Here is a 57,671-nt window from a genome sequence, read left to right as displayed (position 1 = left end):
CCTAAAAAGGTATCAGAATTATCAGGACTTGTAAAAAACGTAGACCTTGCCAAATATCTTAAAGATGCAGGAGTAAACACAGACAGAGTAATCATTGGAGAACTGAAATATTACCAGAATATGGATCAGTTCATTACGCAGAAAAATCTTCCTTTATTAAAAGACTATCTGAAATACCATATCATCAACGGAAATGCAAGCAATCTGGATGACAGCTTAGAACAGATCAGATTTGATTTCTATGCTAAATATTTACAGGGACAGAAAGAGCAGCGCCCCATGAACAAAAGAGGGCTTACCCTTGTGAATGGTGTTCTTGGTGAAGCTTTCGGAAAACTGTATGTAGACAAATATTTCACTCCGGAAGCTAAAAAGCAGATGGAAACGTATATTGATTACCTTCTAAAATCATTCAAAACACACATCGCGAATATAGACTGGATGTCTCCTGAAACCAAAGTAAAAGCTCAGGAAAAACTATCCAAGTTTACCGTAAAAATTGCTTATCCGGATAAATGGAAAGATTATACTCAATTAAAAGTAGAATCTCCAAAAGAAGGTGCTACTTTATATTCTAACCTGCAGAATGTAGCAGCATGGCAATACCAGAGAAGTCTGGACAAAGTAGGAAAGCCTGTTGATAAAACAGAATGGGGAATGTCTCCACAAACTGTAAATGCTTACTACAGCGGATCAAACAACGAAATTGTATTCCCTGCAGCAATTCTTCAGCCGCCTTTCTACAATCCTAAAGCTGACGCAGCTGTAAACTTCGGAGGGATAGGAGCCGTTATCGGTCACGAAATTTCTCACGGATTTGACGACAGTGGTTCGCGTTTCGATGGAGATGGTAACCTGAATAACTGGTGGAGTGATGCAGACCGTAAAAACTTTGATGCAAAAGTAGGTCAGTTAGCCGCTCAGTACAGTGCTTACGAACCTGTAAAAGGAAGCTTCGTGAACGGTAAATTTACAAGTGGTGAAAATATCGGTGACTTAGGTGGAGTAGCAGTAGCTTACGATGCCCTTCAAATGTATTTAAAAGATAAAGGAAACCCGGGAAAAATCAGCGGATTCACTCAGGATCAGAGATTCTTCATGAGCTGGGCTACTGTTTGGAGAACCAAAGCTACCGATCAGTATATGATCAATCAGGTGAAAACAGACCCACACTCTCCGGGAATGTTCAGAGCTTTTGGACCACTTGTAAATCAGGATTCATTCATCAAAGCATTTGATATCAAACCGGGGGACAAATTGTATAAAGCTCCTCAGGACAGAATAAAAATCTGGTAATTTTACCCGAAAATTGTTAGAAAAGAAAGAATCTGCTTCAATTACGAAGCGGATTCTCTTTTAATATTCTTTCTTATAATTCCGGAGCACAAACTTGATTCCGGTTTCTATAATTTCTCCCATGGTTTTACAATACTTGAAATTCACATCGTAGGTGAGTTTCCGTAAAGCTGTACTTAATTCTGTCACATTAGCCTCAGGAGCAATATTATCTTTTTTCATAATAGAAATAAGCTCATCAAATCTGTTTTGGCTGCTGGTCACTCTTTTTACGATCTGTGAACGTACCTCTTTACGGTATTGTTCTATAGAACTGGGTTTCAGTTTTTCCAGTACCATATTCACCATTTGATTATTCTCTTTAAAATATTGCGGAAGATACACTTTCAAATTCCCCTCATAAGACTGTTGATCAAAATCAATGGGGCGTATTCTATAAATAACCTGGTCAAAATCATGAATAGGAATTACCACATAATTATAAGAACGCATGTCACCAAGAAGACCAATAAGACAACGCTCATTGAATTTCACAAACTCCTTGGAAATCTGTGCCTTTTCCAGTTCTGTACAATTGAATAGATGTTTCTGAATGAAAACATCACCGGGAATTCCCAGAATATGTTCCTCAATCAAAGTATTTTTATAAACCAGAAAGTTTATCCGGTTGGGAGAAAGCAGGTCTTCAAGCTCCAGACCAAATATTCGGGAAGCATCAGCCTGTTTAATATAAAAATAAGTATAATTATCATTAAGAACATTTCTCACGCGAACCCGGAAAGGCTTAGAATTTCCAAACGTACAAAAGTCGATAGTATCTACTTTCAGGTAAGGTAAAGTAGCAATGTCCCCATCAGAATGGAGAAGGGTATAAATCTTATTTAAGTTAGCCTCTATTTCTTTAAACTCATATTCAGGATACAATACACCCAGCCACAAAGTATCTTTTCCGTCTTTATCCAGAATTCTTACACTATCACTAAATCTTAAGAGGTCTTCATACAGAAACTTGATTTTGGTGGTTCTGTTATATTTTTCTAAATATTGTTGTAATGCTTCTGAAACTGGAAATATCGGTTTTCTGAACGCTATTTTTACATCTTTCATGACACTGTTCACTTTCATTAAATATAAAGAATATTTTTTTGTGATCTCTGGGGAATTCTTATTTTAACATTCATTTGATGCTTTTGTATAAAAGTAGAGTGGGTAAAATTTTATTTATTTTTTCTTGAATCTTTTTATTTATTTTTTCATAGCTTAGTGATATCGTAATATGGTGATTTTATGTTGAATAAATGTAAATGAATTGAGATGATTCAATAAAAATCTTAGTAAAATTTTTTATGTTACAGTTTTTTTTAAATTTAAACACTGGATTGGTAATTTATTTGATTCATCAGTAAATTACTCAAAGACAGATCCAAACCAAATTAATAAATCTCAAAATAACAATAATATGGCAATGTTTAATTATGGTGTTGGCGGAAACGAGGTAAAAGTAGACGCTAATGAAGCTATTCAGGAAATACAGGAAAATAAATCACTGATAGTAAGCCAACTTACAACAGAAGAGTCTTATACTCCTGAAATCGTAACAGGATTAAAAACAGTGGAAGACGTTTTCAAACATTTTCAGCCAGCAATATCTGTACAGCACGAAACAGAAGATGGTGGAATGGTAGAAGAAGAATTCCGTTTTCAAAACCTTGGAGACTTTACCCCTAAAAGCCTTACTCAGAAGTCAGATTATCTGCAGCAGCTGAGCATGGAACAGGAGCAGTACAATAAAATAGTACGTCAGCTGAAAACCAACAAAATTCTACGCAACATGCTGGAGAACGATCAAACAAGAGCTGCGTTCGTAGAGGTATTGAAAGAAGTGGCACAAGAACTTGAAAAATAATTAAAGACTACATTAAATCATGGATAGCAAATTACAGGCACAAGAAAGCCAACAACAGGGGCAGCAGCAACATTCAGGGCAGCCGAAAGGCAACCCGCTTGCGGAGCTCAATAAAATGGGTGGTTTTGGCTTTGTTGAATCCGTTGTAGACGGTATCGCCAATATGAACCCAACAAGAAAGGCAAGAAAAGAAATCTTCCTGAATGACAGCAATAAAGCAGACGAAAGAAAAGAACTTCTTCAGAAGATCAATCTTTGGGTAAACCTTTTAGAAGGGAGTGAATCTGCAGATAAAATGGCTGATACGTGTAAAAGTAAAGCACAACAGGCCGATCAAAACTTAAAAACAAACTTAAAAAATACACTGGATGCCGTTCGTCTGTTGGAAACCAACTACAGAACAGTAGCGCAATTCTACAAAAACACAGAATTGGATAAAGTGGATAACGTAAGTATCGTAAATGCAAGCCTTGAGCAGGTTTCCGATCTGGATAACCCTTTGTTCATTGATGCAATCTCAGAAGAATTCAAAAATTATTACGACCGTCTTGATCTTAGAGATAACTACTCAATCCTGGCAATACCAGGATATTTAGGATCTAATAAAGTAATTGAGAAATGGGCAAAAATCTGTAACGAAAACAAAGTAATGATGGTTACAGACTTCGCCAACCTTGACAAGCCGGATGACGTGGTAGATTTATTCCACTCTGCAAACCTTACAGGAGGTGAGCTTCACAGAAGTAACGTTATCATGACGTGTAACTGGCTGGTAGGACGTGGTAAAGCTGAAGAAGTAGGGGAAGAAGAAAACGTAGAGCTTCCACCTTCCACTTCATTAGCCGGAAAAATCCATAAAACACTGATGTCTCAGGTAGCAGCAGGTAAAAAACATGGTAACATCAACGAAGTAGACGCAGTAAAATTCGAACTGAAGAAAAGTGAAATTTCTCAGTTGGAAAAAATGGGTCTTGTACCAATGGTAAACGAGTACGGAAAAATTATGGCTTTCTCTGCGAAGACCTTATTTACAGGAGACAATATTGGTCTGCAGACGTATTCCGTAGTGCGTGTATTCGACTATGTAACCAAAGTATTGCTTGACTTCCTGAACAGAAGAGCTTTCGAAAACTGGAATGCTAAAAATGAAGACGATTTAAGAAGACAAATTGTAACCTTCCTTGACAATATCAAAGGACCGGACAAATTGATCGAAAAATTCAAAATTGTTCGCTTCGAGCAGGATAGAGTAAACAAAGACAGAGTATGGCTGGATATCCGTATGACCCCTTATTTCCCTACAAAAAGTTTTGTTATTAAACTTGACGGACACAAAGGAGATGATGGTAACGAATGGGATGCAGAATATACTCAGGAGTAACATCAACATACTTTACATAACAAAAACCGATGCAATTTTACATCGGTTTTTTTCAACCAACACCTATGAAATTGAATATGAATAAAAAGCTTATCATTGGCTTACCCGCTACACTGATGGTCATTTTAATAAGCTGTGAAAAAAAATACCAAAGTCCCGGCACTTACGAAAATGACCTTTTCGCACAGGAACGCCAGGAAGGTAAAGCCTACATTATGAATAAAGACGAATGCTTTGACGGCAGTGAACTCGTTATCACAAGTTCAGATGTAAAGCTGACAGACAGTTCAAAAGGCCGTGGAAAATCATTCTTTCTTTATAAAGTAAGGTCAGGGAAAGTATTGAAAACGGTAAGAGATTCTACAGTAGATATGCCAATGATGTTTTTATCCCAATATAAGTTAAAGATAAAAAGCACCGATTCCATGTACGTTTATCTGAAAAAACTGGATGGTTATCGTTTTATTGCCAAAGACAGAAACCTGAAATATCAGTGGTTAAAGGCCGCTCCCGTATATTCTGTTAAAGCTGGTAAATAAGTTTTATCTTTGCAGATACAAAATGCTTTGACTCCGCAATGCATAAGACAGTAAATAACATTCGTTTATTGAAAACGGTTGGTATTAGCAATGTCATACTGAGCGAAGTCGAAGTATCTCATAAAAGCAAAACAAAAATTTTTGGAGAAGGATAACCGAAGTTCAGATTTTCTGCATATTGGCAGCAAAATCCTTGAATGGTATAAAAATAATGCAAGAGATCTGCCTTTCAGACAGACAAAAGATCCCTACAAAATCTGGATCTGTGAAATTGTATTTCAGCAGACGAGGATCAATCAGGGTTTGAATCACTATAATAATTTCATTAAACGATTTCCCGATGTAAAAACTTTGGCAAAAGCCGACGAAAACGAAGTTTTATTGTATTGGAAAGGATTGGGTTATTATTCTAGAGCTATCAATATTCATAAAGCTGCCCAGCAGATCATGAATGATTATCATGGTATTTTTCCAAACCAATATGAAGAAATTCTAAAATTAAAAGGAGTAGGGAAGTATACTGCAGCAGCGGTCTCAAGTATCTGTTTTGACGGAAAAATGCCTGCTGTGGACGGAAATTTCTACCGTGTTCTAAGCCGTCTTTTTGCAGATGATTTTGATATCTCCAATTCAAAAGCGTTTACCTATTTTTCTGAGCTGGCTGCTTTGGTGATGCCGGAAAACATGGGAGATTTTAATCAGGCAATGATGGATATTGGTTCAGAGATCTGTAAACCCAAAAATCCATTGTGTGGAGAATGTCCTCTGAATAAAGACTGTTTGGCATTTTCCACTCAAAAAGTTTCCGCTTACCCTGTAAAAACAAAAAAAGTGAAAGCAGAAGATCTCGCGTTGACCTATTATTTTGTTCACAAAAACGGACAATTTCTGATCCGTCAAAGAGGAGATGACTTCATCTGGAAAAAATTATTTGAATTTCCTGATACCATTTCTTCAGATATGAAAACTTTTATTACAGGTTCAAAAACAGTTAATCATAAACTGACCCACAAGAACTTAAGTATTGAAATATGGAATGTTGAGGTTACTTCTGAGAAAATATGGAATGATTTTATCGCTGAAAAACAATACCTGATCACAGATGTGGAGGGCTCTCATGAAAAATCATTTCCGAAGCCTCTGGAAAATTACATTCAAAATATTTTCAAATAATTGTTACTTAAAATTAAATCCTGCTATCATATTAGCAGGATTTAATTATTAAATTTCAAAGATATCATTTAGAAATTTGTTCATAGATGGAGCAAGTAAATTATACAATTGCTTTTTGTCTTCCGGAATATCATCATCTGATATTGTTAGAAAATGTATCACTGGGATAGGAACATCTAATGCCTTTGAAATTTTTTCTAAGGTTTCAGAAGTTGGGTTATATCGCCCTGTTATTATTTGTGAAACAGCGGTAGTGCTTTTACCAATCTGCTTTGCAAGATCTATCTGAGTGATATTCTTTTTTTTAAGCAATAACTTAATTACTTGTCCTATTGTCATTCTGATTCTTGATAAATATTTAGTGCTACTAGAGTTAAATCTTTAAATAGTGAAACCCACTTTAACCACATTTGCATTTTTTGACATTCATTAATATCTTTTTCTAAATCATTATTTAAACTGATTAATAAATGTCTAACTTCTTCTGACATTTCAAATTGTGTCAGAGCATAATTTATTTGTTGTTTTAATTCTGTTTTTGAATTCATTTTTTGAAAGATTAAAATTAATAATTAGTTTAGGCCTATTATTAATTTTTGAATCTTCCTCATCATCGAAATGTCTGAAAAAGTTTTTCAGCATAAAAATTAATTTTCGACGATCATTAATCTTAAAAGGTCTGAAAATCTTTTTTATGAAAGAATTGGTTTTTTTTAGAATCTTTTTCAATAATGGAAAAATATCTTTAGATTCATTTGAATTTAAACTCTTATATTTTTGTTTAATTTTTTTCACTAATCGGCTTATACGATTAGCCTCATCCAATATTTTTTGGCTTAATAATATTGATTGATACTTAGTCCAATTTTCATAAATACTTACCCACTTATCGGAACTAATAATTTTTTGAAGTTTTTCAATTTGTTCCATTAACTTTGTGGTAGAATCCTTATGGGATTCCACATATGAGCAATTATCTAATGCTTTTTCTAAATCTTTACTTGTTAAGCTGTACATATTACTTTTATGTATTGCAAATTTAAGGAATAGTTAAATATTAAGCAAATTTATTTTATAAAATTTAATAAACTAATTTTTGTTTAAGACTTTGTTTTTAATTAAATCTGTTTAAATTAGAGTGTTTTTTTAACATCATTGTTATGAAAGTTATTAATTTCAAAACGCTCTGAAAGACTGAAATTTGTCTTCCGAAATCTGAAATCTAATTTGTACTTTTGCAAAATGATTAAAAAAGTCATTTTTATTTTTGTATCACTGCTTTTAATTTCATGTGGAAAAGACCCTTCACCAAAACCTTATGGAGAACTGCGTCTTGAATATCCTGCACCGAAATACCAAAAGTTTGAAAACGATTGTGCCTATACCTTTGAATATTCGGACTTTGCTTCCATTGCACCTGCCAAGAAACCTTGCTGGTTCTATCTGAATTATCCTAAAATGAAGGCAAAGCTTTTTGTTACTTATTATCCGATACAAAACGACTTTGCAGATCACATCAAGGAAGCGGAAAAAATGGTATACGAACATACCATCAAAGCCAGTTCCATAGATACAAAATCCTTCGAATACCCTGAAAAGAAAGTATACGGGAACTTCTATGAGCTGAAAGGGCAGAGTGCTTCCAATCTTCAGTTTTACATTACAGACAGTACGAAACACTTCGTTACTGCTTACTTATACTTTAATACGAGACCGAAACCGGACTCTCTTGCTCCTGCAGTAAATTATATCAAAAATGATATGAAACACCTGCTGGACACTTTTGAATGGAAAAAATAATTACTTTTAATATACATTGAAAAATATATGAAACTTTTAGTTGTAGGAAGTGTTGCATTTGATGCAATTGAAACACCATTTGGTAAAACGGACAAAATTTTAGGAGGTGCAGCCACTTATATCGGAATCACCTCATCAATTTTAGGCGTTAAATCCGGAATCGTTTCTGTAGTAGGAGGAGACTTTCCACAAGAACATCTTGATATGTTCACAGACAGAGATGTAAACATCGAGGGAATTGAAATCGTAAAAGAAGGAAAAACATTCTTCTGGTCCGGAAAATATCATAATGACCTGAATACAAGAGATACTTTGGCTACAGAAGTAAATGTACTGGAAAACTTTGATCCGAAAATCCCGGATTCAATGCAGGATGCCGAAATTTTATTACTTGGAAACCTACACCCTGGAGTTCAGCTATCTGTACTTGAAAAAATGAACAACCGTCCTAAACTGGTTATCCTTGATACCATGAACTTCTGGATGGATTCTGCATGGGATATCTTAATGGATATGATTGCGAAAACAGACGTAATTACCATCAATGATGAAGAAGCAAGACAGCTTTCAGGAGAATATTCTTTAGTAAAAGCAGCTAAAAAGATCCACACAATGGGTCCTGAATATGTAATCATCAAAAAAGGAGAGCACGGAGCTTTACTTTTCCACGATAATAAAGTATTTGCAATCCCGGCACTTCCTTTAGAAGATGTTTTTGACCCAACAGGAGCTGGTGATACATTTGCAGGAGGTTTCGCAGCATATCTTGCTAAAAAAGGGAAAATTGATTTCGAAACGATGAAGTCTGCCCTTATCGTAGGATCTGCAATGGCTTCTTTCACTGTTGAGAAATTCGGAACAGAAAGAATAGAGGAAGTTAACGAAGCAGATATGTTCAGCAGATTGAGACAATTCAAAGAATTAACGACTTTTGATGTTGAACTGCAGTAAATAAGTCTTTTTAAGAAATATTTATAATAAAAAATTGAGTGAAATTCGTTAAGAATTCTAAATTTGCAACTTGTTAAAATAGTAAAATGACAAATAAACTAAAAATCACTTTTCTTCTTGGGGTTTTCATCATGATATTCTCTTCAAATATGATGAATGCCCAGCTAAAACAAGGAGATTTGGTGGATGGTATTGCAGCTGTTATCGGGGATGAGATTGTATTGGAATCTGATGTAATCGAGCAAATGAATTATGGGAAACAGCAGGGAGCTGCCAACACAGACAAATGTGAGTTCCTGGAAAACCTTATCAGCAACAAGCTTCTTGTATTCGAAGCCAAAAAAGATACCTTAATTGAAAACCGTTCTGCAGCTATCAAAGAACAGGCAAATGCAAAATACCGTCAGATGCTTTCTCAATTTCCGGACGAAAAAACGATGCTTGCTGCCTATAAGTTCAGAAATGCTTATGAACTGAAAAATGCTATTGAAAAAATAGATACAGACCAGTACTATGGACAGGCAAAATACCAGAGAATTACTGATAAAGCTGATGTAACTCCAAATGAGGTAACTGACTTTTATAATATGTATAAAACTCAGCTGCCACAGGTAAAAGACGAAGTTACCCTGGCGCAGATTATGATCTATCCTACATTAACGGAAGCTCATAAACAAGAGCTGATCAACAGATTGAAAAAAATCAAGCAAGATATTGCAGGAGGTGAAACTTTTGAAAGCCAGGCAAGAATTTATTCTGAAGATGAAGGATCAGCTGCCAATGGTGGTTTATATAAAAATATCAACAAAGGACAAATGGTGAAGCCGTTCGAGGCTGCTGCTTTGAACCTTCAGGAAAATGAAATTTCAGATCCTATCGAATCTGAATTCGGATTCCATATTATCCAATTGCTGAAAAGATCAGGTAAGGTATATGATGCAAGACACATCCTGTTGAAAGCTACCCCTACTGATGAGGAGATTAAATCAGCAAAAGCAAAATTAGACAGTATCAGAGGACTTATTATGGATGGAAAGATGACATTTAAAGATGCTGCTTTTAAATTTTCAGATGATAAAAGAACAAAATTCAACGCTGGGGTAATTCCTGGAGCAGATGGTTCTGATAAGATTGAAAGAGAAAGTATCCCGGGGACAATCAGCTACGAATTAGCAGGATTGAACAAAGGAGATATCACTACTGCTTTTGAAGATGAAGAAAATAAGAGAAAGCAGATCAAAATCATTAAAATTGATGATGTGATTCCTACTCACCAGATTACACTGGAAACAGACTTCAGCAGAATCAAGCAGATGGCACTGAACAAAAAGAAAGGTGAAATGATTGAAAAGTTTGTCAATTCTAAATTACCAACAACTTTTATTTCTATTGACGGACGCTACGACAGCTGTAGCTTTAAGTCTAACTGGAAGAAACAATCCATGACAAAATAAAATGAAAACCTTCAGAACTCCTGAAGGTTTTTTTATTGATATATTTACAAAAACTAAAAGTATGAACTATGATTTTTATCTAAAGAAATTTTACCAGGCAGTATCCAAGATCCCTGAAGAAATCCTTCTCAATAATGGGTTGAAATTGTCTGTAGACATAGTTTTAGAATCGGTTGCCCTTAAAGTTTACAAACCGGAATGGTCTGGAAACCCACAATCACCTTTAGATGCTGAAGGAAGGATTTTCTTTTCAGTCTGGGTGAATGATGAGACTATCCGGGAAAATAAAATGTATTATAACATCCATGCTTTTAAACTAAGAACTTTGAAACACTATAAAATACCAGCCAGAGATTTTGCACAAAATTTCAGAAAAGAGTTTTTAAAATATCAGAATGACTGGCCTAATGTAAAGGTAAATTATGGCCCACTGACATTAATGGAAGGTTGGTTGGAATTAGAGGAAGATACTATAGAAAAGGCCGTCAATGAACTCGCTCAAAGATTTTTAAATATTAGCCCAATTATTGATAGTGTTTTGGAGCAGTATGAAAAATAAATATATCTGTTTTCCTGTATATTTTTAATCAATTGAAGGCTCTGGAAATCGTTGTTTTTAGTATTTTTACACATGAGCAATTTTATAGATTTCAACGCTGCAAAAAAACTTCATGAGATGGAAGCTACACACAATAGAATTTCACACCTTTTTAATATTAAATATCCGATTATTCAAGCAGGAATGATCTGGCACTCCGGATGGAGGCTGGCTTCAGCCGTTTCTAACTGTGGTGGATTGGGAATCATAGGTGCAGGAAGTATGTATCCTGACATTCTGAGAGAAAATATTCAAAAATGCAAACAGGCAACAGATAAACCTTTCGGGGTAAATGTACCTATGTTGTATCCTAATATTGATGAAATTATTCAGATTATCCTTGAAGAAGGAGTGAAAATTGTATTTACATCTGCAGGGAATCCAAAAACTTATACAGAAACGCTTCAGAAAGAAGGAATAAAAGTAGCTCATGTAGTTTCTTCCACCAAATTTGCTGTAAAATGTGAAGATGCCGGAGTAGATGCCATTGTTGCAGAAGGTTTCGAAGCAGGAGGTCATAATGGAAGAGATGAAACAACAACTTTTTGCCTTATCCCGAACGTAAAAAAGCATATTTCTAAACCCTTAATTGCAGCAGGCGGAATTGCCTTAGGTTCACAGATCAAGGCTGCAATGATGCTTGGGGCAGACGGTGTACAGATCGGTTCCCGTTTTGCAGCTACTACAGAAGCCAGCGCCCATGAAAACTGGAAAAAGAAAATCACAGAATTACAGGAAGGAGACACTCACCTTACTTTGAAAGAATTGGCACCTGTAAGAATGGTTAAAAATAAATTCTTCAATGAACTGGAAGATATCTACCTGAACGGAAGAGATAAGGACGCGTTAATTGCCTCATTAGGAAGAGCCAGAGCAAAGCGAGGAATGTTTGAAGGAGATATGGAAGATGGAGAACTTGAGATAGGTCAGGTTTCTGCTTTAATTGATGAAATTCTTCCGGTGGAAGCTGTTTTCAGTCACTTGTTAAAAGAATTTGAAGAAACAAAAATGCCCACTTTTTAAATATAATTTTATTCAATGGAAGGAAGAATAATTGATGTAAAGGGAAACAAATTATATATAGAACACCATAATCCGTTTGAGGGCAGGCCAACCATTGTTTTTCTGCATGATTCATTAGGTTCAGTACAGCTTTGGAGAGATTTTCCTGCTAAGCTGTCTGAGCATACAGGATGCAATGTTTTGGTCTATGACAGGTTAGGATATGGAAAATCAGACCCTATGCCTACTCATGTAAGACCTGTAAATTATATGGCACTGGAAGCTCATGTATTGAATGAACTCTTGCTTGAAATTGAACCTGATATTGAGGATGTTATTTTATTCGGACATAGTGATGGAGGAACAATCGCCCTGATTATGGCAGCGGTTTATCCGGAATGGGTAAGAGCCGTTATCTGTGAAGCCGGACATATCTTTGTGGAAGACGTAACGTTGAAAGGAGTTTATGATGCCTGGGATGCTTACAAAACGAGCAATCTTCCAGAACGTTTACAAAAGTATCACGGAGATAAAGTAGATACGTTATTCAAAGCCTGGACAGAAACCTGGACGCGAGATGACTACAGAGGCTGGAATATTGAATATTTGTTGAAAGATATTACTGCTCCATTGTTATTTATTCAGGGAGAAGCAGATGAATACGGTACCTTGGATCAGGTTGAAAAAACGGTGACTCAGGTCAGTGGAAACGCAGAAAAATATATCATTCCTGAAACAGGACATACACCCCACAAAGAAGTTCCTGAGCTTGTACTGAGGAAAGCAGCGGAATTTATCAATAATTTTTTTTAATACAGAATGAGTGGTAACAATATTTATAAGACATCTTGTAATCAGGATGTCTTTTTCAATGGGAAAACTTAAAGATATACTGTTCAATTAAAGTAACCGAAGTTCAGCTGCAATATTTTCCTTTGCCTGAGCTTCATACTTTTCCTTAAAATATTCTGTTTTAAAGATACTTTCAAATTCCAGAAAATGTTTAAGCACTTTTTTTCTTCCCGGTTTATAAAGAAATTCAGGATAAATAGAATATTCTTTTCTGATATTCTGAGTGTATTCCAGATAGGTTTTAAAATCTTTGCCCAGTACTGAAAGATCAGCATCCAGAAGATAGTTGGTATCTTCATGATCAGAACGATGATGCGACTTTGTAGCCAGAATCTGCTCAGAGATTATTGAAATTGTATCTTGATGGATATGAAGCTCTGCAAGCCTTTTTACCGCCTTAGCAGCACTTTTCTCTTCATTAGCTTTGGAAGCTGCATCATAGATCACATCATGGTAGAAAACTGAAAAAGAAAGAGCTGTAAAATCTGAGATATTCATTCTCACTGCTTCAAGCTCCCGGAACATATTTTCAAGATGAAAAAGATTGTGATAATGTCTGCCTTTTTCAGAATATTTAGTTTCAATCTCCTGCCAAAGATCATAGATTAGTTGGTGATCTTCTGTAAACGGAGAACAAAGCTGTTTAAATCGACTTTTCAGATTCATAGAAATAAGGGTATAAAAAAAGGAACTTTTAAAAAGTTCCCTGATTTGCTTCCAGAACAGCCTTTAGATCAGCCCATCCGCCGCCGTTATAACCATCCTTTAATCCTTGAGCAGTAAGATAATCCAATGCTTTTCCGCTTCTGTTTCCACTTCTGCAGAATAAGATAACAGGCTTTTCAATAGAAAGAATCTCATCTTGTCTGTCTTCTACCTCACCTAGAGGAATATTCTTAGCACCATCTATATTACCGTCCATTTCAAGCTCCATTGGCTCACGAACGTCAATTAATTCATAGTTTCCGGATTGTATTATTTCTATTAAAGACATAGTTGTTGGGTTTAAACATTAAATTAGAAACGAAATTACGTAAATTTTTTTTGAAAAAATCCTAATGAAAACATAATTTTTCAGAAAAGAAACCAGTTGTGGTATGAACTTCCGGCAAAACAAGAAGATTGATAAAATAATCTTAATTTTGCAGGGTGAAATTATGAATGCTGGCGCTGAAAAATATTCCCAACTGATAAAATCCAAGGCAAAAAGTTTTGGATTCCAGAACTGTGGTATTTCCAAAGCGGATTTTCTGGAAGAAGAAGCACCGCGTCTTGAAAAATGGCTCAAGAACAACTATAACGGTGAAATGAAATATATGGAAAATCATTTCGACAAAAGACTTGATCCAAGGCTTCTGGTGGAAGGCTCCAAATCTGTGATTTCACTTTCCTACAATTACTTTCCCGAAGAAAAAATTTCAATATTAGAGAATTATAAAATCTCAAAATATGCTTATGCAGAAGACTATCATGAAGTAATTAAAGAAATTCTCCGTGAAATGGTTGCCGAACTTCAGGAAGAAATAGGAGAGTTCGGATTCCGTGTTTTTGTAGATTCTGCCCCGGTTTTAGAAAGAGCCTGGGCTAAAAAATCAGGAATAGGCTGGGTAGGAAAAAACGCCAATCTTATTACCAAACAAAGCGGTTCTTTTTATTTTCTGGCCGAAATTATTTGTGACCTGGAGCTTATTCCGGATCATGCCACTACAGATCATTGCGGAAGCTGCAGAAAATGTATTGATGCCTGTCCTACAGATGCTATTGTTTCGGAGAAAATTATAGATGGGAGCCGTTGCATTTCTTATGCAACCATAGAATTGAAAGATGAAATTCCAGCCCATTTCAAAGATAAAATGGAAGACTGGATGTTCGGCTGCGATATCTGCCAGGATGTATGTCCCTGGAACCGATTCTCAGCACCCAACAAACAGAGCCGTTTCCAACCTAATGAAGCTTTGAAAAACTTCAAAAAAGGAGAATGGAAGGAAATCACCCAGGAAATTTTCTCTGAAATTTTCAGAAAATCACCTGTGAAAAGGACCAAATTTGCAGGACTCAAAAGAAATATTGAGTTTTTGCAGAAGTCTTCTGATTGATTTTTCTTTGAACTTTTGGTGACAATCCCTCCTTTGGAATTTTTTGTAGTTCCAAACCAGAGCTGATAGTCGACCATTCCTTAAATTTTTAGCTTTAAGGAGGTAAAGATTTACATCAATAAGTTTCTTGAAAAACCTTTCCTATAAAGAAAAATTGATTTTCAGGAGATTAAAATCTCACCGAAAATCAACGTTTTTTTTGTATTCTTTTAGGAGCAGTTTTTACTCTTACTTTAAATCTTTTTTGGGATTTAGTATTTTTACGCATATTTATGAATATTTCGTAACTAAATATAGCCAATTTTTCGATTAAAACAAATACTTTTACTAAAAATTAAAGATTAAATTTTATTAAAAAACATGACTGTGAAAAGTGTATTAATGTATCTCCTGAAAGTGATAGGAATTATTTTGGGAATTGTGATTATTTATGTCATTCTGGGGTTGTTGATCCCTTATATTCCGGTGTCTGCAAAAGATGATGGAGAGAAGAAAGAAATTCCAATCTATATTTATACCAATGGAGTGCATACCGATATCGTAATGCCTGTGAAAAATGATCTGCAGGATTGGAGCCAGAAAATTCCTTTTGCCAATACAAAATCAAAAAAAACAGACTATCAGTATATCGGAATAGGATGGGGAGACAAAGGATTCTACCTTGATACACCTACTTGGGCAGATCTGAAATTTTCAACAGCTGTAAAAGCTGCATTTTGGTTAAGTGATTCTGCAATGCATTGTACATACTATAATACGATGAAAGAAGGAGACGATTGTAAAATGATCATGATCAGCAGAAATCAATATCAGAATTTAGTAAAATATGTAGAAGATAAATTTGACAGAGATCAGAAAGGAAACTTTATGCTGATCCCAACAAATGCTGTATACAGTGACAATGATGCTTTTTATGATGCAAAAGGCACTTACAGCTTTCTGTATACTTGCAATACCTGGTCAAATAACGCTTTAAAAGCTGCAGGACAAAAAGCGGCACTTTGGACCCCTTCAGATTTTGGAATTTTTCAACACTATAAATAATACATGAAGAGGATTTATCTGTTTCTCATCATTTCTTGGGTGTGCTCATGTTCTCAGGAAAGAAAAAACAATACGATAAATGCAGCAGAAACACCTGTAGTTGCAGAAAAGCGGCCGGAAGCCGATCTTTCTAAACTCAAAATAAAGGCAGAGGAAGCATTGAAATTTTGTGCTTCAAAGAACCTTAATAAAGATTTCTGTATCCTGATTGATATGAGTCTTCATTCAGGGGTTAACCGTTTTTTTGTTTGGGATTTTAAAAATAATAAGGTTTCAAAAAAATACCTGGTTGGGCATGGCTGCGGTTTCAATGCGTGGAGTAAAGATGATTCTAAAGCAAATCCGGGATTCAGCAATGAAGACGGAAGTCATCTTTCTTCTTTGGGAAAATATAAATTGGAAGGAAGAGGCTACAGCGACTGGGGAGTCAATATAAAATACCTGATGCATGGCCTTGAAGAAACCAACAGCAACGCATTAAAAAGATTTATTGTTTTCCATTCCTGGAATATGATGAGTGATACTGAAACTTTCCCGAACGGATCTCCAGAAGGATGGGGATGTCCCACTGTTTCCAATAATGCGATGAAAGAAATAGATCCGATGATTCAGAAATCAGGAAAACCTGTCCTGATGTGGATCTATAATTAAATCTTTGTCATACATTTGTTTTGTAACAATCTTCTGACTAATGAAACATACCCTTTTCCGCGAACAACAGCTCAATTGTGATGTAGAAACTGCATGGAAATTCTTTTCCTCCGCAAATAATCTTTCAGAAATTACTCCGAAAGATATGGGTTTCATTGTATTAACGGAAATGGAAGATGATGAAATCTATGAAGGAATGACCATCGATTATTATGTTTCTCCATTATTTGGGATTAAAATGAAATGGCAGACCGAAATAACACAGGTTGATTTCCAGAAAAGCTTCACCGATTTTCAGAAAAAAGGTCCCTACAAACTATGGAATCACCATCATGAATTTATTCCTAATAAAGATGGCGTTCTAATGAGAGACACCATAGATTATGAACTTCCCATGGGATCTTTAGGAGAAATTGCCCATGGCCTTTTTGTAAGAAAAAAATTGGAGCATATCTTTGATTACCGCTTCAGGGTTCTTAGTAAATTGTTCTGATTATTCAATTTTAGTAATTCAATAGAAACGGGCTAAAGCCCGTTTAATAAAAAAATAAAATTTCAATGGGTTTTAGAGCCAAAACTTTTAACGATTCTATTAGGATTCCTACGGAATGACAGAGTGTATGAATAAACCTAGCATCCTGTTTGCCATTTCATAGGAATCCAAATTCCAATAAATAGCATTATTCACCCATTGTTTAAGTTTTTTTAACAGTCCAATGACCGGATTTTCCAGTAGAAATCCCTATTTTTGCAACACTATCGTTTTTTACTGAAAAACTAATGTTCTGGTTGACATGACAAGTCTGAGGTCATTTTTCTTATTTTATATCCTATTGGTTTTTACCCTTTTCAATTCGAATTGGGCGGAAAAATCATTGCAGAATATTCCTCATCTTCCGCCTGTAAACAACATTCATGTTCTGGATGTGTACGAAGAGGCAGATATGAATACGCATGCATTGCCTGCTGCTGCTAAAATTGTAAAACATTCAGTTAGAAAAAACGATTCTGCTATTGCAGATTTTTCAGGAATTTTAAAGGGTATTCCAAAAATCATCCTTCCGGAGATTGCAGTTTCTACTATTTGTGGAGTCAAATCCTTTCTCCATCTCCTCCAGCTGTACTAGTTGTAAAATTCTGTAAACCAAATCATTTTAACGGAAATTTTATAACCTAAACATTTAAAAATGTATTTTAAAACTGTAATAATTTGCATAGTTGCAACATTATTCGCTGTGTCATGCAGTAAAGACAAGGAGAAAAACAATAAAAGAGATAAAGAAGTTCCCGTACTGGAAATCAAAGAAAAAGATACACTGGTAAGCAATCAGTTTGTTACCGATATCCAGGCTAAAAAGAATGTTGAAATGCGTTCCAGAATCGGAGGCATTATACAGCATATATATGTCAACGAGGGGCAGTTTGTGCATCAGGGACAGGCTTTATTCAAAATCAATGACGCTGAACTTCAGATGGAACTTCTGAAAGCTAATGCAGCATTAAAACAGACCGAAGCAGATGTTCGTATTGCAGAAGTTGAACTGAAACAGATTCAGAGTCTTCATGCTAAAAAATTTGTTGCGAACAACGAACTGGAAATGGTGAAGGCAAAGCTGTCTTCTGCCAAAGCAAAACATGCATTTGCTGATGCAGAAAAGAGAACGGTTCTTCAGAAAATAAGCTTTACAAGAATCACTGCACCTTTTGATGGGGTTATTGACGTGATTCCTCATAAAGATGGGAGTTTGGTAGAAAATGGTACGCTATTGACCACACTTTCCCAATTGAACGAAGTATACGCCTATTTCTCCATTCCTGAAAACTTATATTTTGAGCTTTTAGCCAATGATAAAATTGGAAGTCATCAGAAAATTGAGCTAACACTTCCGAATGGAGTTAATTACCAATTCAACGGAGCTCTAAAAACAGCAGAAGGAGAAATCGACAGAACTACAGGTTCCATCCGATATAAAGTACTTTTCCCGAATCCGGACCGTTTGATCAAACACGGAACTTCAGGAAAACTTATTATTTCAGAACAGCAAAATAATGCGATTCTTATTCCACAGAAATCTACCTTCTCCATCCAGGATAAGACCTATGTTTTTGTAGTAGATAAACAGAATAAAGTGAAAATGACCAATATTAAGATCGGAACTACTTTAAGAGATTCTTATATGGTAGAAAGCGGTCTTAAAAAAGGAGATTTAATCATTTATGAAGGGACTCAGTCTTTGAAAGATGGTGATATTATCAAAATCAAAAAGAAGTATTAACCTTTCATAATCTTTAAATCAATTGACTATGGTAGAAATGTTTATAAGACGAAAGGTTCTTTCGTTGGTTATTTCCATATTGTTTGTTTTGCTGGGAATTATGGCTTTGCTGAAGATGCCGATCACCCAGTTCCCGGATATTGTCCCACCTTCAGTAACAGTTACTGCAAAATATACAGGAGCAAATGCCGAAGTATCCGCCAATGCGGTAGCGCTTCCTCTGGAACGTGCGATTAACGGAGTACCGGGAATGACTTATATGTCAACGGTAACCTCCAATGACGGTCTTACCCTTATTCAGGTTTTCTTTGAAGTCGGAACAGACCCTGATGTAGCGGCAGTAAACGTTCAGAACAGGGTAACAACGATTTTGGATGAACTTCCCGAAGAAGTAATCAGAGCCGGAGTAACTACTGAAAAAGAGGTGAACAGTATGCTGATGTACCTCAATATCACGAGTACGGACCCAAGCCAGGATGAGCAGTTCATCTATAACTTTACGGATATTAATGTCCTTCAGGAGCTGAAACGTATTGATGGAGTAGGGCGTGCTGAAATTATGGGACAGAAAGAATACTCAATGAGAGTATGGCTGGATCCACAGAAAATGGCAGCGTATAATATCTCAGCAGATGAAGTCATTACTTCCCTACAAAAGCAGAATATTTCTGCAGCACCTGGAAAAGTAGGAGAAACATCTGGGAAAACCTCCAGTCAGCTTCAGTATGTCATCAAATATAAAGGAAAATTTTTTGAGCCTAAACAATATGAAGAAGTTCCCATCAGATCGGATGTGGACGGAACTATTTTAAAGCTTAAAGATATTGCCAAAGTAGAATTCGGAGCGATGAACTACGGAATGGTTTCCAAAACAGACGGAAGACCATCTGCATCTATCATGATGAAGCAGCGCCCCGGTTCCAATGCTTCCGAAGTTATTGAAAGCGTAAAGGCAAAAATGGAAGAATTAAAAGTCACTTCCTTCCCTCCCGGAATGGAGTATAACATGGCTTATGATGTTTCCAGATTCCTGGATGCTTCTATTAGTGCGGTACTGACAACCCTTATTGAAGCTTTTATTCTGGTAGGAATTGTCGTATTTATTTTCCTTCAGGACTGGCGTTCCACATTGATTCCTGTGCTGGCAGTTCCGGTAGCATTGGTAGGAACTTTTGCCTTCATGAATATGCTGGATTTCTCTGTTAACCTTTTAACATTGTTTGCGTTGGTTCTCGCCATCGGAATTGTGGTGGATAATGCCATTGTTGTCGTTGAAGCCGTCCATGTGAAAATGGAAGAGGGAATGAATGCCATGGATGCCACCATCAGTGCCACCAAAGAAATTGCAGGAGCTGTAGTAGCGATTACTATTGTCATGTCTGCTGTATTTATTCCTGTAGCATTTCTGGATGGTCCGGTAGGAGTTTTTTACCGTCAGTTTTCATTAACGCTGGCTATCAGTATTGTGATTTCAGGGGTGAATGCATTGACACTTACTCCGGCGCTTTGTGCCATTATTTTAAAACCTCACGATCATAATAAAAAGAAAACCATTATTGACAGGGCTTTCCAGAGTTTCAATACAGGATTCGAAAGACTGACGAATGGTTATGTAGGTATTTTATCAAAATTTGCGACAAGAACTACCGTTACTTTCGGATTGCTGTTTTTATTCGTTGGGCTAACTTTTGTGACCAGCAAATTCTTACCAACCGGATTTATTCCAATGGAAGACCAGGGAATGGTGTATGTAAGCGTAACGACTCCGCAGGGGGCAACAGTAGAAAGAACAGAAAAAGTACTGGATGAAGTTACCGTGATTGCCAAGAAGATCAAAGGAGTAGAAAACGTGACTACGCTTGCCGGATACAGTATTGTAACAGAAATTGCAGGTTCTTCTTACGGAATGGCGATGATCAACCTTAAAGACTGGAAAGAAAGAAATATTTCAGTGAACGATCTCATCGCAGAACTTTCAGACAAAACAAAAAGTATTGCAGATGCCCAGATTGAGATTTTTGCACCGCCAACCGTTCCAGGTTTCGGTAATACCAGTGGTTTTGAATTGCGTTTGCTCGACAGAACCGGGGGAACGATCGAAAATACAGATAAGATCACTAAGGATTTTGTTAAAAAATTAAACGAAGCACCCGAATTGCAGAACAACTTTACCAGCTTTGATGCTACTTTCCCGCAATACATGATCAATGTAGATTATGATATGGCAGCGAAAAAAGGAGTATCGGTAGAAAATGCTATGTCAACACTGCAGACTATGCTGGGATCTTATTACGCCACCAATTTTATCCGTTTCAGTCAGATGTATAAAGTGATGGTGCAGGCAAGTCCGGAGCACAGAGATACCCCGGAAAGCATTCTGAACTTATATTTAAAAAATGATAAAGGCGAAATGGTTCCGTTCTCAACCTTCATCACCATTGAAAAAGTATACGGACCTGAAGTTTTGACCAGATATAATATGTATATGTCTGCCATGATCAATGGAGAACCTGCAGAAGGCTACAGTTCCGGAGATGCCATTGCCGCTGTAGAACGTGTCGCTAAAGAAACACTGCCAAGAGGATTCGATATTGAATGGTCAGGAATGACAAGGGAAGAGATCTTATCAGGAAACCAAACCGTTTATATCTTCGCGATCTGTCTTTTGTTCGTCTATCTTTTATTAGCAGCACAATACGAAAGTTTCCTTCTTCCAATGCCTGTATTATTAAGCCTTCCAACAGGGATCTTCGGATCTTATATTGCGCTGGTAATGATGGGGCTGGATAATAATATCTATGCACAGGTAGCACTGGTCATGTTAATAGGGCTTCTGGCCAAAAATGCCATTCTGATTGTAGAATTTGCTGTGGCAAGAAATAAGCAGGGATTTGAGATCATTCCGGCTGCTATTGAAGGCGCAAGACAACGTCTGAGACCTATTTTGATGACTTCTTTTGCATTTGTGGCAGGACTTATTCCTTTATGTATTGCTTCGGGTGCGGGAGCGATTGGTAACCGTTCCATTGGTACCGCTGCAGCCGGAGGAATGTTGATCGGAACCATTTTCGGATTAGTCGTGATCCCCGGACTGTATATATTCTTTGCAAAACTTGAAAATAAGAAGAAAGATGAAAAGATTAAATCATAGAAATATATTGTATGGAATAGCATCACTGAGCCTGGTTTCATGTGCTGTTCCCAAAGTGACAGAACTGAAAAAAGCTCAGGAATTGCCCGAGGAAATTCTTAAAACTGATAAAAATAAATCTTCTGATGAATTTCAGCAGATTAATCTGAAAGCTTATTTTACAGATCCAAACCTGCTTGAGCTTTTTGATAAAGTAGTTCAGGCCAATCCGGATTTCCAGATTGCACAGCAAAGAGTGGAAATTGCTAACAGTTTCCTTCAAAGATCAAAGATGGATCTGCTGCCTTCTCTTGAAGTGGGAGTACAGGCTTCCGGTGACCGATACGGAAAATACACGATGGAAGGAGTGGGGAACTATGATACCAACCTTTCACCCAATATTACGGAAAATCAGAAAATCAATAGAGATTTCACCCCTAATTATTGGGTGGGAGCAAGAAGCAGCTGGGAAATTGATGCATGGGGAAAACTGAAGAATAAGAAAATTGCTGCCCAAAAGAAATTTTTGGCTTCTACAGAAGGATTGAGGTTATTACAGGTAGAGCTTTTCACAGATATTGCCAATCTGTATTACCAATTGGTTACTTTAGATAATCGTCTTGCTATTTATCAGAAGAACTATAAGCTTCAGCAAAGAGCTTTTGAAATTGTTCTGGCTCAGCGTGAGGTGGGAAAAGCCACGGAGTTGGCAGTTCAGCAATTCAAAGCTCAGAATAACAACTGGCTGGCAGAGATTGAACACATCAGAGTAGAAATTGTCACAGTAGAACAGGCAATCACAACATTAACAGGAAGCTACGGCGGAGATGTAAAACGCGGAAAAATACTGATGCCTACCAATATGGAAGTCTTGAATAAAACCATAAACGTAGAAAATGTAATTCACTCCAGACCGGATGTAGCCGCAAACTATTATGTGTTGGAAGCTTCTCAGGCTGATGCGAAAGCTGCAAGAGCTGCTTTTTATCCTAAAATTGATTTGGGGGCAGGTTTCGGACTGAATTCTTTTTCCGTAGAAACATTTTTCAAGCCAAGTTCACTGGCTGGGCAATTGTTAGGTGGATTAATGGTTCCTGTTTTCAATAAAGGGCAGTTAAAATATGAGTTTAAAGTAGCGAGCAAAGAACAGGAAATCGCTTTTTTAAATTATCAGAAAAGCATCACAACTGCTTTTAATGAACTGCAGTCTATTTTGAAACAGACCAAGATCTATGAACGTGTTTTGAAGCTGAAATCAGAAGAAGTAGGCTTTCTTGACCGTGGTGTGGAAGTTTCCAATGATCTGTACCTGACGGGATATGCCAACTATTTTGAACTGATCAACTCTCAAAAAAGCAAGCTAACCGCTGAACTGGATTTATTACAGTTTCAGCACCAGAATACCAGAAACAACGTCCTGCTGTTTAAAGCACTGGGAGGGAAACTGGATTAATTTTTACTTTTTTTACGATGAGAGAAGTCGTCTTTTTTAAGACGGCTTCTTTTATGTTGAAAATTTTAAGTAGGTCTTACGGGTTCCCGTAATGATGATTGAAATAATTCCATGATCTTTACAATAAATAAAATAGCTAACCATGAAAACTCAGAAGAACATGTCAAGAAAGCTCTGGCAGGAATAAAACATAAAATATTGTGATCCTGGGCTTGAGTACAATTGCTCCTGAGTTTTGTACAAAAAATCTAACTTATTACAAGTTGAGATCGTTTTTTTATATGATTAAAAAAGAGACTGCCCGGAAGGACAGTCTCTTTCTGTATTGTTTAAAATAAATCTGCTGTGTGGCAGAATATTTTATGTGTTTTATTTAACAATTTGAATTTCAACAGCAGAAAATCCTTTAGGAGACTTCTCTTTTTCGAAAGATACTTTGTTTCCTTTTTTCACAGGCTCCACACAGTTGTTGTTGTGGAAGAAGATATTTTCTTTGTTATTGTCTTCAGTAATAAAGCCATATCCTTTTTCACTCAGGAAAGTAACAATTCCTGTTTTTCTTGGATCTTCCTCAATAATAGGAGCAGCACCCAGCTGAATATCATCAAGGTTTACTTCCTGTCTTTGTTCAGGGGGAGTAGAAGTTAATCTTCCGAATTCGTCTACATACATGAAGACATCCTCCGCTCCTTTGTTGTTGTTCGTTTTACGTTCTTCGCGTCTTAGCGCCTTTTCTTTTTGCTTTTGAATTTTTTTCTTGAAATTTTCCTTTTTAGAAAAAGAATCTGCCATAAATTATTTTTAGTATTTAGTTTCTATAAATTAATTGGTTCAATCTGGTCTGTTTTAGACCCCTATAAAGCCTGGTAATGTTTTCTGTTTTGGATAATCCCAATCATACAGAGCTTTAAAATTCCGACAAGTATTGTTCTTAATAGAAGAATAAAAGTTAAAAAGATGACTGCTCAAAAAGCAAAGACTGAATAAAAATATTCGGGTCGTTACAGAAAACAAAGTGGTGGCCTGATTAATAATGTACAAATATACAACAATAAAATGAATAATCCTGTTTTAAATGATTGATTATCAGAAATGGTTTTACGGTCTTAAAGTAAGATGTAATGGGAAGTCTTAATAGGTTAATAAAAAAATCCTCAGAAAACTGAGGATTATAAAAAATATATTATAAAATGAAGTGGTGTATAATACGGGTGGGAGAGTATCAAATGTTATGCCTAAAATAAAGGGCTATTAGGGAATTATATTAACTTGTTTAATAAATGAGGGGTGTTTCATACCGTATCTGGCTGGTAAATAGTGTTCTATTAAAATGTATTGTTTACATAAAAATATCGATATTGATACCCTGGCTTAAAAGTGAAATTAAAAATTTTGTTGAATTTTTACACAATTCCCGAAAATTTCACCATGTTGAGACGATTTTTATGAGCCATCTTTGCTTCATTAACATTTAAATATAAAAACATGTCAACACAAAATGTAAAAGGAAAAGTTGTTTTAATTGCAGGAGGAGGTAAAAACCTGGGAGGATTATTAAGTAGAGATTTCGCAGAAAAAGGAGCGAAACTGGCAATCCATTACAACAGTGAAAGCTCAAGAGCTGAAAGCGAAAAAACACTGGCTGAGGTTCAGGCTTTAGGAGCTGAAGCATTCTTATTTCAGGGAGATCTTACCAAAGTAGATAATATCACTAAGTTTTTTGATGAAACCATTTCACGCTTCGGAGGTGTGGATATTGCGATCAATACCGTAGGAATGGTACTGAAAAAACCATTTGCAGAGACTACAGAAGAAGAATATGATACCATGTTCAATGTCAATTCCAAATCGGCATACTTCTTTTTGCAGGAGGCAGGTAAAAAACTGAATGATCAGGGGAAAATTTGTACTATTGTTACTTCATTGCTGGCAGCCTACACAGGATTGTATTCTACTTATGCAGGAGCAAAAGCACCGGTAGAGCATTTTACAAGAGCGGCTTCCAAAGAATTCGGAGCGAGAGGAATTTCTGTGACAGCGGTAGCACCCGGTCCAATGGATACTCCTTTCTTTTATGGGCAGGAAACCGATGATGCCGTGGCTTACCACAAATCAGCATCCGCATTGGGAGGATTGACAGATATTAAAGATATCGCTCCATTGGTAGAATTTCTGGTAACAGAAGGCTGGTGGATTACCGGACAGACTATTTTTGCGAACGGAGGATATACAACAAGATAATCTATTGCAGATCTATTAAAAAATAAACTCACTGAAAATTGTTTTCAGTGAGTTTTTATATGAAAAGAGATCAGGAAATTAAGCGGTTTTTGCTTTTCCTTTTTCCAAAATGCTTTTGATGATAAAGAATAATCCAAGAAGAACAAACGGAATACTCAGTAGTTGCCCCATATTCAGGCTCATTCCGTGTTCAAATTCTACCTGATCTACCTTGATAAACTCAATCAGAATTCTCATAATGAAGATCAACAGAATGCTGGCACCTAAGTAAAATCCTTTTCCGATTTTAAATATATTTTTTGTGTAAATAAAATACACCAGAAGGAAAATAATAAAATAAGAAATAGCTTCATAAAGTTGGGCAGGATGTCTCGGAAGATCATCTACCTGACGGAAAATAAAAGCCCAAGGAACGTTAGTAGGAGTTCCTATAATTTCAGAATTCATAAGATTGGCAAGCCTGATAAAAGTACCTCCCAACGGAAGTACGATAGCAATTGCATCCAAAACGGTCATGAACGGGATGGAATACTTTCTGGCATAGATTAGAAGCATAATCACCAATCCTATACCACCGCCATGGCTGGCAAGACCAGCAAACCCTGTGAAATGGTACGCTCCATTCACATCTTTCTGAATGGGTAAAAATACCTCAATCGGATGTTGGGAATAATAATCAAAATCATAAAAAAGACAATGCCCCAATCTGGCACCTACTAAAATTCCTATCAGAGCATAGGAAAATAACGCTTCGTGAGCCTGAGTACTGAGCCCTTCTTTTTTATAAATTCTTTTTAAAATATTTAAAGATAGAACAAGCCCTGCAAGGAAAAGTAATCCGTAATATTTGATGGGAAGTCCTAAGATATTGACGATTTCGGGATTAATATCCCAGTTGATGTATAATAAATTCATTGCTGCAAAGATAAGAAAATAGGATTTTCTGAACAGAATGGTATAGTTTTGAGAATTTATTCCTTGAATTTTAATCTGTTACGAATATTTTTTTGTTGTTAATCTTCTGCACTAGAAAATATCAAAATTAAAAATCATCTAAGTGGAAGCTCTGTAAACCAGCTCGGCATCCATTAATACAGCTCTGCTTTGGAGCATAATATTTTTAATCTTTTCCAAAGCCAGTTCTGCCGCTGCTTCACCCATTTTTTCCAAAGGCTGTTGTACGCTGGTTAGCTGAGGATATACCATAGTGGACAGTTCTGTTCCGGAAAAGCTTGCTATAGATACTTCCTCAGGAATTCTCACTTTTTGTTCAAGAAGAAGATTCATCGCTCCCATAGCTAAGGTATGACTAAAAGCAAAAATACTGTCGAACTCTATATTCTTATTTAATAGCTGCTTAACCGCTTTTTTTCCATGCTCGAAAGTCATTCCATCGGTCTGTACAATCAGGTTTTCGTCAAAAATATTGTATTTCATGAGAATACGTTTGTAGCCATTCACCCTTTCTACTGCATTGCGGATAGTTGCTGGTCCCATTATATGGACAATTCTTTTTCTTCCGGTTTTAATTAAATATTCCACCATCAATGACGCCTTAATAGAATCATCAATAATGACCTTCGAGACATCAAGGGATTTGTGGGGAATCCTGTCAAAGAATATTAAAGGAGTTCCTTTATCCATAATACTCTGGTAGATGTCATTATTATGAGTTTCATGGCAGAGATTAATAATAATAGCATCCACATTAAACTCTTCCAGAAGCTGAAGATTTTTTCTTTCAATAAGAGGATCTTCATCAGACTGAGTGATGATGATACGGTATCCCAGAGGATATAAAATATTCTGAATTCCCTTCAAAACCGTGGAGGAGAAAGGAGTAATCATTTCCGGCACTACAAACCCTATTGTTCTGGATTGTCCGGATTGTAAATTCAAAGCGGTAAGGTTTGGTTTATAGCCCAATTTCTCTGCCGCATCCAGCACTCTTTTTCTTGTTTTTTCATTCACATTTTTATCATGAAGCAGCGCTCTGGAGATGGTAGAGGTAGATAATGACAAAAATTTGGACAGATCTTTAATCGTAATACGTCTCATCAGCCTTGTTTTTTGGCTAAAAATAATAAAAAATAGGCAATTGGGAACGTTCCCTGGTTTTGGGAACGTTCCCAATTTGAATTTTGTAAAAAAAATGTCTTGTTAATCATTTGTTAATATAGTTTTAACGAATTGGTTAATATGATAACAATTTTACGCTTATGAGTATGATTTATTACAATTATGATGCATCGGAAATCCGCACAGGAATTTTACATATTGGTGTAGGGAACTTTCACAGGGCTCACCAGCAGTTTTATACGAATATGCTGCTCAATGACGAAGATCAGAAAGATTGGGGGATTTGCGGAGTATGTCTGCTGCCGTCAGATGAGAAAATAGTAAAGAATTTAAGAGCCCAGAATCTTCAGTATTCTCTTACCGTCTGTGGGAGAAGCGGCAAAGATGAAGTGTATAAAATAGGTTCTTTAAAAGAGCTGATCTGGGGAGTAGAAGATCCGGAAGCTGTAGTAAAAAAAATTGCAGACAGTTCTGTTAAGATCATTACGTTGACCATCACAGAAGGAGGTTACAATCTTAATAAAGAAACCGGTGATTTTATATTGGAGGATGAGAAAATACAACATGATCTGAAACATTCTACCAGTCCTACTACTGTTTTTGGATTTCTTGCAGAAGGATTACGCAAGAGAAAAATACAAAATGGTGGAGCTATTACCATACTTTCATGCGATAACTTACAGCATAATGGAAATACGGCAAAGAGAGCCTTTATGTCATTCATAGAAGCACAGGATGCAGAACTGGCAGCATGGGTAAAAGAAAATGTAACTTTTCCGAACAGTATGGTAGACCGTATTACTCCAGCCACAACTCCGGAAGATGTGGAAAGGCTAAACAAAAAAAACGGTACAGACGATCGTGCTCCTGTATACTGTGAAGACTTCACACAATGGGTGATAGAAGATGATTTTATTGCAGGAAGGCCAGCCTGGGAAAGAGTAGGCGTAGAATTTACGAATGATGTAACTGCATTTGAAAATATGAAATTAAGCCTCTTAAATGCTTCCCACACACTCTTATCTTATCCGGCTTTCTTAATGGGTTACCGCAAAGTAGATCAGGCAATGGAAGACGAAAATCTGGTAAAATTCATCAGGGATTTTATGGATACAGATATTACACCTTTTGTTCCTGCTCCGGGAAATACAGATCTGGAAAAATATAAGCAGACATTGATCGAAAGATTTGCCAATCACAGTGTAAGCGATCAGGTGAGCCGTTTATGTTTTGACGGAATTTCAAAATTCCCGGTATATATCGTTCCTAATCTTGACAACATGATAAAAGGTCTGAAAGATCTCACCAGACCGGCTTTTCTTATTGCTTCCTACAGACATTATCTTAAATATAAGACAGACGATCAGGGCAATATATTCGAAACAGCAGAACCCTGGATGACAGAGAATGATGAAAAGCTTATTGCCAGTGAAAATCCACAGGACTTTTTGGAACTATCAGCTTTTCAAGGAGTTCAGCTCAAAGCTTCTGAACAGTTCATAAAACAGTACAACAGTTTTGTAGAAGATATAAAAAATTCAGGAATCGCCACAGTTTTACAATCCATCATAAAATAATTAAGCCATGCAGATCAATCCAGGTAGCACCACTTCAGGCAACAAGACCAATAATGCGATACTGCCGTTTGTCATTATTACATTTATCTACTTTATTGTCGGTTTTTTAACGACAGTCAATGAACAGCTGCAGGCACCGCTGAAATTTACTTTTCTGAGCCATGCGGGCAGCCTGAAAAACACGTTTACTACTTTGATTTCCTTTTTCTTCTTTTTAGGATATCTTCTGAATGGAACATTGGGAAGCAAATGGGTGAATGCCTTCGGATATAAGAATACAATTTTACGCGGACTTTTCTTTATGATTTCCGGCCTTTTTATGTATCTGTGTTCATCATGGGTTGGCGATCATTACCGTGATTTGAAATTTAGCATAAAAGATGCCGTTATTCCTTTTGGATTTATCGTTTTTGTTATTGGTTCTTATTTGATGGGGACTTCGGCAGCCATCATTCAGGTCGTTGTAAATCCTTATGCCGCTTCGTATGAACTGAAAGGAACTCAGCCCGTACAGCGGTTGAATATTCTGACGGCTATAAACTCTATCGGAACCACTTCTGCACCTTTCTTCGTAACGGTAGTGATGTTCAGCGGAATTTCCATTGAAAATATAGAAATCAGACAGCTTTTACTTCCACTTTCTGTATTGATTGTCTGCATCCTTACAGTTATGATCATCACAAAAAGACTTCACCTTCCTGATCTAGCCCACACAAGAGTCGTTGGAGAAGAAAAACTGGAAAGAAGCATCTGGTCGTTCAGGCATTTTGTACTGGGAGTTTTAGCCATCTTTTTTTACGTAGGAACGGAAGTGGCTATTGGCGCCAATATCAATCTGTATGCTTTTGAGCTGATGGATTCCGGTCATCCTATTACCTTTTTCGGAAAAACAGATATCATTGTTGGAGGAATGGATTTAGGAATTCATGCATTACTATCAACATTGTATTGGGGAGGTTTTCTGGTAGGAAGAGCAGTACCCAGTTTTTTCAGTAGAATTTCTGCAAGAACTCAATTGATTACGACCACAGTGCTGGCAACAATACTGGCGTTAGTATCGATGATCACCCAGAACCTTTGGTTTCTTGTCGCTATCGGACTGCTGCACTCATCCATGTGGAGCTGTATTTACACCCTTTCCATTAAAGGGTTGAACAAATATACCTCAAAAGCATCCGGTATTTTTATCTCTGCCGTATTTGGTGGTGCTGTATTTACCCTTATTCAGGGAGGTTTAGCTGATATTTTAGGATCATGGAGATGGACATGGTGGCTTACGGTAATCTGCGAACTGCTCATGCTTACTTACGCCTTGTTCGGATCGCGTATTAGAGAAAAAGACCTTATTCACTAATCATATATTTTCTTTTAAATCAAGTAATTATCCTGTAGACTACTATTGGATGCAGGATAACTACTGCCTTAAAAAACACCTGAATCATGTTAAAAAACTACTTACTACTTGTTTCCTCTTTTGTAGGAACCTGCTTAAGTGCACAGGAAGTTCATTCGGCATTGCAGCTTAGAAACAGCCATTTGTGGCGCGGAATTGAAGTCTCTGCCGGACTTATTTATACCGAGGATCTGCATCTTGATTATAAGAATTTTTATGCAGGATTTTGGGCTGGTGGTAATGTTGATGGTTCTTACAAAGAATTCAATAACTATATAGGATATAAGAATAAGCATCTTACGCTGGAATTATGGGACATCTATAACTTTTCCCCCAGTGCTACTTATAACAATAAGGAGTTTTTCACTTATTCTGCGAGAGAAACAGGACGTTTTTGGGATTTCAGATCTTATTACACCATAAGTGATCAGTTTCCTTTGGTGCTAAGCTGGAATACAGTTGTTTTCGGAAGAGACAGAAACAGTGAAAACACAGGAAATAAATATTCATCATTTGTTTCGGGAGAATATCCCGTTTACAAAAAAGATAACCTTGAAGTAAGAGGAAGAGTGGGTTATGCCTTTGCTTTAGACAATCATGGAGAAAAAAATAATTTTTTGCTAAAGATTCAGGTTTCAATGAGGTAAGTCTTATTGTTTCGAAAAGCTTTACCATTGAAGGCTATAAAATTCCTGTAGGAATATGGGGAATGTGGAACCCGGTCAACAATAATGCTTTTCTTCAGTTTTCTGTGCAGGTTTATTCATTCTGAAACAAGAAAATACAGATAGTAAATTTTTTACAAAATCAATACATTTAATTACTTTTATACAATGGAATACAAAAAAAATAAAGCAGTATGTTTTGGAGAAGTACTCTGGGATATTTTTCCGGGAGAGCAAAAAAGAGTAGGCGGTGCACCTTTTAACGTAGCCTATCATCTTTCCAAAATGGGCGTAGAAGTCAATATGATAAGCAGTATCGGTAATGATCAGCTTGGGCGTGATCTTTTGGATAAAATGAAAAACTGGAATATTCCTGCAGATCATGTCCAGATCAATACCAAGTACCCAACAAGTACAGTAATTGCTACAGTAGATGAAAATAATGATGCTCATTATGATATTGTGGAAGGCGTAGCATGGGATTTTATTGAAACAACTCCTGAAAATCAGGAAATTCTTAAGAGAACCAATGCGTTTGTATTCGGAACACTGGCTGCCAGAAATGACAAATCCAGAAATACATTGTTTCAGTTGCTTGAGCTGAACAATTATAATGTCTTTGATATCAATCTCAGAGAACCCTATTATGAAGTGGGAATGATTAAAGATTTACTTCATAAAACCCATCTTGCTAAATTCAACAAAGCAGAAATGCGTATGATGCTTGATTTTTTAGGAAAAGAGTACACCACCGAAGAAGACGGCATAAAATATTTGCAGGATCAGTTTGATCTTAAAGAAATTATTATTTCCAAAGGAAGCAAAGGTGCTTTGTATGCCTCTGACGGTAATTTTTATCTGTATCCCACGATACCGGTTACTGTAAAAGATACTGTAGGAAGCGGAGATTCATTTCTGGCAGGATTTCTTTCCAAAAGATTAGAAAAAGAAAGCACAGTTCATGAAATTATGACTCAGGCGGTGTCTCTGGGAGCATTCATTACCTCACAGGAAGGCGCATGCCCGGAATATTCACTAGAAGATTTTATCAGATTTAGAAACGAACATCCGGTATCAGTTTTAAGCTAAGGTGGTAGAATCTCATGTTAATTTAAAATGATTCTTGATGAAACATTTGGTAACTTTATGCTGCTACCAAAACAAAAGTTATGCATCATCAGCTGGAGAAACATTATGTAAACAGAGTAGGCTGGCTTCGGGCGGCTGTATTAGGCGCTAATGATGGATTGTTATCCACTACAAGTATTGTCATCGGGGTTGCTGCTGCTGCACCGGAACGTCATATCATTATTCTTGCTGCACTGGCAGGTATGATTGCCGGAGCAATGTCTATGGCGGCTGGAGAGTATGTTTCCGTAAGTTCACAGGAAGATACAGAAAAGGCAGATTTGATCCGTGAACAACGCGAATTGGAGCAAATGCCTGAAATAGAACTCAGAGAGCTGGCAAAAGTATACGAAAGAAGAGGCTGTACCAAAGAAACAGCCATGCAGGTTGCCATAGAACTTACAGAGCATGATGCCCTTGGAGCACACGCCCGTGACGAGCTGGGAATCAATGAAATCACACAGGCAAAACCTTTGCAGGCAGCAGTAGCTTCATTCGGTTCATTTGCAGTAGGAGCTTTATTGCCGTTTACCGTTTCTCTTTTAGCACCTCTTAAAGAAATGGTGTATTTCCAATATGGATTTTCAATTATATTTTTAATGCTTCTGGGAGCTGTTTCTGCCAAAGCCGGAGGTTCCAGTATTAAAATAGCCGTACTGAGGATTTGTTTCTGGGGAACCGTAGCCATGGGAATTACAGCATTGGTCGGTCATCTTTTTGGAGTGAATGTAGCCTGAAAATCTCCCTGTTTTCTTTTGAGCTTTTACTGGAAAACAGAAGGGTTTTAATGGACTTTTCTTTGCAGTATTGAATGTAATATTCTGATTTATAGATTGAATTTTACCTAACAAGTGTTAGTCGTAAAAGTACTACACTTTTTCAGATTTGTCTGTAAATTTTATTTTGTTAAGATCAATACTTCTAAATTTGGTGATATAACAAACATCAAATCAAAAAGTATTAACGATTAAAATTTACAATCATGGCAGAAAGAAATTCAAGAGGAATCTTAAAATTCAACAACGGTGAAGGACAAAAGTTATTAAAGCTGAACTACAGCGTATCAAGAGCAACAGACGTTTCAGGACGTGTAGCATCAGACCCTTCTAATGCATTAATCAAAATTACAGTAGAAGCTACTGAAAAATCAGACATCCTTGAAAGCTTGTTAAACGGAAAATACAAGCCTACCGTAGGAGAGGTAACTTTCAATAAATCTCACGAAGAAGGAACTTTAACAACATTGAAATGGACAAACGGTTATGTGATTCAGCACGAAGTAGATTTCGATGCAGTAGATGAAAACAGTATGTACATCAGTTTTGTGATAAGTGCAGAGCAGATTGAGCTTGGTAACTCTTCTTATGACGGAGCTTGGCCTGGATCTCAGGGATAGAATCCTCTAACAACTACAAACATAAAAACAGAATAGTAGATCCGTTATCAGGGATCCTGTTCTGTTTTTTTGTCAGTAATCATTTCCCTTGATAAGGATCATTATTTCACTAAGATTTAGAAAATTAAAGCCGATAATGTGAACTTTATATTGTAAAAAATTGATAACTTTATAAAAAAGCGGTTTATTTTAGTTTTTTTCAAAAATAAAAAGCTCACCAAACACTCTACATCATATGAATAAAAATATCTCGAATTCCGAAAAGATTTCAGAGAATCATATTCCTGGAATCAACCGTGTAGTGAAACTGGATATCGTGATTGAAGGCAAAATGATTAAGCACTTCAAACATTTCCGTTTACAGCAGAGCGTAAAAAAGCACCATTATTTTGAACTTACATTAGCCCATGATACTTTAGACGGAGTACAAAACCATGATCTGGAAGAAGCTCAGCAATTTTTAGGAAAACGATTAACAGTCGTTTTTAAATATAAAGACGTTGAAGGAAGTCCGGAAAGAACCTTTGTAGGAGTCATTACAAAAGTAGGGTTCAGCCAGGAGAACCATAGCTTGGGAAATATTGTACTGAAAGGATACAGCCCTACCATTTTGCTGGATGGCGCTCCTCATACCCAAAGTTTTGGCGGAGATAAACCTGTGAATATGGGAATCATTGCCGAAGATGTCATCAAACAGGGCATAGAAAGCAGTAAATTTGATGTAAAAGTGAATGCAAAGGCATCCTCTCAGATTCTTTACAGTGCCCAGTATAATGAGACCCATTATAATTATCTCTGCAGAATGGCAGAAGCCTACGGAGAACAGTTCTATTACGATGGTGAAGTATTGCATTTCGGAAATATGCCGCCTCAGAACAAATCACTGGAATTAATATACGGAAGCAATGTTTCTGATGTGAATGTGGAATTAAAAGCCGTTCATATCAAACCTAATTTTTATGGATATAACAGCAGTTCCAATGCTAAACTTATTTCCGGGGAAACTCCTATAAAACATGTTGGTAATCTGGCTCAGACAGCCTATAAAAATAATGAAGGCATATTCAAAACACCATCCTTGCAGGTCGCTCCCTTAAAAGCGGCAACCGATATGGATGTTGTTATTTCCCAAACAAGTACTGCCGGAAGCAAAGCGGTGGAAGTTTTTACCGTTTCCGGGGGGACTACTATTCCGTTTTTATACCCAGGATGCGTTGCTGATATCAATATGAGAAAGACGGATACCAGCAAAACATCGTATTTCACCAAACTGATGATGATCGAAGTTATTCATGAGGTAGACACGCTCGGACGTTATAAAGGAAGATTTGAGGCTATTGCATCAGATACAGGGTATATTCCAACGCCGGACTTTACAATGCCTATCGCACAGCCGCAAATCGCCACTGTAATTTCAAATACAGATCCGCTGGCACAGGGAAGAATTACCGTTAGATTCGACTGGCAGCTGCATGACACCACCAATTTTATCAGAATGATGGCTCCTGATGCGGGAGGAACAGACCAGATTACTCAAAACAGAGGTTATGTAGCCATACCGGAGGTTGGAGATCAGGTGATGGTAGGTTTTGTTCACAATCATCCCGACCGCCCTTTTGTCATGGGAGGAATGTTCCATGGAGGAACAGCGCTTGGAGGCGGAGTAGATAATCACTTAAAATCAATACAAACCAGAAGCGGAATCCGCATTTTAATGAATGATGCCGAAGGAAGCGTCAATATCATAGACCCAAGTGGGAATAACTATTTGATGGATGGTAAGGGAAATATTATTGTAACGGCTCCTAAAAATATGACCTTTAATGTAGGTGAAGATCTGGCAATCAACGTAGGAAAAGATATGAAGACCAGTGTAGGAAATGATAATGCCGTTAGTATTATTAATGATCATAAGTTTACCTCGAAAAATTATAAACAGACCGTCAATGAAAATAAAACGATTAATGTAACAGGTGATCTTAAAGAAACCACTTCAACCACTACCCATAAAGCAAAAAACGGAGATATTTTACTGCAGAGTTCAGGCGTAGCCAAAATGTTAGGTAAAATAGATGCTAAAGTGAATAAAGGATAATATGTTAAAAAAATCGTTAATCTCTTTCTTTTCATCTTTGCTGGCAGTAGTGTTACTTGTCATTATTGAATTAAGTTTCATAGATATGACACAGTTTCGAAGTGGAGATTATGCATGGGTTGCCCTATGGCTGATTCTGGCATTTTTTCCGGTGCTGTTTGCACTGCCATTTTTCCTGACTTCCATCAAAAAGAAAAATGAAATAACCGATTTTGTTTTGTACTGTTTTTATTCTTTTGGCATATGCTTTATCGTGATATCAATAATTTTAATAATTATTCTTCCTTTGATGGCATAAGAATAACTGTCATAAACAATTTTTAAGATTGCAACATGTTTATAATGAATAAAATAATAAAATACCTGTTAAGCTTTTTATTTTTTATCCAGATCTCGTGTCAGGAAAAAAAAGAAGACCAAAAAACTAAGACTATGACAAAATATGAATGGACAGAAGGAACTTCTGCAGCTTTAGGATATCCCATGGAAGTATATAAAGGAGGAATAGAATGTGAAGGAGGAGAGTGGGTAGGGTTAAGTTTTGGTGTTGCACCTGGGGATGGTTCTTGGGGCCTGATCAATCATGGTATGGGAAACGGTTTTAAGAGTCTTCCGACCCGATTGGATTTTGTCTGGATGTCATATATGGAAAACCAATTTTACATGATTGATACTGAAATTGATACCGCTAAAATTAAAGAATATTTCAGTAAAGGCTATCAGGTAAAAGCAACCAGTGGAAGCGGTAATATTAAACATTTAAATTATAAAGATATTGGTGTGGGAATGGCTCCGGGAGGAGTGGTAGTAATTTGGGTCGCTGGTGTTGGAGTCCAGAAAGAAGTAGGCAGGTACCAGGGAAAAAAGGTAACAATTCCTGAATCAGAAATTGCTAAGCTTGATAGCCATGAAAACCGTTTTTGGCGGAAAGATTACCTTGATGAGGTTTTAAATAACGGTAAGATTATCCCCAGTGAAATAAAAGAAAAAAATAAAGGAAAAGCTATTCCATTTGGATTGTGGGATACCTACAGAATACGATATAGCTGGAAACCGGTTTTTGAGTTACCGGAAAATGCAAAACTCAATCCGTTGACAGATGTTGGAATATCAACTGTTAATGGCGAATGGGAACAGCTGGGAGCAGAAAAAAATCCTTTAACTGAGAGTGAATGGAGAGCAATACCAGCTACTATTTCATTTTCTTTGGTGGGGGCAGATCAAATCAAATATGAAGCAGGATGTGATCTTGATGAAAAGTCTGCTTTTGATGCTTTTACTAAGGTCTTTGGTAATGATCCTAAATCAACTAAGGCATCTATTTTTATTAAAGTGAATGAGGCATATAGTTTCTTTACTGTTTTATTGAAGGGAGAAAATGGAAAAGAAGCTTTTATTAAAACTGATAATTTAGAAATATTCAAATCTAAAGTTAAGTATAAATACTAATTGATTATAAAAATGATTAGTTATGGGAAAAACATTGGTATACAACACAGGTAATGCTAAACCTCCTGTAGATGAATTGCATTTGGAAATAGGTGTGTTCTTTGATGGTACTTTGAATAATCTGAAAAATAGTGAATTAAGATTAAAGTATAGAGATGGAAAAAATAAAATGGAGAGCATAGACAATGATGAAGAAATATCGAAAAAAGAAAAAGCAATTGAAGATACAAGAGCATTACAGGAAAAAGAATATAAACAGCTTAAAAATAAAAATATAACAGATAATGATTCTGAGTATGAAAGGTATCTCAAGGCCAGTCATAGGGAATGGCTGGACAAACAAGGGGTAGATAACAGTTTTAGTAACGATTATACCAATGTGGCAAGGATGTATAAATGCTGTAAACAGGTAACGTACGGAGTTTATGTAGAAGGGATTGGGACATTAAATAATACCAGGGATGTGGATGATGGGTTCCAATATGGTTCAGGTAAAACAGGAGTGCGGGGGAAAGTAAGAAAGGGATGTGAAATGGTTGCTGATAGGATTGATGTCTTAAAAAAGCAATTAATTAAGAAAAAAGCATTAACTAAAATCACTATTGATACTTTTGGGTTCAGCCGTGGAGCCGCAGCCGCAAGGAATTTTGCCTACGAAATCAATGGTAAGAAAAGAACCGTTGATGTTGAGATAAAAAAATCAAGAAAGATAGTAGGCTATACCCAAATGAATTCTCCTGAAGGACCTATTATGGTTCCAGAATACGGAGATATATGGATAGATAAAGATAAAACGGAGGTAGATCCCAATTACCTTGTGGATGGGAAGCTTCCGAAATTTGGCTTTTTGGGATATTATCTTTTAAGTAAAGATGTGCTTACCAAAGAAGAATTAGAAGATCTGGAACTGGATGTTCGCTTTATCGGAGTATATGACACCGTATCATCCTATGAAGAATTTGGTGATATGGGAGCAATGAGACGTGTAGGATGGGAAGGAATGAAGCATTCTACATTAGGATCCAGTTATAACTTCGGAGATGATGTAGAACAGTTGCAGCTGTTGAATCCGGGATCATATTTCAAAGCAGTTCATTTTACAGCAGGAAATGAACATCGGGAAAACTTCTCATTAACAAGCTTTCCGGGCAGTGTGGAAAGAGAATTTCCAGGTGTTCACTGTGATATTGGCGGAGCTTATGAAAATGGAAAAGAAACGGTAGATGAGATTGAAACCTCCAACCATAAACCAGTGTGGTTTTTAAACAAGCGAAGACAGCAATTGATTGATGAACATTGGTTTGAAGAGGAACAGATAACAATTAATAACAGCTTCCTGAATGTTTTAACAATGGGAGCAGTGTACCGTAAGATTACGGGAATCCGTTTCCTGAGAAAAGAATACAGCTATATTCCGCTTCATTTTATGGAAGAACATGGGAAGGGATATTATGATAATCAATTGATCATAAAAACAGAAACAAGCTATTCTATAGAGCACGACCAATATCTGCCTTCCGCAAAAGATATTTTGCACCATTATGTCTTTGAGGACGGGCAAAAATGGAACTTCAAAACAGATGAAGAAGTTAAAAAAGAAAAAGAGGAAAGAGCAAGAGAAAGACTGGAAAATCCGGAACCAGAGCCGGTGCAGGAACCGATACCTGATGAAGTAGTAGATAAAGACGGTAATATCATTAAAACAAAGACGCTGCAGGAAGTTGTAGTTACTGCTTATCATCCTCAGACATTATTGAGAATTATGCGTAAAAAATACCTTCATTGGTCGGCAAACAGAGACTGGATGGGGATGGATCCCAATAGTAATTATGAAAGAATAGTATATCCCCTGAAATAATTTTTATGCTGCTGGAAAATCTTCATCGGAAAACATATAGGCTTGAAACCATTGTTACAGAGCAAAGAAATCCCGTTTATGCTATTACAAAAAGTTATGCCCGGGAAATTGAAGTATATTATCTTGGGAAAACAAAAGAAGAGCATCAATTTCAGATTCTGGTAGTGGAGTTCGATTTTTCGGACAATGATACTGCTATGGGAAAATTGATAAGAAAACTCAGCTATCTGTTTGATGAACTGGAACTCAGAGTAGATAACGAAGGGAATATAACTGCCCTAGATAATCTGCTTTTCCTGCGTTTAAGATGGGGTAAAATTCAGTCTGAATTATCGAAAACCCATAAAGGTGATGCTATAGATAACTATTTCAGTCAGATCAGCAGCTTATTGGAAGATGAAACAAAACTGATTGATTTTTTAACAGGCTATAATATGTTTGGATTGCTCTTCAACGGTTTGCTGGAGTCGTTCGATACCAAAAGAAAAAGAATCTCTCCGGAAGGATTTACAGAAATCATGATTCCTGAAAAAGATGGCGAGAAAATGACTTTAAAAGTCTCTGCTCAAAACCTGGAACACACAGAAATTGATGATTTCAGAGGGCTATTTATCTGCAAAGGAAACCAGTATGAAGAAGGTTTTGTAGCCATTAAAAAACAGAATTCTCACTTAAAACATTCATTATTATGGATAGGTTAAAGAACGATGGAGAAGGAAATACTCCGAAAACTCAAACTCAGAATACAGCACAGGACAGTGAGCAAATGAAAGCGGAAAACAGCAAGAAAATGGAGGAGAAACGAGCTGAAAATGAAGAAAAAGACAAAGTAGAAGATGGGCTGAAAGTTGTTATAGATACCGCAACGTTGGAATGTACATTGTGTACTGTTCCTAAGGGAATTATGAAGGTAAATTATGATACGCCAACAATACAGGAAAAGAAAACCGCAACGGTAAAAGAGAGGGGCCCAAAAAGTCTGGTTTTCACAGGAAATTGTAAAAAGAGCCCGCAAATGGCAGTTCCATGCGCTTCTGTGATGAATGTAAGAGACTGGCAAGATGTAGGTACCTACCTTTCTCAGGAACAATTTATATTGCTACAGAAAAGTACGATTCCATGTACTTATGGAGGTGTAGATATTAAAATTACCGATAGCGGACAAATTCATCAGCCGGAAGCGGTTGATGCAACCGGAGCTCCTGTACCTGAGTCAAAAGAAAAAATAAATGGCTATTTTTATAATTATAATGGAAGTTTTGAAGGAAATGTAAAAGGTCAGAAAAAAGGAAATGAAAATGATGTATATGCCTGCGAAGGAAAAGGATCAGAAGAAGATATTTACAAAAGCCCTAAAAAGCTGAATATTGTACATAGTGACTTCCAGAAAGTTTGCAATATTATTAAGCATGAAGGTCTTTCATCAGAAAAAGAAGAATATTTATATATAGCACATACAAATTATAATGAAGCAAAGAGAGTTGGAAAAACAATGTACCAGTTATTAAATTCCAGCTATTCCAGTGTGGATGCTAAGGATAAAGTTGAAATGAAAACTTCAGAAAAAGACACCATTTCTTTGTATTCCAGAGCGGGGGCTATTGATGCTCTTTTAAGAGACGTGGATGAGGTTAAAATTGATCCTACGGATAATGCCACACAATGGGATGGCGAAGATTTTCTCGCCTGGGGTATTGATACTGACTTAAAACCTGATAGTACTACAAAATACGGTCATAATAAATTTGACGAGTATGATTATATAAAAATAAGTAAAAGCTTATATGATTCCTTTGAAAGTAAAATAACCGGAAGAAGAGGATCAACTTTAGCTTATAACTCAGTTCATGAAGAAGGTTGTGATAAAGGAACACATACACATAAAACAGTAAAAGGAAAAAATAAAGCAGTTTACACACTTCCTAATGAGGATTTTGCAAAAAGGACTATTGGACAACAGGTGATTTTTACTACAAAAATGCAACCAAGAGATCTTTTGGTCTGGAAGCAACCCGAGTTGCTGGTTATACTATATTTTGGAAAAAAGTAAAAGTTTAATTAATGAAAAAATTAACATACATATTATTCATTCTGGCGATATTTCATACAAATGCCTGTGCACAAGCGCCTAAATCATATATTGTCACTCATATTGTTAATAAAACTATTGACAAGGGAGAATATGTTGATGACAAAAGAATTGATAAAAAAGATAAGGCAAGCACTAATAACCTTATTTATATATCCAGTCCAAAAAAAGACAGTATTGCTTTTTACAGGTTTACAGACTCGCAGTCATCAGAAAAGAAAGTACCTGATGTATATATCTTAACAAAAAATGAAAATACTCTTTTGTTAACCTCTAAAAACGAAAGTTATACAAACAACCTTAAAATTGCTTTCAATGGAAAGGATAAAACAATTTTAGTGGGAGACAAGGATGTATTCTATTTAAATGCTCCTTATTTCAGCTTTTTACAGAAAAACGTTAATGAGAATTTAAACATTCCAGATCTTATTGATTTTTTGGAAGACTTTCTGCCAGGATATAATCTCGGTGATTTAAAGTATATTTCTTCATATGAAAAGTACAAACATAAAGACTTTAAAATATTAAAAGGCTATATGGAATCCTATAGAACTCAGGCAAGTGATTATCTGGACAAATGGAATCTGAAGTTTTCATATGACGATAAAGGAATGCCAAAATATGTTTTAAAAGAATCTGTAGAAGGAGATCAGGAACTGGAGAAAAAAATGTTACCGTCCAATAAAGGATCTTTGAAATATTCCAAGCATACCAATGTTGAAAGCAGGCTTATTACTGACAGTGAAATCTTTATAGATCCAAACAAAAATGTATATGATGAAAAAGTGGCTTCCGTGCAGGTAGGATTGGGAAAAGAAACTCGATATGAAACAAAACAGCTTTCTTATAAAAGATTTCCAACAAATGTCTTTACGCTAAACTCAACGAGTATTTCTAAAATTATTTCATCAAAATAAAATACTTATTTAAGATGATTAAAGATAAAAGATAGCAAGAATAAAAAAAATCTATTATTTTGATAAGATTCTATTTGTATAAATGTCAACAGAAGAGATGCTTTTGATAGAACTGTTAAAATATTTAAAGATGATAAATAAAATTTCTTTATTACTTCTGCTTTCGGGGATCAGTTGTCATTCCCAATCGTCTAAAGTTGAGTCTTTATTAAAATCAAATGAAATTGTAGCTCAGCTCCATAATGACTTTAATAATGATGGAACTCGTGACGATTTATACGTTCTAACATTAAAAAATGCAAAAGAACCTGAGGAACTCACTCAAAGAAAGCTAATTATTGTTTTTAAGAATAAAAATAATACAGAATTATCTACTTATGAAAATGATATGATTTTTCCATGTAAAGAATGCAGTGGTAAATCCGATATGAATATTGACAATTTAAAGTTTGAAAATAATTTACTTTCTTATACAACTTGCATTGCTCCTGTTGCTTCGGATAAATATTCTGTTATTGATTTTACATTGAAATTTTCAAACAATAGTTTTAATCTTTATAAATACAAAGAAAGTTATTTCTCGGTTGAAGCAGATAATGATGCTGCGATACAATTAGAGGCTGCTGATTTTTCTAAGACAAAATTTAGCTATTATGATTGGGTTGCAAACAAAAGCTGGTTGGATTATGTTATTATTTCTTCCCAAAACATCACTAAAATAAATGATTTTGCTTTGAACCTTGAAAGTATAAACCCTGCAGTATCGGTTAATGTATTGCAAAAGATCATTCAAAAATATCCGGATCGGGTTGTAGCTTATCTTAATATTGCAAACAGCTATTGGAACATAGGAAAAAAAGAGAAAGCTGCAGAAAATTATAAAACATATCTTTCTTTAATGAAATCCCAAAAAAAAGATCTTAATAAAGTGCCAAAATATGTGGAAGAAAGAATAAAATGATAAAATACCTATTCAATATATTATTTATTTTTTTGTTTAGCCTGTCTTCATATGCTCAGGATGTCTTTGTTTTAAAAGATTCAGTCTGTATTTCTAAGGAATGCTTTGAGTTGCAGGAGTTAAAAATTGAAACTAAGAATACTGGAATTTATAAGAAAATTCAAAAAAGCTATGACCTTTTTAATGGTACTTTTTTCGACAGTCCCGATAAAAGATTAAACGCCAAAAAAGATACTTTAAAAAACTTAATTTCAACAAATTCGCTACGTGATAACCAATATGGATTTGAAAATTATAAAATTTATCTGAATAAAAACGGATTGCTTAATGTATCATTACATATTCAGTCTTATGGTTCCCCATGGGAAGATACAGTCTATTATTTCTTTGATGAAATGAATGATACCGAAGTTGGAGAAAACTTATTTGTCAACAAAAAAATGCTTTTACAGGTATGTCGTAAAAAATTAAAGAAAGATAAAACTATATCCTTTCCTATAAAGAATCTCAGTCAATATAAGATAAATACCAATATCGCAGGAAACATAACAGGCATAGATTTCATTTTTTATGATGAAAAAAATAGAAACAATAGCGGTTATCCTGAATATTCAGTTTCTTTTACATCGAAAGAAATTGAGAAATTTATTGCGCCACAATACAAAAAACGATTGATGTAAAAGATTAAGTAAATTGAAACACTTGTCATAAAATTTAAAACTAAATCTGAAAAATATACCTTAAAAAGTGTATTTTACATCACAAAATCAACTAAATGAAGAATGTTTTTATTGTGTTTTTGTGATGGCTTTCCATGCGACAATTTTTGCTCAAAAAGGCAGCTATAGCTATTGTATGAAGGCCTGGAATTTCATAAAATATTACCATCCTGATTTTGCCGGAGGGAAAAAAGATGCCGACAGCCTCTTTTTGGAAACGATAGGAAAGGTAAATGAAAATACAGATGAAAATACAATCATTACCCTTCTCTCAAAAAATCTGAATAATATATTTACCAGTGCTCCGGTGATTGATAACCCAAAAGATATACTGGCGGTTAATCAAAACTTCAAATGGTACCAGAAAAATAAAAACATCAGTTCAGAAAACAAGATACGATTAAATGATATTTATAATCATAGATTTGTTACTGAAACAGAAAAGAAAGACAAACAATCTGATTCTAAAACCAACGAGTTCAAAAAAGATGAAAATCTGCCTTTAGCCCACCGTTTACTGGCACTGGCCAAATTACAGGGCGCTATCGATTATCTTTATCCGCACAAATATCTGATGGATAAAAATGCTGAGGTTTATTTCTCAGATCTGGTAGATCAGTCCATTCATTGCACTTCCAGAAAAGATTTTGAGATCATTCTGGCAAAAGTAGTTTCTAAAATGGAAGATACCCATTCCTTCAGATTTTATGATCAGCTAAACTTTAAAAATGAAATTTTCCACAGATTATACTATCCACCTTTCGATTATGTGATCATGACAGATCATCTATTGGTAACCAAGCTTATTTTACCCGAAATCTGTTCCAAAGCCAATATTCATGTTGGAGATCAAATAACAGAGATCAATGGTAAAAATATCAGTGAGATACTTAAAGAAAAGAAAGAGCTGCTTTCTACCTCCAATTCCGAAACATTTTTGTACCTGATATCGGATTTTCAGAAGAATCTTATCTGGCCTGATAATCTGGCTCGCAAAAGCTTAAAAATACAGTCAAAAGATAAGAAAACCTATCTTTCAGACACAGAGTTTGTTAATTTTACTGACAAACAACAGCTTGGCGTTGTTACAGAATACATTCGGAACAAAATCCGTCAGAAGCAGCAGTATACAATAGATCATAAAGATATTGCCTATTTTAAAATCAATGATGCCTTTGCTTTCACAAATAATATCCCTGATGATAAACTCGATGAACATATGGATTCTATTTTCAGAGAAGCTTCCTCAAAAAAGCTATTGTCTTTGATATGAGAGGATATCCGGACTGGGGAGGTTTTGTATTTCATTATGTGTACAAATATTTCTCTCCGGTAGAAAACCATTTTGGAAAATATTATAAACCCAATCCAAAAAATGTAGGAACATATATTCCTATCACTTATGATACATTTGGAACTTATTATCCTGATATTAAAAATAAAACCACTCATCCTTACAAAGGAAGAGTTTTCATGATTGTTAATCCTGAAACTTTAAGCATGAGCGAATGGAACACGATGAATCTTCAGAATATCTTTCCTCAATCCAAAACCTTTGGTCAAAGAACAGCAGGTGCTGATGGCGACGTCAGAACGATAAAACTTCCGGGTGGTTACAATCTTGAATTTACCGGAAATGGTATTTTCTATTATAACGGTTCTCAAACCCAAAAAGTAGGAGTAAGGATCAATGAATTTATTGAGTATTCCGATGATGATATTATTCAGAAACGGGATCTGGAACTTGAAAGGATTTTGAAAGATCTGTAAAAAAATAAAAACCTCTGAAAGTTTTCAGAGGTTTTTGTACCTGATTAAAGTGACATATATTCTTAATTAACTACTGCTTTAAATTCTCTAGATTTTAATATATTCAAGATATTATTTTCACTATATTAAATTTATCAAATTATTAGATAATTCTTTTTTTAAATTAGAACCAAATGCCTAAAAAAATAAATAAATCGAAAAAGAAAAGAAATTTGCAAGTAAGTGTTGTTCTAAGTTGGAAAGATGTTTTTCCTGGAAAAGTTGAGAAAAGAACTGTTTTAGATATATTAGCTGGAATTGATCCTGATACTCTATTATTAACAATTTGTGCTGTAAACCAATCTTTTATTTCTGGAGTGCCATTTGAAATGAACTTAATTGAATCTTTATCCGCCTTTGAAAAAAAGAAATATAGATCTGAGATAGTTAGTATATTAAGCACTATCAATAAGAAAAATTCTGGTTCTATTGTACATGAAACTAAATGTATTTTTAATGTTAAAGGGAATAGTTTATTAATCAATAAAATCGTTGAAAATTATGATTATTTAAAAAATAAAGCAAACCCAGAATTTGAGTCTTTTCCTTTCATTTTAGCATATTTAGTTTTTAATGTTGATATTTTTCCTCGTAATAAATTTATGGATGATATACCAGATAAATACTTTAAAAGTTTGTCTCAATTTATTATATCATCGAAGACAATTGATTTTGATTTTGTTTATCACCAGCTTTTTATTTTTGTTAGATTGCGATCATTATTGAATATTTATGTAGGAATTACGATGACTTTTTGCAAAATTTTGAATCAAGGTTTAATATAAATGGCTTAGATAAGTATATTTTTGACCAATTATCATTACTAAATTATTTGGATGATAAAAATTATATACATTTTGATCCAAAGAATGAGAATGAATCTAAAATGAAAGAATATTGTGAAGAGCTTTGTATAAATTCACTATTTAATAAAGAAAACAGAGGCAAAGTCGAACTAAAATATTATCCATTGCTTAAAGACCTTGAAAATGAAAATGGCTATTTTGTATTAAACAAAGCTTATTTTTTTCTCAATTTTTATCATAAAATAAAATTTCAAACATTTCAATTTTTAACTGAAGATTATAATGCATTTAATTCATATAACGAGTTCTCTTCAGAGTATGCTGAAAAAGGTGGAGAAGAAATATTATTTAGGAATTTAATTCAGTTATCTTTAAAAAATAAATATTATAAAGTAATTTTTAATGAAGAAGACAAGTCACTAATTGATTGTATGATTTTTAATAACAGGCATATTTTCTTATTTGAATTCAAAGATTATGAAAGTATTAATAGGTTGGATTCTATTTATGATTATAAAGAAGTTGAGGAAATAATTGATAAAAATTTTATCAAGAAAAAAGGAATATCTCAATTAATATCAATGATGGACAAATTAAAGAATAATAATAACTTTAATGAGTTTGTTATTAAAAAAAATATCAAATTTCAGAATATTGAAATTTATCCTGTGATTGTTGTTTCAAATTCCTTTTATAATATTCCTTCATTAGAACATTATTTAACTCTCAAAATGTTTGAAAAAATAAATTTATCCAAACTAAACTTTAAAAAAATTCATAATTTGGTAATATTAGACTTGAATTCATTAGTCGAATTAACTTACTATAATAATCAATTTGATCTGATAAAATGTCTTAAAGAATATGCATTGAAAAAAAGTAAATTTAATGAAAATGTAAGCTTACCTAATTATCCTTCTTTCAGAGACAATTTCATAAAGTCAGACTTTGTTAAGAATTCTAATTTCCTTATACAGTTTTTAAAATTAACAAATTTTGAAAACAATAAAGATATTGCAGAAATGCCTAATAATTTTTTTTAATAATAGATATAACGAAAAGAGTTAATGTAATTTATTGAAGTATAGAAAAAGTTAACAATTGAAAAAACCTCTGAAAGTTTTCAGAGGTTTTTTGTACCCAGGACCGGGATCGAACCGGTACTCCTAAGAACTGGTGTTTGAGACCAGCGCGTCTACCAATTCCGCCACCTGGGCTTGATGTTGATTCCAAGCGTGATGCTTGTTTCAAATTGGTGTGCAAATATAGGAACTTTTTTCAATGTTCAAAAGCTTTTTAAAGAATTTTTTTAAAAAATAATTTCCAAACCATCGTAGGCAAGGTGCATTCCGACCGGAAGCTGCTTATCTTCAATATCATGCAGCCCTAAATGATGGCTGATGTGCGTTAAAAATAATTGCTTAGGTTTTAGCTCTTCAAACAGCTTAATAACATCCGGAAGGATAAAATGAGCAGGATGGGGATCAAATTTCCTGATACAGTTTAAGATCAGAATGTCCAGATCCTTTAGTTTTTCCTTTTCCGTTTCAGAAATAAATCCGGCATCTGTAATATAGGCCAGCTTTTTAAATTTATATCCAAAAACAGTAATTTTATAGTGAATTACTTCCACAGGAGTGATTTCCGTATCCAGTACCTGAAAAGGCTTATTTTCAATTTCGTGAAGTTCAAAAGCGGGTGCACCGGGATATCTTACGTCTGCAAAAGCGTAAGGAAACCTGTTTTTTATTTCGTGGGCAACTCTTGAATAGCAATATAGCGGAACATCTTTTCCACTTTTAAAAATCAGAGGACGCATATCATCCAGTCCGATCACATGGTCATTATGTTCATGAGTGATCAACGCAATGTCTACGTTATGTTCGTGGTTGGTAAGCATTTGCTGCCTGAAATCCGGACCGCAGTCGATCAGTATTTTTTTATTTTCCTCCGTAGTTACCATCACGGAAGAGCGCAAGCGATTGTCTTTGGGATTTTCGGAAGTACACACTTCGCATGTACAGCCTATAACGGGTACACCTTGAGAAGTACCAGTTCCTAAAAATTTCAACTTCATTTTGTTTTGAGGTTGGTTTAATTTTGGTAAATTTACAAAAAATTTCATGTCCTAATGTATCAGAAACTAACTCCTAAACAAAAAGCATTAACAATTAATCTAGATCCTACTATTTATGGTACTTTCGCAGAAATTGGAGCAGGGCAGGAGACTGTTCGCCACTTTTTTAGAGCAGGGGGAGCTTCCGGTACGATTGCTAAGGCAATGTCTGCTTATGACAAAGATTTTAGTGATGCCATCTACGGAAAGGAAGTAAAAAACAGGTACGTTACCCAGAACAGGCTTCGCAAAATGCTTCGATATGAAGTAGCTTTGATTGAAGAGAGAATTTCAAGAGATAATAATCCTGATAGAAAATTCTTTTCTTATGCCAATACGGTAACTACCATCAATTTCGACAAGACTGTAAGAGGCCACGGCTGGGTAGGGATCCGTTTTCAGACTAAAGAAAATGAAGATTACAATGAAATCGTAATTCACGTAAAATTCAAAGAAAATGATGCCACTCTTCAGCAGGAAACCCTTGGGAATCTTGGAGTGAACCTTATTTTCGGAGCCTTCCATTATTTTGACAATCCAAGAACTTTAGTAGAATCTCTTTACGATGATATTGCAAAAGATAATCTGGAAATTGACATGATCGACTTTAGCGGACCCGCTTTTGCCTATGTTGATAACAGACTGATGTCTCTTCAATTGGTAAAAAATGGAATGACGGATGCCGTGATCTTCAATTCTGAAGGAAACAACATGCTTCCGGCAGATGTATTGTACAAGAAAAATATTTTCGCGGTGAGAGGAAGTTTCAGACCGGTAACGAAAGTGAACATTGATATGCTTAAAAACGGTATGGACATGTTCTTCAAAGATGCCACCTGTACCCACGAAGAAACAGAAGTTCTTATCGAAATCACCATTTCCAATCTGAGAGCAGACGGAGATATTGATGAAAGAGATTTCCTTGATAGAGTAGACATCCTCGGAAAACTGGGGTATACCGTTATTATTTCAAATTTCTCAGAATATTACAGACTGATAGACTATTTTGCGTCTTACACAAGTGGAGACATCGGTGTAGCAATGGGTGTAAACAATATGTTGATGGTATTTGATGAGAAATATTATCAAAACCTTTCAGGAGGAATTCTGGAGGCATTCGGTAAGTTTTTCAGAAACGGAATGAGAGTATATCTGTATCCTTATAAAGATCCTGAAACACACCAGTTACTGGATTCTTCAAACCTGAAAGTGGAAGAAAATCTGAAAGAATTATACAAATATTTCAAGCACAACAACCGTATTGTAGATATTACCAATTATAATCCGGAATTCCTGGAAATTTATTCCAGAGAAATTTTGAGAAAAATAGCATGTTGTGTAAAAGGCTGGGAAACTCAGGTACCGGAAGGCGTAGCAGAAATGATCAAAGAGCGTGGAATGTTCGGATATAAAGAAGAACTTTCCTTAAAACAATTCTCTTAAAATATAAATACAATGTCAGAATTAAAGAAAAGACTTTCCTCAATTCTTGAAAGTCCTAAACATAATACAGAAGAAAAACTTGAAAAAGTTTGTCACCTGCTGGATCAGGAAATTCCTTATTTCAACTGGACGGGTTTCTATTTCAAAAATGGAGATAAGGATGAGTTGATTTTAGGGCCTTACGTTGGAGCGCCGACAGATCATACCATTATTCCTTACGGTAAAGGAATCTGCGGGCAGGTAGCGGTTTCCAATGAAACATTTGTAGTTCCTGATGTACACGAAGAAAGCAACTATTTAAGCTGCTCCATTGATACAAAAGCGGAGATCGTAGTTCCGATTTTTAAAGATGGCAAAAATATCGGTCAGATTGATATTGACTCTCATACCATCGATCCTTTCACGAAAGAAGACCGTGAATTGTTAGAATGGCTTTGTAACGAAGTTTCTAAGATTTTGTAATAGAAACTTAATATAAAATATAAACTCCGGCTAAATCAGCCGGAGTTTTTTTATGGATTATTAGTGGTAATAACAAACATAATTAAAGGCTCATCACCCGTGTTTTCAACAGAATGATATCCTATAGAACTGATGGCTGTAATATCTCCTTTCTGAAGTGTTTTCTTACGTATGGGTCCATCTGTTCCGGTTCTTTCACGATACTCTCCGGTTCCGTGAAAGACCACATATAATTCTTGTTCATTTCTTACACTATGGGTATGAAACCCGGATTCATCCCCTTTGTTGAGTAAAACCATATAGGAGGCCAAACGGTTATTCGCCAGCTCTTTTTGGTCAAACATCTGGATCATGTATACTGTTCCGTTTCCACCATACATATTTTCACGTTTTTCCAGTCGTGTAATGGTTCTTTCGTCTTTTTCAAAGGCCATTACATAAAGGTTAATGTATTTTGAAACTTCCTGTATAACGTGATCGAATTCTTCTCCTTCAGATAATATAACGGTACCAGACATGTGAATTGAATATTTAAAGTTTAATGTTTAGGGTTTAAAGTTTAAAGATCATGGTGAAAATTAGCTTTGCTGCATTGAATGAATTTCTGAGAGAAGTTCTTTAAAATAATTCTCACACTTCGCAATATGAGTTCCATACCAGGAAAATGCCTCTCCATCCACAATCATAATCTTTTTATCAGGATAGAAAGCCTGCAGTTCCTCAATATGTTTTTCTTTAAACGGAAATGGCTCGGAAGAAAGCATAATAATATCCGCATCTGCCAGATCTTCAGTGGTGATTTGAGGATATCGTGTTTTATCTTTAAAAATATTTTCGAAACCAATTTCAGATAAAATCCTGTGAATAAAGGTATCAGAACCAATGGTCATATAAGGTTTATTCCAGATGAGATAAGCGGCTTTAACAGGAGCATCCAGCTTGGCCTGATTCAGAATATCATAAATTTTAAGATTGAATAGTTGAGCTCTGTCTTCCTTTCCAAAGAGTTTTCCGAGGTTTTTAAGCAAATAATAATTATCCTCAATCGTGTCAATATTGGTGACCATTACTTTATAATCGTCCATCAGAGCTTCTACCTGTTCTTTTACATTCTCTTCCTTATTGGCAAGAATAAGATCCGGCTGTAAAGCTTTTATTTTCTCAATATTGATATTTTTAGTTCCCCCGATTACAGCTACATTTTTTATTTTATCCTGAGGGTGAATACAGAATTTTGTTCTTCCTACAACTTCATTTTCAGTAAGTCCAAGGTCAAATAAAGCCTCAGTAATAGAAGGTACAAGTGAAACGATTTTCATATTGGCATGTTAGATGATGCCTAAAATTACAAAAGTTTTCCGGTTAAGAAAAGTCCGGCTACGGTAAAATAGATAATAAGTCCCGTTACATCCACTAAGGTTGCTACAAATGGAGCAGAAGAAGTAGCAGGGTCAAGATTAAGTTTCTTTAAAACAAACGGGATCATAGAACCCGATAATGTTCCCCACAACACAATAGCAACGAGGGAAACAGAAACACTTAATCCAACGTATACCCAATACTGGCCATAATCAAAAAGACCTATCTGCTGCCAAAGCATGATTCTTAAAAATCCAATAACTCCCAAAATTGCCCCAAGGCATAATCCGGAGATAATTTCTTTTTTCATAACATACCACCAGTCCTTCAGACTAATCTCCTGAAGTGCCATTGCACGGATAATCAAGGTAGCAGCCTGAGATCCGGAATTTCCTCCACTGGAAATAATCAGTGGAACAAATAGGGCAAGAACAACAGCTTTTTCAATTTCTTTATCAAAATATCCCATTGCGGAAGCCGTCAGCATTTCCGAAACAAATAAAATGATCAGCCAGGTTGCCCTTTTTTGATCATCTCTGTCCATGAAGTTTGGATATAGGGAAGATCCAATGCTTCCAATCCCCCAAATTTCTGAATATCTTCCGTGTTCTGCTGTTCAATCTGGTCAAGGATGTCATCTATCGTTACAATACCTACCAGAACACCTGCTTCTGTAATAATAGGAAGAGCACCGCGGTCATACTTCTCAAAATATGTTACCGCATCCTCTTTGGAAGTAGTAGTAGTAATGGCTACGAAATGATTGTCTGTAATATCAGAAACCAAAGTATCTTCCTCTTCTAATAGTAAAGTTCCGATAGCAAGGTCATCAATCAGACGGTTTCTTTCATCCACCACATACAGGTAGTTCATGGTTTCCACCCTTTTTCCGACCTTTTTTATCTGCTGTAGACATCTTTTTACCGTCCATTCCTTACGGATCTGAATATAATAAGGAGTCATCAAACGGGCAATAGAATCTGAGTTGTACCCAAGAAGCTTTAAAGCAATTCTTCTTTCCTGTGGATTAAGGTGGTTGATGGAATACTTGATAAGCTCATCCGGGAAGTCCTCAAACAGAGCGGTTCTGTCATCCGGAGTCATTGCATTCAGAATTTCGGAAACTTCATCACTTCCGATACTTCTGATGGTATCCTCTTGAAAGTCAGGATCAAGGTGTGAAAAAACTTCTGCTTTGTACTCTTTCGGAACCTTCAGGAACGCGAGTAACCTCTCATCAGCATGGAGTTCGCTGAGAGTTTCGGCAATATCGGCAGGGTTGAAGATAAGTTCGTCTCTAGAATTCAAAACGTGAAATTTTTTGGATATGCAAAAATAATTCAAATTTTTAAGACTGGCCAATAAAGTGTCAAAATTAAGGATTAATTAAAGTTTAGTGCTTCAGTATAAGTATAAAAAAACACCCGCCGAAGCGGATGTTCAAAAATTAAATTTTAAATTCCAATATTCTTTACATTGGTTCGCATTCTGAAGTAGGAATATAGGTACAAACTGCATTAGTACAGCATTGGTATGGTCCGCAATCTGAATTGTCACCACACTTTTTTATTCCGCTTCCTTTAATATTTCTTTGCTCTAGTCTGTTGAGCTTCTTAAGATTTGAATTTTTCATGATCATCCGTATATTAAGATTAAGGCTCTATCATACAATCGTGATCAATACACTCTCCGTTACAGCAATATCCAACAGAGCAAGGTCTTGTTATACTGCATCTGAACGGTCCGATACCACCATTAATTTGTTTGGCAGCTTCTCGGCTAAGTTTCTTTAGATTTTTCATTTAGTTTTGATTTAATGTTGTACTAAAATAGTAAATATTTCTATATTGTTTATTTTATAGTAAAAATATTTAATATAATCAGGAATTTTATTTGAATTTTTAAATAAAAAACACCTACAAATGCAGGTGTTTGTAATGATCATATATTATTCCAGAGGACATGGATTGATAACACAGATGTTGTGACAACATGATCCACCCGGACATTCGTAATGTTCTGTACATCTTTTGAAAGGTCCGCTGCCTTTGATTTCCTTTTGTACTTGTCTGCTGAGTTTTTTTAGATTTTTCATGAGATTTGATTTTTATAGTTAGTTTTATTTTTATTCAATACAAATGAAAGGTGAACAGGTTCCAAAACAACACCATCCAACGGAACATGGTCTTGTTTCACTGCATCTCTCAATGGATCCGCCATTAATTTGTTTTGCTTTTTCTCTGCTGAGCTTCTTTAAATTTTTCATGAGATTTTGGTTTTAATGTTGAACTAAAATAGTAAAAAATATTTAATAATTCCTTATTTAGTGAAAATATTTAATTGTTAATCAGTTATTTATAATATTGTTTACATGAAAAACACCTGTTTATACAAGTATACAAGTGTTTTAATATAACATGAAAATTTTATAGTTCAGGACATGGATAAGCTACACATGCTCTATGGCAGCAGGAGCCACCAGGACATTCAAAATGGTATTGACATTTCTGCAGACGTATAATACTTCCAAGAATTTCTTTCTGGCTTTTTCTGCCCAGGCGCTTTAGATTTGAATTTTTCATAATAATATTTAGATTTAAGATAAAACTAAACTAATGAAAGCTTTCAAATCACTGATAAACAAGTGGATATTCTAAAGGATAAGATCTATAAAAGAATTAAGAATTAAGAATTAAGAATTAAGAATTAAGAATTAAGAATTAAGAATTAAGAATTAAGAATTAAGAATTAATCTGATATCTGCATGAAAAAAATCACAATTGACTTGCAAAGCAAAATTGAAAATTGACGATCAAAGTTCTTATATTCCAACCTTAAACCTTAAACCTTAAACCTTAAACCTTAAACTCAAAGCTCTGCTTCCGTGGGTTTCAGTTTTCTCAGTTTTTTGATGATTCCTTTGATGGCTCCTTCAGTTCCGATTTTAACGGAGTTGGTTGTAGAGCCCAGCAGGCGCATATTTTTTCGGTAAGTATCGTGATCTGTTTCCGTGACAAGGTTTCCGTCAGCGCCAAAAAGTTTCATACTGACAACCACCTGATTGGAGAAAACATATTTTCCAAATCCTACTTTGAAATATCTCACTTTGGAAACAATAGCAAAATCTGCATCATTATTGAGACAGTAGTCTACAATTGTTTGTTTGTCTATACTGTCAAAGGAAACCTGAACTTCTGCACGGAGCATTTTATTTCTTCTACCGCTGAAATTATCGGTAACTGCATCAAAGAAAGCGTTGTTGGTAGGGTCTTTTATTTCGTCAATATCAGGCTCTACCTCGGGATTGAAGTAGAGAACTTTTTTTATTTTATCATCAGTATTTTTCTGGGCTTTTACCGAAGTAAGTCCGATGAATAAAAAAGTAGTGACAGCTGTGAAGAATATAATTTTTTTCATTTGTAATTCGTATGCAAAATTACTGCCTTTTCATTGGATTACATAGAATTTATTAAGAAATTTTTAACATTTTTTCTATCAAATTTGATATATGAAATCAATAATGTTTGCAGAATCAAAAAATAGTCGTAATTTTGCACCCGTTACATAATAATCATTAAACAATATTGGAATGTACTTAACAACAGACAAAAAGCAGGAAATTTTCGCAAAACACGGAAAATCTGCACAAGACACAGGGAGTGCTGAAGGACAAATCGCTCTTTTCACTTTCAGAATCAACCACTTATCTCAACACCTAAAGGCTAACCGTCACGATTTCAACACAGAGAGATCTCTAGTGAAATTGGTAGGTAAGAGAAAAAGTTTATTAGATTACCTTAAAAACAAAGATATCGCAAGATATAGAGCAATTATTGCTGAACTAGGTTTAAGAAAATAATCTATAAAGATTTTCAAAATAAAAAGCAACTTCGAAAGAGGTTGCTTTTTTGTTTTTACATTAAAAAGGATTTTTACCGCAAAACCACAAAAGTTTTTTAAGAAATTACTCAATGCTTGAGAAACGTATTTAGATTCCTACGGAATGAGAAACTTCATGGATAGGGCATCTTTGCAATTGTGTCATTCCGCAGGAATCCAGACATATTAACCCAATGAGAAAATCATCAACTGAAGTTACAATCCTGAAAAAAATATCAACCGAAGCTGTAAAAATTCCCCTCCCTCGGAGGGGTGGCGAAAATTCAAAGAATTTTTGACGGGGTGGTCAGCTACTTTACGACAAAAACTCACTCTGGATTCTTCCCAATCTTCCCCAAATGTGTATTCTGAAAACTGTCCGGATACTTCAATCCATAGCCCAGAATCCTGTCAAAAGCAGAATGAGAAAATAAAATTGCCCCAGCCACTTGTAAATAAGGCAGAGAAAGGGCTGTTCCTGCCAAATAAACTATGATTGCAAGCCCCAATGATGGAAGAGATTATAACAAAAAGCCCCCACTTTAGTATTAATCGTATATCCCAGCATGGAAATATCCGGAGCAAAGAAAAGTCCGGCAAACCACCACCAGGAATATCCTGTTTGAGCAAAAGCATATATTCCTAATAATAGAAATGCAGCGTATTCAAGCTTTAACTGTATTTTCATAATAATTGTGTAATTTATAAGATAAGTTCAATTTTTTGATGAAAAGTTACATTTTAAGGTGTGAAAAAAGAAAACGGAATACCTTTGAGATATTCCGCTTTATACATTTTGATTGAATTTGATTTTAATGCCCTGATTTGGCTTCAGTGGTTTCCACATGACCCAGATATTTGGTGCAGTAAGCTCCAAAGATTAGAATAACCAGATAGCAGAATACAGGAATAATAAATGAATGCTGTACTCCAAACTGATCTGCAAGATACCCCTGGAATATAGGAACGATAGCTCCCCCCAGAATAGCCATTACCACTAATGAAGATCCCTGGCTGGTATATTTACCCAGTCCTGAAATAGCCAGTGTATAAATATTGGAGAACATAATAGAATTGAAAATTCCAATTCCTAGGATGCTGTACATTGCAAGCTCACCATGATTCACCATTGCAGAAATCAATAATACCACATTGATGGCTGCAAAGATGGATAATGTTCTTGCCGGAGCTGCTTTACCCACGAAAAAGGCAATGAAATTAAGAACAATGAATACAAGGAAAAAGCTGATCTGAGAGAAAGTAAGGTTCACAATACTGAAAATCACAAGGAAAACAGCTCCTGCCGCTCCCAACATATAAAGAGCTTTTTTACTCTGGCTTAACGATTGGTTTAAAGAGATGGCTCCAAGAAAACGGCCGATCATCGCACCTCCCCAATATAGGGAAAGATAATTCTTACTGATGATTTCGTTAAAGCCCATAATCTGTGGCTGCTCCAGGAAGCTGATGATAAAACTTCCTACGGCTACTTCTCCTCCTACATAGCAGAACATAGCAAATACTCCGAACTTCAAGTGACTGAATTCTAGCGCTCCCCAACCTTTTACAACTTCTTCTCCACCTGTCTGGAATGAAGGAAGCTTAACTCTGGAAATCAATAAAGCGAC

General features: G+C 35.6%; 60 protein-coding genes, 1 tRNA gene and 2 pseudogenes (2 of these 63 cut by a window edge). 42 read left to right on the top strand and 21 right to left on the bottom strand.

Annotation, left to right across the window (positions count from 1 at the left end; all coding sequences use genetic code 11):
- Window positions 1-1,296, top strand: the 3' portion of a protein-coding gene (locus tag BOQ62_RS04330) for a M13 family metallopeptidase (RefSeq protein ID WP_129037423.1). It extends 801 nt beyond the left edge of the window; 1,296 of the gene's 2,097 nt are visible here — the last part of the coding sequence; its start codon lies off the left edge, out of view; the stop codon is at window positions 1,294-1,296.
- A 60-nt stretch (window positions 1,297-1,356) separates the two neighbouring features.
- Here the strand turns inward: BOQ62_RS04330 and BOQ62_RS04325 are convergent, their stop codons facing one another.
- Window positions 1,357-2,403: a hypothetical protein gene (locus tag BOQ62_RS04325; RefSeq protein WP_129037449.1), complete on the bottom strand. Its 1,047-nt coding sequence runs from the start codon at window positions 2,401-2,403 to the stop codon at window positions 1,357-1,359.
- A gap of 352 nt (window positions 2,404-2,755) precedes the next feature.
- On the opposite strand from BOQ62_RS04325, the gene BOQ62_RS04320 reads away from it, so the two are divergent.
- The 4 genes from BOQ62_RS04320 (at window position 2,756) to mutY (ending at window position 6,295) form a co-directional block, all read left to right on the top strand.
- On the top strand, window positions 2,756-3,202 hold the full coding sequence (locus tag BOQ62_RS04320; RefSeq protein ID WP_164976673.1) for a type VI secretion system contractile sheath small subunit: 447 nt from the start codon (window positions 2,756-2,758) through the stop codon (window positions 3,200-3,202).
- A gap of 19 nt (window positions 3,203-3,221) precedes the next feature.
- On the top strand, window positions 3,222-4,583 hold the full coding sequence (locus tag BOQ62_RS04315) for a DUF5458 family protein (RefSeq protein WP_105703168.1): 1,362 nt from the start codon (window positions 3,222-3,224) through the stop codon (window positions 4,581-4,583).
- Window positions 4,584-4,660: 77 nt separating this feature from the next.
- On the top strand, window positions 4,661-5,122 hold the full coding sequence (locus BOQ62_RS04310; RefSeq protein ID WP_228413667.1) for a hypothetical protein: 462 nt from the start codon (window positions 4,661-4,663) through the stop codon (window positions 5,120-5,122).
- A 141-nt stretch (window positions 5,123-5,263) separates the two neighbouring features.
- On the top strand, window positions 5,264-6,295 hold the full coding sequence (gene mutY / locus BOQ62_RS04305) for an A/G-specific adenine glycosylase (protein WP_129037417.1): 1,032 nt from the start codon (window positions 5,264-5,266) through the stop codon (window positions 6,293-6,295).
- A gap of 48 nt (window positions 6,296-6,343) precedes the next feature.
- Here the strand turns inward: mutY and BOQ62_RS04300 are convergent, their stop codons facing one another.
- The 3 genes from BOQ62_RS04300 to BOQ62_RS04295 are packed head-to-tail and all read right to left on the bottom strand — an operon-like array spanning window position 6,344 to window position 7,312.
- Window positions 6,344-6,634 (bottom strand): helix-turn-helix domain-containing protein, encoded by a 291-nt coding sequence (locus BOQ62_RS04300; protein WP_129037415.1) that lies wholly within the window; start codon window positions 6,632-6,634, stop codon window positions 6,344-6,346.
- Entirely contained in the window at window positions 6,631-6,786 is a 156-nt protein-coding gene (locus BOQ62_RS22370) for a hypothetical protein (protein WP_164976672.1), read from the bottom strand. Before BOQ62_RS22370 ends, BOQ62_RS04300 begins: the two co-directional genes overlap by 4 nt.
- Window position 6,787: 1 nt before the next feature.
- Window positions 6,788-7,312: a hypothetical protein gene (locus tag BOQ62_RS04295; protein ID WP_129037413.1), complete on the bottom strand. Its 525-nt coding sequence runs from the start codon at window positions 7,310-7,312 to the stop codon at window positions 6,788-6,790.
- 225 nt (window positions 7,313-7,537) lie between these two features.
- Between BOQ62_RS04295 and gldD the strand changes: the two genes are divergently transcribed.
- The 6 genes from gldD (at window position 7,538) to BOQ62_RS04265 (ending at window position 12,913) form a co-directional block, all read left to right on the top strand.
- Entirely contained in the window at window positions 7,538-8,095 is a 558-nt protein-coding gene (gene gldD, locus BOQ62_RS04290; RefSeq protein WP_034692119.1) for a gliding motility lipoprotein GldD, read from the top strand.
- 27 nt (window positions 8,096-8,122) lie between these two features.
- Window positions 8,123-9,046, top strand: a complete 924-nt coding sequence (locus BOQ62_RS04285) for a PfkB family carbohydrate kinase (protein ID WP_079240824.1) — start codon at window positions 8,123-8,125, stop codon at window positions 9,044-9,046.
- Window positions 9,047-9,132: 86 nt separating this feature from the next.
- On the top strand, window positions 9,133-10,500 hold the full coding sequence (locus tag BOQ62_RS04280; RefSeq protein ID WP_129037411.1) for a peptidylprolyl isomerase: 1,368 nt from the start codon (window positions 9,133-9,135) through the stop codon (window positions 10,498-10,500).
- A 1-nt stretch (window position 10,501) separates the two neighbouring features.
- Entirely contained in the window at window positions 10,502-11,059 is a 558-nt protein-coding gene (locus BOQ62_RS04275; RefSeq protein WP_129037409.1) for a hypothetical protein, read from the top strand.
- Between the two features lie 72 nt (window positions 11,060-11,131).
- On the top strand, window positions 11,132-12,121 hold the full coding sequence (locus BOQ62_RS04270) for an NAD(P)H-dependent flavin oxidoreductase (RefSeq protein WP_228413665.1): 990 nt from the start codon (window positions 11,132-11,134) through the stop codon (window positions 12,119-12,121).
- 15 nt (window positions 12,122-12,136) lie between these two features.
- Complete coding sequence (locus BOQ62_RS04265) at window positions 12,137-12,913, top strand: alpha/beta fold hydrolase (RefSeq protein WP_129037407.1); 777 nt, start codon at window positions 12,137-12,139, stop codon at window positions 12,911-12,913.
- An 87-nt stretch (window positions 12,914-13,000) separates the two neighbouring features.
- Here the strand turns inward: BOQ62_RS04265 and BOQ62_RS04260 are convergent, their stop codons facing one another.
- Both BOQ62_RS04260 and BOQ62_RS04255 read right to left on the bottom strand, forming a co-directional pair.
- Entirely contained in the window at window positions 13,001-13,618 is a 618-nt protein-coding gene (locus BOQ62_RS04260) for a hypothetical protein (RefSeq protein WP_129037405.1), read from the bottom strand.
- A gap of 28 nt (window positions 13,619-13,646) precedes the next feature.
- Complete coding sequence (locus BOQ62_RS04255) at window positions 13,647-13,946, bottom strand: rhodanese-like domain-containing protein (RefSeq protein ID WP_129037403.1); 300 nt, start codon at window positions 13,944-13,946, stop codon at window positions 13,647-13,649.
- 163 nt (window positions 13,947-14,109) lie between these two features.
- Between BOQ62_RS04255 and queG the strand changes: the two genes are divergently transcribed.
- The 8 genes from queG (at window position 14,110) to BOQ62_RS04215 (ending at window position 23,602) form a co-directional block, all read left to right on the top strand.
- Window positions 14,110-15,048 (top strand): tRNA epoxyqueuosine(34) reductase QueG, encoded by a 939-nt coding sequence (gene queG, locus BOQ62_RS04250; protein ID WP_129037401.1) that lies wholly within the window; start codon window positions 14,110-14,112, stop codon window positions 15,046-15,048.
- Window positions 15,049-15,408: 360 nt separating this feature from the next.
- The gene (locus BOQ62_RS04245; RefSeq protein WP_129037399.1) at window positions 15,409-16,092 is read left to right on the top strand and encodes a TIGR02117 family protein; all 684 of its coding nucleotides are present in this window, start codon (window positions 15,409-15,411) and stop codon (window positions 16,090-16,092) included.
- Between the two features lie 3 nt (window positions 16,093-16,095).
- Window positions 16,096-16,743: a murein L,D-transpeptidase catalytic domain-containing protein gene (locus tag BOQ62_RS04240; protein ID WP_129037397.1), complete on the top strand. Its 648-nt coding sequence runs from the start codon at window positions 16,096-16,098 to the stop codon at window positions 16,741-16,743.
- 40 nt (window positions 16,744-16,783) lie between these two features.
- Window positions 16,784-17,236 carry an SRPBCC family protein gene (locus BOQ62_RS04235; protein ID WP_129037395.1) on the top strand — a complete coding sequence of 151 codons (453 nt, stop codon included), beginning with the start codon at window positions 16,784-16,786 and terminating at the stop codon, window positions 17,234-17,236.
- A gap of 382 nt (window positions 17,237-17,618) precedes the next feature.
- Window positions 17,619-17,870, top strand: coding sequence for a hypothetical protein (locus BOQ62_RS04230; protein ID WP_129037393.1), 252 nt, complete (start codon window positions 17,619-17,621; stop codon window positions 17,868-17,870).
- 60 nt (window positions 17,871-17,930) lie between these two features.
- Window positions 17,931-19,019: an efflux RND transporter periplasmic adaptor subunit gene (locus BOQ62_RS04225; protein ID WP_129037391.1), complete on the top strand. Its 1,089-nt coding sequence runs from the start codon at window positions 17,931-17,933 to the stop codon at window positions 19,017-19,019.
- Window positions 19,020-19,047: 28 nt separating this feature from the next.
- Window positions 19,048-22,170 carry an efflux RND transporter permease subunit gene (locus BOQ62_RS04220; RefSeq protein WP_129037389.1) on the top strand — a complete coding sequence of 1,041 codons (3,123 nt, stop codon included), beginning with the start codon at window positions 19,048-19,050 and terminating at the stop codon, window positions 22,168-22,170.
- Entirely contained in the window at window positions 22,151-23,602 is a 1,452-nt protein-coding gene (locus BOQ62_RS04215) for a TolC family protein (protein ID WP_129037387.1), read from the top strand. The genes BOQ62_RS04220 and BOQ62_RS04215 overlap by 20 nt, the downstream gene beginning before the upstream one ends.
- Window positions 23,603-23,971: 369 nt before the next feature.
- On the opposite strand, the gene BOQ62_RS04210 is transcribed toward BOQ62_RS04215, so the two are convergent.
- Window positions 23,972-24,394, bottom strand: a complete 423-nt coding sequence (locus BOQ62_RS04210) for a cold shock domain-containing protein (protein ID WP_129037385.1) — start codon at window positions 24,392-24,394, stop codon at window positions 23,972-23,974.
- 693 nt (window positions 24,395-25,087) lie between these two features.
- Here BOQ62_RS04210 and BOQ62_RS04205 point away from each other — a divergent pair.
- Window positions 25,088-25,843, top strand: a complete 756-nt coding sequence (locus BOQ62_RS04205; protein ID WP_129037383.1) for an SDR family oxidoreductase — start codon at window positions 25,088-25,090, stop codon at window positions 25,841-25,843.
- 78 nt (window positions 25,844-25,921) lie between these two features.
- Here BOQ62_RS04205 and lgt read toward each other — a convergent pair whose 3' ends face one another.
- Window positions 25,922-26,758 carry a prolipoprotein diacylglyceryl transferase gene (gene lgt, locus BOQ62_RS04200; RefSeq protein ID WP_129037381.1) on the bottom strand — a complete coding sequence of 279 codons (837 nt, stop codon included), beginning with the start codon at window positions 26,756-26,758 and terminating at the stop codon, window positions 25,922-25,924.
- Between the two features lie 138 nt (window positions 26,759-26,896).
- On the bottom strand, window positions 26,897-27,901 hold the full coding sequence (locus BOQ62_RS04195) for a LacI family DNA-binding transcriptional regulator (RefSeq protein ID WP_129037379.1): 1,005 nt from the start codon (window positions 27,899-27,901) through the stop codon (window positions 26,897-26,899).
- 161 nt (window positions 27,902-28,062) lie between these two features.
- Here BOQ62_RS04195 and BOQ62_RS04190 point away from each other — a divergent pair, with 161 nt between their 5' ends.
- From BOQ62_RS04190 to BOQ62_RS04100, 19 genes are all read left to right on the top strand, one after another.
- Window positions 28,063-29,499, top strand: coding sequence for a mannitol dehydrogenase family protein (locus tag BOQ62_RS04190; RefSeq protein WP_129037377.1), 1,437 nt, complete (start codon window positions 28,063-28,065; stop codon window positions 29,497-29,499).
- A 7-nt stretch (window positions 29,500-29,506) separates the two neighbouring features.
- Window positions 29,507-30,853: an MFS transporter gene (locus BOQ62_RS04185; RefSeq protein WP_129037375.1), complete on the top strand. Its 1,347-nt coding sequence runs from the start codon at window positions 29,507-29,509 to the stop codon at window positions 30,851-30,853.
- 86 nt (window positions 30,854-30,939) lie between these two features.
- On the top strand, window positions 30,940-31,539 hold the full coding sequence (locus BOQ62_RS04180) for a hypothetical protein (protein ID WP_228413660.1): 600 nt from the start codon (window positions 30,940-30,942) through the stop codon (window positions 31,537-31,539).
- A gap of 186 nt (window positions 31,540-31,725) precedes the next feature.
- On the top strand, window positions 31,726-32,646 hold the full coding sequence (locus BOQ62_RS04175; RefSeq protein ID WP_129037373.1) for a carbohydrate kinase family protein: 921 nt from the start codon (window positions 31,726-31,728) through the stop codon (window positions 32,644-32,646).
- 80 nt (window positions 32,647-32,726) lie between these two features.
- Window positions 32,727-33,422 carry a VIT family protein gene (locus BOQ62_RS04170; RefSeq protein ID WP_129037371.1) on the top strand — a complete coding sequence of 232 codons (696 nt, stop codon included), beginning with the start codon at window positions 32,727-32,729 and terminating at the stop codon, window positions 33,420-33,422.
- A gap of 245 nt (window positions 33,423-33,667) precedes the next feature.
- Window positions 33,668-34,081, top strand: coding sequence for a type VI secretion system tube protein TssD (gene tssD, locus BOQ62_RS04165; protein ID WP_105702924.1), 414 nt, complete (start codon window positions 33,668-33,670; stop codon window positions 34,079-34,081).
- Between the two features lie 235 nt (window positions 34,082-34,316).
- On the top strand, window positions 34,317-36,176 hold the full coding sequence (locus BOQ62_RS04160) for a type VI secretion system Vgr family protein (RefSeq protein WP_129037369.1): 1,860 nt from the start codon (window positions 34,317-34,319) through the stop codon (window positions 36,174-36,176).
- 1 nt (window position 36,177) lies between these two features.
- Window positions 36,178-36,474, top strand: coding sequence for a hypothetical protein (locus tag BOQ62_RS04155; RefSeq protein WP_129037367.1), 297 nt, complete (start codon window positions 36,178-36,180; stop codon window positions 36,472-36,474).
- A 35-nt stretch (window positions 36,475-36,509) separates the two neighbouring features.
- The gene (locus tag BOQ62_RS04150; protein WP_129037365.1) at window positions 36,510-37,625 is read left to right on the top strand and encodes a DUF2931 family protein; all 1,116 of its coding nucleotides are present in this window, start codon (window positions 36,510-36,512) and stop codon (window positions 37,623-37,625) included.
- Between the two features lie 22 nt (window positions 37,626-37,647).
- On the top strand, window positions 37,648-39,483 hold the full coding sequence (locus BOQ62_RS04145) for a phospholipase effector Tle1 domain-containing protein (RefSeq protein WP_129037363.1): 1,836 nt from the start codon (window positions 37,648-37,650) through the stop codon (window positions 39,481-39,483).
- 5 nt (window positions 39,484-39,488) lie between these two features.
- A complete protein-coding gene (locus tag BOQ62_RS04140; RefSeq protein ID WP_129037361.1) occupies window positions 39,489-40,184 on the top strand; it encodes a hypothetical protein in 696 nt (231 codons plus the stop codon).
- Entirely contained in the window at window positions 40,172-41,533 is a 1,362-nt protein-coding gene (locus tag BOQ62_RS04135; protein ID WP_129037359.1) for a DUF4280 domain-containing protein, read from the top strand. Before BOQ62_RS04140 ends, BOQ62_RS04135 begins: the two co-directional genes overlap by 13 nt.
- A gap of 11 nt (window positions 41,534-41,544) precedes the next feature.
- Window positions 41,545-42,489, top strand: coding sequence for a hypothetical protein (locus tag BOQ62_RS04130; protein WP_129037358.1), 945 nt, complete (start codon window positions 41,545-41,547; stop codon window positions 42,487-42,489).
- A gap of 82 nt (window positions 42,490-42,571) precedes the next feature.
- The gene (locus tag BOQ62_RS04125; RefSeq protein WP_129037356.1) at window positions 42,572-43,450 is read left to right on the top strand and encodes a tetratricopeptide repeat protein; all 879 of its coding nucleotides are present in this window, start codon (window positions 42,572-42,574) and stop codon (window positions 43,448-43,450) included.
- Window positions 43,447-44,130, top strand: coding sequence for a hypothetical protein (locus tag BOQ62_RS04120; protein WP_129037354.1), 684 nt, complete (start codon window positions 43,447-43,449; stop codon window positions 44,128-44,130). The genes BOQ62_RS04125 and BOQ62_RS04120 overlap by 4 nt, the downstream gene beginning before the upstream one ends.
- A 175-nt stretch (window positions 44,131-44,305) precedes the next feature.
- On the top strand, window positions 44,306-45,442 hold the full coding sequence (locus BOQ62_RS04115; RefSeq protein ID WP_129037352.1) for a PDZ domain-containing protein: 1,137 nt from the start codon (window positions 44,306-44,308) through the stop codon (window positions 45,440-45,442).
- Window positions 45,439-45,939 carry a S41 family peptidase gene (locus tag BOQ62_RS04110; RefSeq protein ID WP_129037350.1) on the top strand — a complete coding sequence of 167 codons (501 nt, stop codon included), beginning with the start codon at window positions 45,439-45,441 and terminating at the stop codon, window positions 45,937-45,939. Before BOQ62_RS04115 ends, BOQ62_RS04110 begins: the two co-directional genes overlap by 4 nt.
- Window positions 45,940-46,112: 173 nt before the next feature.
- A complete protein-coding gene (locus tag BOQ62_RS04105) occupies window positions 46,113-46,763 on the top strand; it encodes a hypothetical protein (RefSeq protein WP_129037348.1) in 651 nt (216 codons plus the stop codon).
- 47 nt (window positions 46,764-46,810) lie between these two features.
- Window positions 46,811-47,827, top strand: a complete 1,017-nt coding sequence (locus BOQ62_RS04100) for a hypothetical protein (RefSeq protein WP_129037346.1) — start codon at window positions 46,811-46,813, stop codon at window positions 47,825-47,827.
- 94 nt (window positions 47,828-47,921) lie between these two features.
- On the opposite strand, the gene BOQ62_RS04095 is transcribed toward BOQ62_RS04100, so the two are convergent.
- A tRNA-Leu gene (locus BOQ62_RS04095) sits at window positions 47,922-48,001 on the bottom strand.
- A gap of 92 nt (window positions 48,002-48,093) precedes the next feature.
- Window positions 48,094-48,861: an MBL fold metallo-hydrolase gene (locus tag BOQ62_RS04090; protein ID WP_129037344.1), complete on the bottom strand. Its 768-nt coding sequence runs from the start codon at window positions 48,859-48,861 to the stop codon at window positions 48,094-48,096.
- Window positions 48,862-48,915: 54 nt separating this feature from the next.
- Here BOQ62_RS04090 and BOQ62_RS04085 point away from each other — a divergent pair, with 54 nt between their 5' ends.
- The gene (locus BOQ62_RS04085) at window positions 48,916-50,343 is read left to right on the top strand and encodes a nicotinate-nucleotide adenylyltransferase (protein WP_105702911.1); all 1,428 of its coding nucleotides are present in this window, start codon (window positions 48,916-48,918) and stop codon (window positions 50,341-50,343) included.
- A 12-nt stretch (window positions 50,344-50,355) separates the two neighbouring features.
- Complete coding sequence (locus tag BOQ62_RS04080; protein ID WP_034692242.1) at window positions 50,356-50,805, top strand: GAF domain-containing protein; 450 nt, start codon at window positions 50,356-50,358, stop codon at window positions 50,803-50,805.
- A 50-nt stretch (window positions 50,806-50,855) separates the two neighbouring features.
- On the opposite strand, the gene BOQ62_RS04075 is transcribed toward BOQ62_RS04080, so the two are convergent.
- The 8 genes and pseudogenes from BOQ62_RS04075 to BOQ62_RS04060 form a co-directional block, all read right to left on the bottom strand.
- Window positions 50,856-51,323: a cupin domain-containing protein gene (locus tag BOQ62_RS04075; RefSeq protein ID WP_129037342.1), complete on the bottom strand. Its 468-nt coding sequence runs from the start codon at window positions 51,321-51,323 to the stop codon at window positions 50,856-50,858.
- A 60-nt stretch (window positions 51,324-51,383) separates the two neighbouring features.
- Window positions 51,384-52,124 (bottom strand): ABC transporter substrate-binding protein, encoded by a 741-nt coding sequence (locus BOQ62_RS04070; protein WP_129037341.1) that lies wholly within the window; start codon window positions 52,122-52,124, stop codon window positions 51,384-51,386.
- Window positions 52,125-52,150: 26 nt separating this feature from the next.
- A pseudogene (gene mgtE / locus BOQ62_RS04065) lies at window positions 52,151-53,472 on the bottom strand (magnesium transporter).
- Window positions 53,473-53,635: 163 nt separating this feature from the next.
- Window positions 53,636-53,797, bottom strand: coding sequence for a hypothetical protein (locus BOQ62_RS22365; RefSeq protein WP_164976670.1), 162 nt, complete (start codon window positions 53,795-53,797; stop codon window positions 53,636-53,638).
- Window positions 53,798-53,816: 19 nt separating this feature from the next.
- Window positions 53,817-53,966, bottom strand: coding sequence for a bacteriocin-like protein (locus tag BOQ62_RS22360; protein WP_164976669.1), 150 nt, complete (start codon window positions 53,964-53,966; stop codon window positions 53,817-53,819).
- Between the two features lie 146 nt (window positions 53,967-54,112).
- Window positions 54,113-54,259, bottom strand: coding sequence for a bacteriocin-like protein (locus BOQ62_RS22355; protein WP_164976668.1), 147 nt, complete (start codon window positions 54,257-54,259; stop codon window positions 54,113-54,115).
- Window positions 54,256-54,384, bottom strand: a complete 129-nt coding sequence (locus BOQ62_RS23820; protein ID WP_262708299.1) for a hypothetical protein — start codon at window positions 54,382-54,384, stop codon at window positions 54,256-54,258. Before BOQ62_RS23820 ends, BOQ62_RS22355 begins: the two co-directional genes overlap by 4 nt.
- A gap of 648 nt (window positions 54,385-55,032) precedes the next feature.
- Window positions 55,033-55,581: a pyruvate decarboxylase gene (locus BOQ62_RS04060; protein ID WP_129037339.1), complete on the bottom strand. Its 549-nt coding sequence runs from the start codon at window positions 55,579-55,581 to the stop codon at window positions 55,033-55,035.
- Window positions 55,582-55,753: 172 nt separating this feature from the next.
- Here BOQ62_RS04060 and rpsO point away from each other — a divergent pair, with 172 nt between their 5' ends.
- The gene (gene rpsO / locus BOQ62_RS04055; protein WP_034692246.1) at window positions 55,754-56,023 is read left to right on the top strand and encodes a 30S ribosomal protein S15; all 270 of its coding nucleotides are present in this window, start codon (window positions 55,754-55,756) and stop codon (window positions 56,021-56,023) included.
- 427 nt (window positions 56,024-56,450) lie between these two features.
- Here rpsO and BOQ62_RS04050 read toward each other — a convergent pair.
- Window positions 56,451-56,731: pseudogene (locus BOQ62_RS04050) on the bottom strand (DUF4260 domain-containing protein); the annotation flags it as partial.
- A gap of 124 nt (window positions 56,732-56,855) precedes the next feature.
- Window positions 56,856-57,671: the 3' portion of a sugar MFS transporter gene (locus BOQ62_RS04045; RefSeq protein WP_129037337.1), read on the bottom strand. The gene runs 606 nt beyond the window's last position; 816 of the gene's 1,422 nt are visible here — the last part of the coding sequence; its start codon lies off the right edge, out of view — the gene reads right to left on this strand; it ends in the stop codon at window positions 56,856-56,858.

The sequence above is a fragment of the Chryseobacterium sp. CH21 genome, from assembly GCF_004119445.1.
Taxonomy (GTDB): Bacteria; Bacteroidota; Bacteroidia; order Flavobacteriales; family Weeksellaceae; genus Chryseobacterium.
This window is presented reverse-complemented; position numbering and strand designations above follow the sequence as displayed.

What these genes read in the sequence shown, in the direction of transcription:
- BOQ62_RS04325 (WP_129037449.1), bottom strand. Translation starts at nt 2,403, where the DNA reads ATGAAAGATGTAAAAATAGCGTTCAGAAAACCGATATTTCCAGTTTCA.
- BOQ62_RS04320 (WP_164976673.1), top strand. Translation starts at nt 2,756, where the DNA reads ATGGCAATGTTTAATTATGGTGTTGGCGGAAACGAGGTAAAAGTAGAC.
- BOQ62_RS04315 (WP_105703168.1), top strand. Translation starts at nt 3,222, where the DNA reads ATGGATAGCAAATTACAGGCACAAGAAAGCCAACAACAGGGGCAGCAG.
- BOQ62_RS04310 (WP_228413667.1), top strand. Translation starts at nt 4,661, where the DNA reads ATGAATAAAAAGCTTATCATTGGCTTACCCGCTACACTGATGGTCATT.
- BOQ62_RS04300 (WP_129037415.1), bottom strand. Translation starts at nt 6,634, where the DNA reads ATGACAATAGGACAAGTAATTAAGTTATTGCTTAAAAAAAAGAATATC.
- BOQ62_RS22370 (WP_164976672.1), bottom strand. Translation starts at nt 6,786, where the DNA reads ATGTCAGAAGAAGTTAGACATTTATTAATCAGTTTAAATAATGATTTA.
- BOQ62_RS04295 (WP_129037413.1), bottom strand. Translation starts at nt 7,312, where the DNA reads ATGTACAGCTTAACAAGTAAAGATTTAGAAAAAGCATTAGATAATTGC.
- gldD (WP_034692119.1), top strand. Translation starts at nt 7,538, where the DNA reads ATGATTAAAAAAGTCATTTTTATTTTTGTATCACTGCTTTTAATTTCA.
- BOQ62_RS04285 (WP_079240824.1), top strand. Translation starts at nt 8,123, where the DNA reads ATGAAACTTTTAGTTGTAGGAAGTGTTGCATTTGATGCAATTGAAACA.
- BOQ62_RS04280 (WP_129037411.1), top strand. Translation starts at nt 9,133, where the DNA reads ATGACAAATAAACTAAAAATCACTTTTCTTCTTGGGGTTTTCATCATG.
- BOQ62_RS04275 (WP_129037409.1), top strand. Translation starts at nt 10,502, where the DNA reads ATGAAAACCTTCAGAACTCCTGAAGGTTTTTTTATTGATATATTTACA.
- BOQ62_RS04270 (WP_228413665.1), top strand. Translation starts at nt 11,132, where the DNA reads ATGAGCAATTTTATAGATTTCAACGCTGCAAAAAAACTTCATGAGATG.
- BOQ62_RS04265 (WP_129037407.1), top strand. Translation starts at nt 12,137, where the DNA reads ATGGAAGGAAGAATAATTGATGTAAAGGGAAACAAATTATATATAGAA.
- BOQ62_RS04260 (WP_129037405.1), bottom strand. Translation starts at nt 13,618, where the DNA reads ATGAATCTGAAAAGTCGATTTAAACAGCTTTGTTCTCCGTTTACAGAA.
- BOQ62_RS04255 (WP_129037403.1), bottom strand. Translation starts at nt 13,946, where the DNA reads ATGTCTTTAATAGAAATAATACAATCCGGAAACTATGAATTAATTGAC.
- queG (WP_129037401.1), top strand. Translation starts at nt 14,110, where the DNA reads ATGAATGCTGGCGCTGAAAAATATTCCCAACTGATAAAATCCAAGGCA.
- BOQ62_RS04245 (WP_129037399.1), top strand. Translation starts at nt 15,409, where the DNA reads ATGACTGTGAAAAGTGTATTAATGTATCTCCTGAAAGTGATAGGAATT.
- BOQ62_RS04240 (WP_129037397.1), top strand. Translation starts at nt 16,096, where the DNA reads ATGAAGAGGATTTATCTGTTTCTCATCATTTCTTGGGTGTGCTCATGT.
- BOQ62_RS04235 (WP_129037395.1), top strand. Translation starts at nt 16,784, where the DNA reads ATGAAACATACCCTTTTCCGCGAACAACAGCTCAATTGTGATGTAGAA.
- BOQ62_RS04225 (WP_129037391.1), top strand. Translation starts at nt 17,931, where the DNA reads ATGTATTTTAAAACTGTAATAATTTGCATAGTTGCAACATTATTCGCT.
- BOQ62_RS04220 (WP_129037389.1), top strand. Translation starts at nt 19,048, where the DNA reads ATGGTAGAAATGTTTATAAGACGAAAGGTTCTTTCGTTGGTTATTTCC.
- BOQ62_RS04215 (WP_129037387.1), top strand. Translation starts at nt 22,151, where the DNA reads ATGAAAAGATTAAATCATAGAAATATATTGTATGGAATAGCATCACTG.
- BOQ62_RS04210 (WP_129037385.1), bottom strand. Translation starts at nt 24,394, where the DNA reads ATGGCAGATTCTTTTTCTAAAAAGGAAAATTTCAAGAAAAAAATTCAA.
- BOQ62_RS04205 (WP_129037383.1), top strand. Translation starts at nt 25,088, where the DNA reads ATGTCAACACAAAATGTAAAAGGAAAAGTTGTTTTAATTGCAGGAGGA.
- lgt (WP_129037381.1), bottom strand. Translation starts at nt 26,758, where the DNA reads ATGAATTTATTATACATCAACTGGGATATTAATCCCGAAATCGTCAAT.
- BOQ62_RS04195 (WP_129037379.1), bottom strand. Translation starts at nt 27,901, where the DNA reads ATGAGACGTATTACGATTAAAGATCTGTCCAAATTTTTGTCATTATCT.
- BOQ62_RS04190 (WP_129037377.1), top strand. Translation starts at nt 28,063, where the DNA reads ATGAGTATGATTTATTACAATTATGATGCATCGGAAATCCGCACAGGA.
- BOQ62_RS04185 (WP_129037375.1), top strand. Translation starts at nt 29,507, where the DNA reads ATGCAGATCAATCCAGGTAGCACCACTTCAGGCAACAAGACCAATAAT.
- BOQ62_RS04180 (WP_228413660.1), top strand. Translation starts at nt 30,940, where the DNA reads ATGTTAAAAAACTACTTACTACTTGTTTCCTCTTTTGTAGGAACCTGC.
- BOQ62_RS04175 (WP_129037373.1), top strand. Translation starts at nt 31,726, where the DNA reads ATGGAATACAAAAAAAATAAAGCAGTATGTTTTGGAGAAGTACTCTGG.
- BOQ62_RS04170 (WP_129037371.1), top strand. Translation starts at nt 32,727, where the DNA reads ATGCATCATCAGCTGGAGAAACATTATGTAAACAGAGTAGGCTGGCTT.
- tssD (WP_105702924.1), top strand. Translation starts at nt 33,668, where the DNA reads ATGGCAGAAAGAAATTCAAGAGGAATCTTAAAATTCAACAACGGTGAA.
- BOQ62_RS04160 (WP_129037369.1), top strand. Translation starts at nt 34,317, where the DNA reads ATGAATAAAAATATCTCGAATTCCGAAAAGATTTCAGAGAATCATATT.
- BOQ62_RS04155 (WP_129037367.1), top strand. Translation starts at nt 36,178, where the DNA reads ATGTTAAAAAAATCGTTAATCTCTTTCTTTTCATCTTTGCTGGCAGTA.
- BOQ62_RS04150 (WP_129037365.1), top strand. Translation starts at nt 36,510, where the DNA reads ATGTTTATAATGAATAAAATAATAAAATACCTGTTAAGCTTTTTATTT.
- BOQ62_RS04145 (WP_129037363.1), top strand. Translation starts at nt 37,648, where the DNA reads ATGGGAAAAACATTGGTATACAACACAGGTAATGCTAAACCTCCTGTA.
- BOQ62_RS04140 (WP_129037361.1), top strand. Translation starts at nt 39,489, where the DNA reads ATGCTGCTGGAAAATCTTCATCGGAAAACATATAGGCTTGAAACCATT.
- BOQ62_RS04135 (WP_129037359.1), top strand. Translation starts at nt 40,172, where the DNA reads ATGGATAGGTTAAAGAACGATGGAGAAGGAAATACTCCGAAAACTCAA.
- BOQ62_RS04130 (WP_129037358.1), top strand. Translation starts at nt 41,545, where the DNA reads ATGAAAAAATTAACATACATATTATTCATTCTGGCGATATTTCATACA.
- BOQ62_RS04125 (WP_129037356.1), top strand. Translation starts at nt 42,572, where the DNA reads ATGTCAACAGAAGAGATGCTTTTGATAGAACTGTTAAAATATTTAAAG.
- BOQ62_RS04120 (WP_129037354.1), top strand. Translation starts at nt 43,447, where the DNA reads ATGATAAAATACCTATTCAATATATTATTTATTTTTTTGTTTAGCCTG.
- BOQ62_RS04115 (WP_129037352.1), top strand. Translation starts at nt 44,306, where the DNA reads ATGAAGGCCTGGAATTTCATAAAATATTACCATCCTGATTTTGCCGGA.
- BOQ62_RS04110 (WP_129037350.1), top strand. Translation starts at nt 45,439, where the DNA reads ATGAGAGGATATCCGGACTGGGGAGGTTTTGTATTTCATTATGTGTAC.
- BOQ62_RS04105 (WP_129037348.1), top strand. Translation starts at nt 46,113, where the DNA reads ATGCCTAAAAAAATAAATAAATCGAAAAAGAAAAGAAATTTGCAAGTA.
- BOQ62_RS04090 (WP_129037344.1), bottom strand. Translation starts at nt 48,861, where the DNA reads ATGAAGTTGAAATTTTTAGGAACTGGTACTTCTCAAGGTGTACCCGTT.
- BOQ62_RS04085 (WP_105702911.1), top strand. Translation starts at nt 48,916, where the DNA reads ATGTATCAGAAACTAACTCCTAAACAAAAAGCATTAACAATTAATCTA.
- BOQ62_RS04080 (WP_034692242.1), top strand. Translation starts at nt 50,356, where the DNA reads ATGTCAGAATTAAAGAAAAGACTTTCCTCAATTCTTGAAAGTCCTAAA.
- BOQ62_RS04075 (WP_129037342.1), bottom strand. Translation starts at nt 51,323, where the DNA reads ATGTCTGGTACCGTTATATTATCTGAAGGAGAAGAATTCGATCACGTT.
- BOQ62_RS04070 (WP_129037341.1), bottom strand. Translation starts at nt 52,124, where the DNA reads ATGAAAATCGTTTCACTTGTACCTTCTATTACTGAGGCTTTATTTGAC.
- BOQ62_RS22365 (WP_164976670.1), bottom strand. Translation starts at nt 53,797, where the DNA reads ATGAAAAATTCAAATCTTAAGAAGCTCAACAGACTAGAGCAAAGAAAT.
- BOQ62_RS22360 (WP_164976669.1), bottom strand. Translation starts at nt 53,966, where the DNA reads ATGAAAAATCTAAAGAAACTTAGCCGAGAAGCTGCCAAACAAATTAAT.
- BOQ62_RS22355 (WP_164976668.1), bottom strand. Translation starts at nt 54,259, where the DNA reads ATGAAAAATCTAAAAAAACTCAGCAGACAAGTACAAAAGGAAATCAAA.
- BOQ62_RS23820 (WP_262708299.1), bottom strand. Translation starts at nt 54,384, where the DNA reads ATGGCGGATCCATTGAGAGATGCAGTGAAACAAGACCATGTTCCGTTG.
- BOQ62_RS04060 (WP_129037339.1), bottom strand. Translation starts at nt 55,581, where the DNA reads ATGAAAAAAATTATATTCTTCACAGCTGTCACTACTTTTTTATTCATC.
- rpsO (WP_034692246.1), top strand. Translation starts at nt 55,754, where the DNA reads ATGTACTTAACAACAGACAAAAAGCAGGAAATTTTCGCAAAACACGGA.